The sequence below is a fragment of the Pseudomonas sp. IT-P100 genome, from assembly GCF_949767185.1.
GTDB lineage: Bacteria > Pseudomonadota > Gammaproteobacteria > Pseudomonadales > Pseudomonadaceae > Aquipseudomonas > Aquipseudomonas fluorescens_B.
This window is the reverse complement of sequence record NZ_CATKQK010000033.1, coordinates 110,962-168,632: the sequence shown is the minus strand read 5'-3', so window position 1 is coordinate 168,632 and position 57,671 is coordinate 110,962. Positions and strand designations below refer to the sequence as shown.

The following is a 57,671-nucleotide window of genomic DNA, read 5'->3' as shown; positions in this document are numbered from 1 at the left end:
GTACCAGGAAGCCTGGCAAGGAAGCGATCACCGCACCGAAGCCGTATTCCGAGGCAGTGTTCATTGCCGCCAGCAACGAACCCCCGACCGCACTTCGACTGCCTTCGGCCAACTTGCCGCGAATCGCCTGGAAGCCGAACACCAGCACCATGATGATGCCGACCAGCAACGCGGCCTGAACCGCCCAGATCGCCGTGAGCTTGGCGATTTCAGTGGTCACCGGCGCCGCCATGCCCGGCAGTGCCAGGCTGTGGGTCTTGCCGTACCACTGGGGAATCCACTGGGTGAACAACAGGTTCATGATGCCGACGGCCAGCAACGGCGACAGTGCGATCCACGGATTGGGCAATTTGATGTCTGCAGCGGTTTCCGGCTCGTTACGCAGTTCAGTGCCATAGCCCTCACCGGCGGCCTGAGCCTTGTTGCGCTGGCGCTGAAGAAACAGCATGCCGGCGCAGACCACGAAGATCGAGCCGATCAAACCCAGCCACGGCGCGGCCCAGGCGGTGGTATTGAAGAAGGTGCTGGGAATGATGTTCTGGATCTGCGGGGTGCCGGGCAGGGCGTCCATGGTGAACGAAAACGCGCCGAGGGCGATGGTCGCCGGAATCAGGCGTTTAGGGATATTGCTCTGGCGGAACATTTCGGCCGCGAACGGGTAGACCGCAAACACCACCACGAACAGCGACACGCCACCGTAAGTCAGCAGGGCGCAGACCAGGACGATCACCAGCATCGCCTGGCGGGTGCCGAGCAGACGAATCGCCGCCGCGACAATGGAGCGCGAGAAACCCGACAACTCAATCAGCTTGCCGAACACCGCGCCGAGCAGGAACACTGGGAAATACAGTTTGATGAAGCCGACCATTTTTTCCATGAACACCCCGGTGAAGGCGGGGGCGACGGCGGAAGGGTCGGTGAGCAGAACGGCGCCGAGGGCGGCAATCGGGGCAAAAAGGATAACGCTGTAGCCACGGTAGGCCGCGAGCATCAGCAGCGCGAGGGCTGCCAAGGCAATGATCACACTCATGGTGTGTCTCCTGGATTGTTATTTTTGTGTGGTGAAGCTGTGTGCGGGAGGGGCTATAGCGAGTTTCGTGCCAGGGGTGCAACGTATTGAAATATAAGGATATTTTATTTACGGAAGAGTGAAATTCAGTTTTTTGTCTCTGATTTGAGACTTTTTTGATGCTGCAGGCCTGATCGCGCGCAAGCCCGCTGCCACAGGTTGAGCAGGTTTTTCTCGAAGCATGCGATCCCTGGGGGTCGTGGGCTTGCCCTTGATGGTCTGTCTAACAATGGAGATTTATGTCTCGTTATAGAGACTCGGCAATCCCCAGCGCCACCATCTTCTTGTACAACGTCGACCGCCCAAGCCCTAACCGAGCCGCCGCCTCAATCACCTTCCCCCCGCATTGCGCCAGGGTAGATTCAATCAATTGCCGGTCAAACCGCTCCCGAGCCTCGCTGAAGGTCTCATGGGCAACCGATTCAATCATTAAGGGCGCGGTGCGTTCGACTGGCGTAAACGTACCAATCGCTGCACGAATATCCTGCACATTCAGCAACAGGTCGTCACTGAGCAACGCCGCCCGTTCCAGTACGTTGCGCAGTTCGCGAATATTCCCCGGCCAGGCGTGTTGTCCCAGTAGCTCCAGCGCTTCGCGGTTCAGTTCATGCTGACTGCGCAGCTCCTCGAGAATCGCTTCACTCAGGGCCGGTAAATCATCGAGGCGATCTCGCAACGGTGGCACCTGGATCGGTAGCACGTTGAGGCGGTAATACAGATCGGCACGAAACTCGCCGCGTTTGATCGCCGCTTCAAGGTCGGTCGAGGTCGCCGCGATCACCCGCACATCGCTCTGAATCACTTCGTTGGAGCCCACCGGTTCGAATTCTTTTTCCTGCAACACCCGCAGCAGTTTGCTTTGCAGGGGCAGCGGCATGTCGCCGATCTCATCGAGGAACAGCGTCCCGCCTTGGGCAATCTGCAGCTTGCCGGCACGGCCCTTGCGGTCTGCACCGGTGAACGCGCCGGGGGCGGTGCCGAAGAATTCGGCTTCCAGCAACGACTCGGGAATCGCTGCGCTGTTGATGCTGACGAAGGCTTTATGGGAACGTGGCGACGCCCCGTGAATAGCCTGCGCCAACAGCTCTTTGCCGGTGCCGGTTTCGCCGAGCAGCAGCACCGGCGAATCGGCGCTGGCACTGCGCCGGGCGCGGCGTTTGACTTCGAGGCTGGCCGCGCTGGTACCGATGAAATGGGCGAAGTTGTACTTGGTCTGCCGTGCCCGCAGCAGCGAACGGGTGGAGGCCAGTTCTTCCTGCATGCTCATGTAGCGCTTGAGCATTGGCGAGAGGCTGCGCAACTCGTCGAACAGCGCAAAACCAATCGCACCGATCACCACGCCGGCATCGTCGTGAATCGGCAGGCGCATGACCACCAGCGGTTCCTTGGGGGTGTCCTGCATGTCGAGCAGAATCGGCCGGCCAGTGCGCACTACCTCGCGCAGCAGGCTGCCGGGGATCACGCTTTCGCAAGCCTTGCCGATGGCCACTTCAGCCGACGCCAGACCGAAGCGCCTGGCATAGCGTTCGTTCATCCAGACGATATTGGCGTCGCGATCGACGATCACCGTGCCTTCACTCGACTGCTCGATGATCTCGAACAACGAACGGATCGCCAACAGGCGAACGCGCTGGTAGTCCTTCAGGCTTTCGGTGGTGTTCATGTGGGCTGATCCTGATTGTGTACAAAGCCAGGCACTGGATTATGCCTACCGCGGATGCGCCGCCGCCAACAGCTCTTTGGTGTACGGATGCTGCGGTGATTCGAACACGTCGTGGCTGGCGCCGCTTTCCACCACCTTGCCGTCCTTGATCACGATCATGTCATGGGCGAGGGCGCGGACGACCGCCAGGTCGTGGCTGATGAACAGATAGGTCAGCCCGTGTTTTTCCTGAAGCTGGCGAAGCAGGGCAACCACCTGTTTTTGCACCGTGCGGTCCAGCGCCGAGGTCGGTTCGTCGAGCAGGATCAGCGCCGGTTTCAGCACCAGCGCCCGGGCAATGGCGATGCGCTGGCGCTGGCCACCGGAAAATTCGTGAGGGTAGCGATGGCGACTTTGCGGGTCGAGGCCCACTTCCTGCAGTGCACGAATCACCTCGGCCTTGCATTCGTCCGCCGTCAACTGGCTGTGAACCTCAAGGCCTTCGCTGATGATCTGCGCCACGGACATCCGTGGGCTGAGGCTGCCGAAAGGGTCCTGGAACACCACCTGCATTTTCTTGCGCCACGGCCGCAGCTGCTTTTGCGTCAGACCGTCCAGCGCTTCACCCTGAAAGCGAATGCTGCCTTCGGAGTCGAGCAGGCGCAGGATCGCCTGCCCCAGGGTGGACTTGCCGGAACCGGATTCACCGACAATGCCCAGTGTCTTGCCACGCTGGACATTCAGGCTGATGCCATCCACCGCATGCAAATACGTTTTGCGCTGAAACAGTCCGCCACTGAGGGCGAAGCGCACGGAAAGATTGTCCACTTCCAGTACGTTCTCGCGCGTGTCCCTGGCCAGCGCTTCACCTTCCGGTTCGGCATTCAGCAAGACGCAGCTGTACGGATGCTTCGGCTCGGTGAACAGCGTCTCGCACGGCGCCTGCTCGACGATTTCCCCAGCCTTCATCACGCACACGCGCTGGGCGATGCTACGCACCAGATTGAGGTCGTGGCTGATCAGCAGCAGCGACATGCCGAGTCGCTGTTGCAGGGATTTGAGCAGCAGCAGGATCTTGCGCTGCACCGTTACGTCCAGCGCCGTGGTGGGCTCGTCGGCGATCAGCAACTCCGGTTCGCAGGCCAGGGCCATGGCGATCATCACCCGTTGCCGCTGGCCGCCGGACAGTTGATGCGGGTACGCCTTGAGCCGTTCCTTGGGTTTCTGGATGCCCACCAGGTGCAGCAACTCAAGAATCCGTGCCTGCGCGGGTTTGCCAGTCATGCCTTTGTGCAACAGCAACGTTTCGCCGATCTGCTTCTCAATGCTGTGCAGCGGGTTGAGCGAGGTCATCGGCTCCTGGAAAATCATCGCGATGCGGTTGCCGCGCAACTCCCGCAGCACTTTGGAGGAGGCGCCGAGCAATTCCTTGCCGCGATAGCGGATGCTGCCGCTGGATTCGGTGCCGGTCTCGGGCAGCAATTGCAGGATCGAGTGCGCGGTCACCGATTTGCCGGACCCCGACTCACCGACCAGTGCCAGGCATTCGCCGGGGCGGATGTCCAGGCACAGATTGCGCACCACGGTCTGGCCGCTGAAGGCCACGCTGAGGTTGCGGATTTCGATCAGGTTACTCATATCAACATCCGCTTGTTCAAGACCGAGGATCAAAGGCGTCTCGCAACGCCTCGCCGATAAACACCAGTAACGAAAGAATCAACGCCAGGGTGAAAAACGCCGTCAACCCCAGCCACGGCGCTTGCAGATTCTGTTTGCCCTGACCGATCAGTTCGCCCAGCGATGCACTGCCGGCCGGCATGCCGAAACCGAGGAAATCCAGCGCGGTGAGCGTCGAAATCGCTCCGGTCAGAATGAACGGCAGGTAACTCAGGGTTGCGTTCATCGCATTGGGCAGAATGTGCCGCACGATGACTTTGCGGTCGGTCAGGCCCAGTGCGCGGGCGGCTTTGACATATTCCAGGTTGCGCCCGCGCAGGAACTCGGCGCGCACCACGTCCACCAGCGCCAGCCAGGAAAACAGCGCCATGATCCCCAGCAGCCACCAGAAATTCGGCTCGACGAACCCTGACAGGATGATCAGCAGGTACAGCACCGGCAACCCCGACCAGACTTCCTGCAAGCGCTGACCGATCAGGTCGACCCAGCCGCCGTAATAACCCTGCAACGCGCCGGCGGCGATGCCGATCAGCGCGCTGACAAACGTCAGCATCAACGCAAACAGAATCGACACCCGCGCGCCGAAAATCACTCGGGCCAGCACGTCGCGCGCCTGGTCGTCGGTGCCCAGCCAATTGACGCTCGAGGGCGGGCTCGGCGCCGGTTTGTTCAAGTCATAGTTGGGTGTGTCGTCGCTGAACGGGATCGGCGGAAACAACAGCCAGCCGCCATCCTTTTTGATCAGCTTCTGCACATAGTCGCTGCGATAGTCCGCCTGGAACGGCAGTTGCCCGCCGAATTCCTGCTCGGTGTAGCGCTTGAAAACCGGGAAGTACAACGAACCCTGATAACTGACCACCAGTGGTTTGTCATTGGCGATCAGCTCGCCGCCCAGGCTCAAGAGGAACAGGCCGATGAACAGCCACAACGACCACCAGCCACGACGGTTTTTCTTGAAACGTTCGAAACGGCGACGCGCCAGCGGCGAAAGCTTGAACATCAGGCATTCCTCGCGGCGAAGTCGATACGCGGGTCGACCAGGGTGTAGCAGAGGTCACCGACCAGTTTTATCAGCAGGCCGAACAGTGTGAAGATGAACAGCGAACCGAATACCACCGGATAATCCCGGGACACCGCGGCTTCGTAACTCATGCGGCCCAGGCCATCGAGGGAAAAGATCACTTCGATCAGCAGCGAACCGGCGAAGAACACACTGATGAACGCCTGGGGAATGCCCGACACCACCAACAGCATCGCGTTGCGGAACACATGGCCATACAGCACGCGCCGTTCGCTCATGCCTTTGGCGCGGGCGGTAACGACGTATTGGCGGGTGATTTCATTGAGGAAGGAGTTTTTGGTCAGGATCGTCAGCGTGGCGAACCCGCCGATCACGAGCGCCGTCACCGGCAACACCAGGTGCCAGAAATAGTCGGCGATCTTGCCCACCGTGGACAGCGATTCGAAGTTGTCCGAGACCAGGCCGCGCACCGGAAACCAGTTCAGCGACGTGCCGCCGGCGAACACCACGATCAAGAACATCGCAAACAGGAACGCCGGCATCGCATAGCCGATGATGATCGCGGTGCTGCTCCAGATATCGAAGTGGCTGCCGTGATGCACGGCTTTGCGGATGCCCAGCGGAATCGACACCAGGTAAGTGATCAGCGTGGCCCACAGCCCGAGGGAAATGGTCACCGGCATTTTTTCCAGGATCAGGTCGGTGACCGTGGCGCCGCGGAAGAAGCTTTTGCCGAAATCCAGTTGCGCATAGCTTTTGAGCATCAGCCACAGGCGTTCCGGGGCCGGCTTGTCGAAGCCGTACTGTTTTTCTATTTCCTTGATCAGTTGCGGATCCAGGCCGCGGCTGGCCCGCGAACTGCCGCTCATGACTTCGCTGGAACCACCGCCGACACTGGCGCCGCCGATGCCTTGCAGGTGTGCGATCGCCTGTTCCACCGGACCGCCCGGCGCAGCCTGAACGATGACGAAGTTGACCAGCAGGATGATCACCAGCGTCGGAATGATCAGCAGCAAACGCCGCAGAATGTAAGCCCACATCAGTGCGGCCCTCCGGGTTTGCCGCGCTTGATCAGCTCGGCGGTCATCTGTTGGTTGGTCAGCGGCGTGGTGCTCACTTCCCACCAACTCTCGATGGCTTCGTCATTGGCGGCCTGCACGCTGGGAATCCCGAAGCGGTTCCACCACACGGTCGAACTGCCCGGCGGATAGTAGTTGGGAATCCAGTAGTAGTTCCATTGCAGCACCCGGTCGAGTGCATGGGCGTAGCGCAACATGTCGGCCTGGGTGGTGGCACGAACCAGGCCGTTGACCAGCGTATCGACCGCCGGGTTTTTCAACACCATGTAATTGTTGGAGCCCGGATCATTGGCCGCCGCGGAGCCAAAATAGTTGTTCAGTTCGTTGCCCGGCGAGGTGGTGACCGGATAGCCGGTGACGATCATGTCGTAGTCCCGGGACATCAGCCGATTGACGTACTGGGACGAGTCGATGCGGCGGATGTTCAGGTCGATACCGATCTGCTTCAGCGTGCGCTTGTACGGCAGCAGCAAACGGTCCAAGCCGTTCTGGCTGACCAGGAAAGTAAAGCTCAGCGGTTTGCCTTCGGCATTCACCAGTTGGTCGCCATCGGGTTTCCACCCGGCCTGCTCCAGCAAGTCCAGCGCTTGCAGTTGTTTGTCGCGGATCACGCCGCTGCCGTCGGTTTTCGGTGCTTCGAAGACTTTGGTGAACACTTCGTCGGGAATCTGTCCGCGCAAGGGTTCAAGAATCGCCAGCTCCGCGGCATCCGGCAGGCTGCGGGCGGCGAGTTCGGTATTGGAGAAAAAGCTCTGCTGGCGGATATAGAGGTCGCGCATCATCTGCCGGTTGCTCCATTCAAAATCCCAGAGCATCGCCAGTGCCTGACGTACACGGCGATCCTGAAACAGCGGATTTTGCAGGTTGAACACGAAGCCTTGCGCCGATTGCGGTGCGTTTTGCGCCAGATGCGCCTTTTGCAGGCGCCCGTCACTGAGCGCCGGGCTGTCGTAGCCGATGGAGTAACCGGTGGCGGAGAATTCACGGTTGTAGTCATAGGCGCCGCCGCGCAACACTTGGCGCGCCACGTCGGTATCGCCGAAGTACTCGATGCTGAAACGGTCGAAATTGTAGAGGCCGCGGCTGACCGGCAGGTCCTTGCCCCACCAGTCGGGATTGCGCTCGAAGGTGATACTGCGCCCGGAGTCGACCTTGCTCACCTTGTACGGACCGCTGCCCAGTGGTGGCTCGTAACCACCGCCGCTGGCGAAATCACGGGTTTTCCACCATTGCTCGGGAAACACCGGCAAGGTCGCGATGTCGAGGGGCAGAGTGCGGTTTTCGTTGCTCTTGAAGTCGAACCGAACGGTGCTCGGCGATTCCACTTCGACGCCTTTGACGTCGGCGAATTGCGTGCGATACCGCAGACTGCCCTGGGTCATCAGCAAGTCGAAGGTGTAGCGCACGTCCTCGGCGGTGATTGGCTTGCCATCGGCGAAGCGGGCCTTGGGGTTGAGGTAGAAGCGCAGGGACAACCCGTCATCCGAACGCTCCATCTTCTGCGCCACCAGGCCATAAACGGTGTAAGGCTCGTCCAGCGAGCGCTGGGCCAGGGGCGAATAGATCAAGCCGTCGATCTGCGTCACGCCGATGCCTTTGTCTATATAAGGCAGGACATGATCGAAATGCCCGATCTCGATCGCCGAGCGCCGCATCGTCCCCCCCTTGGGGGCCTGCGGATTGGTGTAGGCAAAATGACTGAAGCCGGCAGGGTACTTCGCCGGTTCGCCGTAGACGGTCAGCGCATGTTGGGGGGCGGCGTTCACACCGGCGGCGCCCAGCAGCAGGGCCACGGCAGTGAACAGCAAAGTAGGGAAAGCCAGTCGCATTGTCAGCCTTAGAGCCGGGTGGTCGATAACCGCAATTTGTACGCTAGCGGCGCGTCCCTCGCCAGCCGTATCACGCATACGAAACACGACGGCCCACCAAAAAGGCGGGCCGTTGTGCGTAAAACTTGGCGATTGGATCAGTCCTGGCGGCTGGTCACTTCCAGCAAGTGGTAACCAAACTGAGTCTTGACCGGACCTTGCACCACGTTGATCGGTGCACTGAAGACCACGGTGTCGAATTCCTTGACCATCTGGCCTGGACCGAACGAGCCCAGGTCACCGCCTTGGCGGCTGGACGGGCAGGTGGAATTGGCTTTGGCAATTTCGGCGAAATCGGCACCCGCTTCGATTTGGGCTTTGAGTTCGTTGCACTTGTCTTCGCTGGAAACCAGGATGTGACGGGCAGTGGCTTTAGCCATGGGAAATACTCCTTTCAATGTTCAATAAACTGCGGAGCCTACCGGATTCAGTGGCCCATTTCTTCTCAAAGTTCCTTCCAATGCCTAAAGGCCAGCCTTTCGCAGGCGTTCGGCGTGCTGCACATACAAATCAATGGGGTTGATGCCCTTGCGTACCCGACCGGCTGTCTGGTTGATGCTGTCCAGATGGTCGAGCGGGTAGTCGGAACGGATCACTTTGCCCAAATGAGAGCTGAAGCGTCCGACCATGCCGTCGTTCTGGTCGGCTTCGGTGGTGAAATAGCGAGAAAACGCCCTTGCGAACCCGTTCAGCGGATCGAGTGCATCGAGCCCTTCATCAAGAGCGGTCCCTTGCAACGTGCCGCTCCAGGAATAGTAGCGAACCCCGTTGACCTGTTCCCGACCCTTGCCGCCCCAGTTTTTGGGCAAACCCTGGGGGTATTTTTCATTAAATTCGTAGACACCTTCAGTGGTCAGCGCATTCAACGCGGCGATAGCGTTCTGCGGCAGCTGCGGGTTGCCACTCAGCAACGACAGGAAATCGGCGAACAAGGTGGCGACCGCTTCGGCAGCGCGTTCCGGGAGGCGTCCGGGCGTCAGTGCCTTGCGCAGGAAGTCCGCCAGTTCCGAGCCGTGGTTCGGTCCGCTGACCGACGTCACCGACGCTACGATTTGCGGCGCTATCGCTGCGGCATAACGTGCGGCCAGTGCCCCCTGGCTGTGCCCGATCAGGTTGACCTTTTCTGCACCGGTACCTTCCAGCACGCGTTCGATCTGTGCCAAAAGCTGTTCACCGCGTGCTTCGTTGGTATGGGTAGCCGACAGGTGAGGTATGAACACTCTGGCGCCGTCGCTGCGCAGTGCTTGCTTGATGTCCTGGAAGAGTTCGAACGGGCCGATCCGGTCGAAACCGAACAGGCCGTGAACCAGCAGGATGGGATAGAGAGTGCTTGCATTCCGTTGCATATTCGTACCTTTTCGCGGGAGTTCGAGGATGTGCTCGGACCTCACTCTAAAGCACTCGGGTGTTCGCGCGATGTCTGAAAAAGCCGCTGTGATTTGGTGAAAACGGAATAGGAAGCGTACGAAATCTCGTATGTGAACGAGGCCTTAATCGGAGTGTTTCGACGTCTTTTTATCTTGTTCTTAGTTGTTTTGATCAATGACCTACCACGCGGAGCGTATTTAGCCGGGCAGTTCGATGCGCTCTCCTGACATCACGGATTTCCTTTATGAGATTGAATGGGTTCGTTCGATGCCGACCTATGGGATGGCGTCTTTTCAAAGGCCTGAGATAAAGGGAATTTGCACATGTCTGACAAAGACGAAGGATTCGTTCGCGGCGAGCCGTACAACATCAAACCCTCGTTCGTTAATCCTGATCGTGAGAGGGCATTTGGGGTGGGCGGTGGCGGCGGTTACATCGGGAATGGCAGCGGTTGGGGGCTTCAGGAAGGGCCACGCAGGGGGCAGGGAGGTCCTGGCAGTATTCGAAACCTTCCGGGGCCGAATGTCATGTCTGAATTTATGGGGGTTCAGATCGACGGCCAGATGCAGATTGATGATGAATACAACCCTAGATTCAGCACACTTATCACCGATACCGAGCGTGAGTTGGAAGAAAGAAAGCAGGCTGCCAACGAGGGTGGAAATTTTACAGTCGCTGAATCTGCTGCGATGGACCAAAAGGTCGCACTGGATCTTATCGATACGAAGAAGTCGCAATATATCTCCACCGCGCCCGGGACTTACGCGCTTTACGGTCAGAGTCCTTACTTTCTGATGGAAGTATTACCGCGTAGAAAAATTAGTGAGATCTTGACTTCCCCTTATGATTCTTTTGCGCTCTATAACTCGTTTGGTTTGTTTAACAATGTCTATAAGTCGGCAATGGAGCTCAAGAGGCTCTCTCTGTCGATGGACGTTCTGGCTGGAAAGCTTGCAGAGCTGGCCAGGAAAAGAAACGAGGCGGAGTCGGATACTCCCTTGGATGATGCTGCATTAGTGGCAGCTCAGGACCAGCGACTTAGCACCATTGCTCTGGAGCGGGATATTCATGCGCAGCAGCTCCCGGAGTTTCTCCAGACAGAGTTGATTGCAGCAGCAGGCTCCTTGACGGGGCTGACACTCACTCAAACCCTGACGCACTACAAGATGACGCTTGATCGTATGGCGGCAACCAAAATCGCTGAAATGAGGCCGGTGCAGCCGACCGAGCCTCTCAGGTTTAATGGCATAACCGTCAACTTCACCCTGAACAATCCGAAGATCAACGCGCCCTTGAGCAAACCAGAGCTGGAGGCGCTGAGCGAACTGGTGTACTTGCAAAACAATACTCCGTTAGGGACCAAGTGGCTCAGTTATCACGACGCATTGTTGAAAGCTGAATCAGCTCGGCATCTGACAGCGACTTCAAATGCGTTTAGTGGTTTGGTAGAGCGTGCGGACGAAGCAGAACAGACTATCGGCGCTATCAAATTAACAGCGGACTTTTACAAGGAAGTGACTGAAAAATTTGGTGAGAAAGCTTCAGCTCTGGCGAAGGAGCTTTCGGAAAATGCCAAAGGGAAGAAGATCCGAAATGCCGAAGAGGCAATTAAAGCCTTTGATCAATATAACGATGTGTTGAACAAAAAGTTTAGCGTTAAGGATAGGGAGGCGATTGCAAAAGCTGTCGACTCGCTTGATAAGGATATGATGGCTAAAAGTCTTGACAAGTTCAGCAAAGGGTTCGGTCTTGTTGGTATCGGCGTGGACGCTTTCAATATACTCACCGAAGCTCAAAAATCGATGAAAAGCGGAGATTGGAAACCGTTTTTTGTGAAGACCGAAAGCGTCATGGCTGGTCGTGCGGTTGGTGGCCTGCTGGCATTCACCTTTGGCATGACGGTAGCGACGCCTCTGGGCATCTTGGGATTCGCTTTGCTGATGGCTGTCACAAGCTCGCTCATTGATGATGCGCTAGTGAGCAAGTTCAACGACTTTATCTTGAGTCTCTAATGCTATTGGGGTGACTTTGTCACCCCATTTTTGCAGATTATGTACATCAAGTAACTGCCGCCCAATGGGATGGCTAAAACGACACAAGCGAATATAAACAATGCGTCGGTGCCAGAAATATCGCCTTCCGGGAAGATTTTTCTCCAAAATTTTCGGGGTTTCATTTTGTAGGCAGTCGCTGATATCAAGTACCTGGAAAACGGGTACAGAAGCGTACTTAACACCATGAAAATAACTAGGGCGTAATCCTGGTAAAACAACTCATCACCGCTATAGAAAGCAACAATGGCAATAATCAGAAACAGAAAGCCTGTCCGTGAGTTTTTGATAAAATATTTTTTGTCCATCCTTGACCTCAATGCTACCAAATGACGACGGTGTAGCACCTGCTCGTATCAAGCCAGCGCCGCTTGCTCTCAGTCTGCTGATTTGCATCCATGCATAATCATCCAGAAGTCCCCGCGGCTCATCTGGCGGGCACGCTGTGCAGTCAGCTGCCATAATTTCAGACTTGAGGGCGCGATCAAACCTTGACGTGTCGATCTGCCCCCGAAAGCCTCCGAAAAACCGCGTCTAAACGTTTCCGGTTTTGTTTTGTGCTCGCAACCGGTCCGCCGCCGAACGCAACAACGCCTCCGTCCCGTCCCATCCCAGGCACCCATCTGTCACCGATACGCCGTACTGAAGCGACGGACTCAACGGCTGGCAACCCTCGAAAAGATGGCTCTCGATCATCATCCCGATCAACGACCGATCACCCTGCAAGCGCTGCTCAAGCACATCATTGAACACCGCCGGCTGACGCAGCGGGTCTTTGCCGCTGTTGGCATGGCTGCAGTCGACCATGATCCGCGCCGGGATCTTCAGTTTGGCCAAGTCGCTGTTCACTTGGGCGACGCTGTCGCGGTCGTAGTTCGGGCCGCGATGGCCGCCGCGCAGTACCAGGTGCGTATCAGGATTGCCCGGGGTCTGAATGATCGCCGGATGCCCCTGACTGTCGACACCGAAATGCCGATGCGGATGGGCTGCCGAGCGCATGGCGTCGCTGGCAACGCCGACGCCGCCGTCGGTGCCGTTCTTGAAGCCGACCGGCATGCTCAGGCCACTGGCCATTTCCCGGTGGATCTGCGACTCGGTGGTGCGAGCGCCAATGGCCACCCAGCTGAGCAGGTCGTCGAAGTAACCGGCGGCCATCGGCTGCAACAGTTCGGTGGCGACCGGTAAACCCAGCTGGAGTATTTCGCGCATCAGCTCGCGGGACAGGGTCAGGCCGCCGGCCATGTCATCGCTGCCATCCAGGTGCGGGTCGTAGGCCAGGCCTTTCCAGCCGACCGTTGTTCGGGGTTTTTCGACGTAGGCGCGCATCACCAGCAGCATCTCGTCGCTGACTTCGGTGGCGAGGCGGGCGAGGTTGCTCGCGTATTCGAGGGCGGAGCGGGGATCGTGAATCGAGCAAGGGCCGACGATGACCAGCAAACGGGAATCTTCACCGTTGAGGATCGCGCGGACCGCGTCGCGGTGGGCGGCGACTTGGCGAGTCATGGCGTTGCTGAGGGGCAGTTGCTGTTTGAGTTGCAATGAGCTTGGCAGACGCAGGGTCAGCGCTTCATTGGCAGGGCTCAGGGTAGACAACGGCAGAGCAGAGACGGACGAGTTCATATTCAGGCTTCCTGGGCGGGCGGCGGGTTTGTTCCCGCACGCTCGGCCCTACTGGGGTGTTCGACAATTGGCCGGATTGGCTGCGTGTGTGTGCTTGCCACCTGTGGGTGACCGATCGGAGGCGGCAGGCTGTCCCGAGCGGAGGCTGCTAAATCGCCAGGCGGTAAAACTGTCGTAACGGTAATAAGTGGCGTAGTTCATGTCGTGAATCCTCGAGTTGTCTGGTTATTGCTGAAAAGTGTCTGGGGCTGAAAAAACAAAACCCCCGGTCGGGAGGCCGACCGGGGGTTGAGAATTCTCTGGTGGCGACCCGTTTAAAATGGGCGCCGTGTGGGTATCAGGCGCGCCAGTGGCTAAACCAATACCCAAAATAAAAGCTGACCGGAGCGCAAACGACGTTCACCCGGGCAGCCGCAACCGAGCGCGGGGCGCTGGCGGAACGAAGCTGTGAGAGGGTGTTGAACATGGTCTGTCTCCTATGGATGCGCCGAGCTTACTAGAGGCCGGTACACGGATTCAATCACAAATTGCTATCGATCGGTCGCGGCGTTTTCTATTGCTTGAGTGCGTCGGGGGTTGTGACACACTCGCCGTTTAAACAAATGCACCACGCCGTAAGGACGAACCATGACGACGTTGACCATCGCCGCCGCTCAATCGATCTCTATCGCGGGAAATCTGGCCGCCAATATCGCCTGGCATCAACGCTTCATGCAGGCGGCTGCGGAGCAGGGTGTGCAGTTGCTGGTGTTTCCGGAACTGTCGCTGACCGGGTACGAGCGCGGGCTGGCCGCTGAGCTGGCCATTGCGCCGGAGGACGCTGTGCTGCAACCGCTGCGGGATTTTGCGCTGGAAACTGGCGTAACGACCGTGGTCGGGATGCCTATTCGTCTGTCGGAGAATTCGCCAGTGTTGATCGGCGCGCTGATCTTCGGCGCCGATGGCTCGCTCGGGGTCTACAGCAAGCAGCATCTGCATCCCGGCGAGGAAGTAGCGTTTGCACCGGGCTACGGCGGTTCGACCCTGACCATCGGTGGCGATACGGTCGCTCTGGCGGTGTGCGCCGATTTTTCCCACGCCAGCCATGCGGCCGCAGCGGCTCAGCAGGGCGCCGACGTGTATGCCGCGGGCGTGCTGATTACCGAAAACGGTTACGCCCCCGATACTGCGTTGCTGCAGGGTTATGCCGTCACGCACTCGATGGTAGTGCTGATGGCCAACCATGGCGGTGCGACGGGGGGCTGGGAGTCGGCAGGACGCAGCGCCATCTGGGCGTCGGACGGTTCGCTGATTGCCGCCGCACCTGGCACCGGCGATCTGCTGGTCGTTGCTCAACGCAAGGCTGACGGCTGGGCGGGGCGCGTCGTCGCCGTCGCGGAGGCCTGATGGGGTTCGATTTACGTCCGGCGACGGCGCAGGATCTCGACTTTGCTCGTGAGCTGACCTGTACAACCATGCTCCGCTACTACATTCAGCACGATCTGCTGTGGCAGGACGAGGCCTTTGATGTGGCCTGGGCGGGACGGGAAAACTGGCTGATCGTGCGCGATGATGTGCGGCTGGGGTATGTGAGCCTGAGCCGAGACGCAAGGGCCTTGTACATCCGCGAATTGCACGTGCTCGAAGGCTACCGGGGGCAGGGTGCCGGTTCCTGGGCGATCGATCAGGTATTGGCAATGGCGTGCAAGGAGCGGCGACCGGCATTGCGCTTGACGGTTTTTGAAAATAATCCGGCAAAAGTGTTGTACGAGCGAAAGGGCCTGACAGTGGTCGGTAAAGACGAGTGTTTCCTGAGAATGCAGCGCGATGTCGATGCCTCGTATCGCTGAAACACGCATAAGACAAGCCTTTCAAGATGAATTGAAACTTTTTATATGACGCTTGCCGCTAGGTCTGCCAGTCGCTTTTTGCTAAGGTGTCGGCAACTCAATAAGACCATATCGCGAGGTGTCTGCTTGATTAGGGTGCTAGTAGTCGATGACCATGATCTCGTTCGTACAGGCATTACACGAATGCTGGCTGACATCGATGGCCTGCAAGTGGTCGGCCAGGCCGAGTCAGGCGAAGAATCCCTGCTCAAGGCGCGTGAGTTGAAACCCGATGTGGTGCTGATGGACGTCAAGATGCCCGGTATCGGCGGTCTTGAGGCCACCCGCAAATTGTTGCGCAGTCATCCGGATATCAAGGTGGTTGCGGTCACCGTGTGTGAGGAAGATCCGTTTCCTACACGGTTGTTGCAGGCGGGAGCCGCAGGTTACCTGACCAAAGGTGCCGGGTTGCCGGAAATGGTCCAGGCCATCCGCCTGGTGTTTGCGGGGCAACGCTACATCAGCCCGCAAATTGCCCAGCAACTGGCGATCAAATCCTTTCAGCCGACCAACGATTCGCCGTTCGACGCCTTGTCGGAACGGGAAATCCAGATCGCACTGATGATTGTCGGCTGCCAGAAGGTGCAGATCATTTCCGACAAGTTGTGCCTGTCGCCCAAAACCGTGAACACCTACCGTTACCGAATTTTCGAAAAGCTTTCGATCAGCAGCGATGTCGAGTTGACGCTGTTGGCGGTTCGTCACGGCATGGTTGATGCCAGCCTCTGATAATGACTGACACCTTTGATCCAAGTGCTTTCCTGTCGACGGTCAGTGGACGCCCCGGCGTCTACCGCATGTTCGACAGCGACGCGCGCCTGCTCTATGTCGGCAAGGCCAAGAACCTCAAGAGTCGCCTGTCGAGTTACTTCCGCAAGTCCGGGCTCGCTCCGAAGACCGCTGCACTCGTGGCACGTATTGCCCAGGTCGAAACGACGATCACGGCCAACGAAACCGAAGCCTTGCTGCTCGAGCAGACGCTGATCAAGGAATGGCGCCCGCCCTACAACATCCTGTTGCGCGATGACAAATCCTACCCGTACGTGTTTCTCTCTGATGGCCAGTTTCCACGCCTGAGTATTCATCGCGGTGCGAAGAAGGCCAAGGGCAAGTATTTCGGTCCCTATCCCAGCGCCGGTGCGATTCGCGAAAGCCTGAGCCTGCTGCAAAAGACCTTTTTCGTGCGCCAGTGCGAAGACAGCTATTACAAGAACCGCACGCGGCCGTGCCTGCAATATCAGATCAAACGCTGCAAGGCGCCCTGTGTCGGGCTGGTGGAGCCCGAGGTGTACGCCGAAGATGTGCGGCACTCGGTGATGTTCCTCGAGGGGCGCAGCAACGCGCTGACCGACGAGTTATCCGCCGGCATGGAAGAGGCAGCGATCAACCTCGAGTTCGAGCGTGCCGCCGAATTGCGCGACCAGATCTCGTTACTGCGCCGGGTCCAGGATCAACAGAGCATGGAAGGCGGGACGGGTGACGTCGACGTGATCGCCGCATTCGTCAACCCGGGCGGTGCCTGTGTTCATCTGATCAGCGTGCGCGGTGGCCGGGTGCTGGGGAGCAAGAACTTTTTCCCGCAGGTGGGTATTGAAGAAGACGTTTCCGAAGTCATGGCCGCGTTTCTCGGTCAGTACTTCGTCAGCAGCCCTGAACGGGATTTGCCGAGCGAGCTGATCGTCAACGTGGTTCACGAAGATTTTCCTACGCTGATCGCGGCCATTGAAGAGTTGCGTGGTCGCGAACTGACCATCAGCCACAGGGTTCGCGGGACACGGGCCCGCTGGCAGCAATTGGCCGTGACCAACGCCGAGCAGGCACTGGGCGCGCGCCTGGCCAACCGCCAACACGTCGCCGCGCGTTTCGATGCCCTCGCCGACGTGCTGAAACTGGATGAGCCACCGCAGCGCCTGGAGTGTTATGACATCAGTCACTCCAGCGGCGAAGCGACCGTGGCGTCCTGTGTGGTGTTCGGTCCCGAAGGCCCGATCAAGTCTGACTACCGTCGCTACAACATCGAAGGTGTCACGCCGGGCGATGACTATGCCGCGATGCACCAGGCCCTGACCCGACGTTTCAGCAAGCTGAAGGACGGGGAGGGCAAGCTGCCGGACATTCTGCTGGTGGACGGCGGCAAGGGGCAGTTGTCCATGGCGCGCGATGTGCTCAATGGGCTGGCGGTGCCCGACCTGATTTTGCTGGGCGTGGCCAAGGGCGCGACGCGCAAGGCCGGTTTCGAAACCCTGTACCTTAACGACGCCGCCCACGAATTTACCTTGCGTGGTGATTCCCCGGCGTTGCATTTGATCCAGCAGATCCGTGACGAAGCCCACCGATTCGCAATCACCGGGCACCGTGCCCGTCGTGGCAAAACGCGTCGCACGTCTACACTGGAGGGCGTCGCAGGCGTTGGACCAACACGCCGGCGCGATTTGTTGAAACATTTTGGTGGATTGCAGGAGCTGTCTCGTGCCAGCATCGACGAGATCGCCAAAGCCCCCGGGATCAGTAAAAAGCTCGCAGAGTTGATTTATGCAAATCTGCACAGCGAGTAGAATGCCACCTCACCTCGTAGCCAGTTGTGCCGATGAATATCCCTAATCTGATTACCGTTCTACGCGTCCTGCTTATCCCGATCTTCATTTTACTGTTTTACCTGCCTTACCAATGGAGCTACCTGGCGTCCGCTTCGGTCTTTGCGTTTGCCGCCGCCACGGACTGGCTGGACGGTTATCTGGCTCGACGTCTGGAGCAAAGCACGCCGTTCGGGGCTTTCCTCGATCCGGTGGCCGACAAACTGATGGTCGCCGTGGCGCTGGTGTTGCTGGTGCAGGAACACGGTAACCTGTGGCTTACGCTGCCGGCCGCCGTGATCATCGGTCGAGAAATTGTCGTCTCGGCGCTGCGGGAGTGGATGGCCGAGCTCGGTGCTCGTGCTCACGTCGCGGTGTCGAACCTGGGCAAATGGAAAACCGCTGCGCAAATGCTGGCGCTGGTGATCCTGCTGGCCAATCCGTCGGATTTCACGTTCTGGGTTCTGGTGGGTTACGCCTTGCTGCTGATCTCTGCGGGCCTGACGCTGTGGTCCATGGTTCAATATTTGCGGGCTGCCTGGCCGCATCTGAAGACCGACGTGGAAAAGAAATAAACTTTTTTGAATCAAAGGGTTGACGGGGCATCTGGATTCTATAGAATGCGCCTCACCAAGACGCGGGAATAGCTCAGTTGGTAGAGCACGACCTTGCCAAGGTCGGGGTCGCGAGTTCGAGTCTCGTTTCCCGCTCCAAACACAGAAAAAGCGCCACTCACTGAGTGGCGCTTTTTTTTGCGCGTGTTTTATGGAATCGGAAAACGCGATGCCGCTGTCAGGCGTTTTCTTGCGGCGCTGGTCTGCGTGATTTGACGTAAACGGTGTTATGCGCAACATCACTCAATAAGCGGCGGCCGATAAGCCCGCAACTCCAAAATCGCGGGAGCATCAGAAGTGACGGTTAACTCAACGACATGATGTGTATTGGGAAGGCTGGTTGCCAGTACATGACGCTGCTGCACCGAGCCATTTGGCAAGACAGTTGCCAGTTCGTCTCCGCAGGCGAATCGACGCTCCCATTGAAAGCTTTGTTCCTCCGCGAGACCTTTACCCGATACCGTCTTGGCATGGGAAAGATTCCAGGCATCCGGCTGTATGGTTACGTTTCCCGAGAGCGAGTTGAAAACGTCCTTGCTCGAGCCGCTTCCGTCTGCTCCTGTACGAGAGCTCTCGATTTCAAAGTCGAAGACTTCTTGCGAGATGTCGAGATGGCGTACCCGAAGCGTCCAAACATCCGCTTCGTGGTAAGTGGGACGTACATTGACTTTTTTCAGGGCCGGCCAATCCGGAACATTAGGCAAACGTGTCACGCGGCTTGTCTGCCAACAGCCGTCGAGTTCGCCAGGGGCCTTTCCGTCGATTTTGATATTTACTTTTCCGTCCAGGGGGCCCGCGGCAATTAGTTCGGCGCGATTGCCGTCAAATTCATATCGAGTCTTTTCGCCCGGCACCGGCGGAGTAAAACTCCGAACCTGGCCGGCAGTGTTCGGCCCATTATTTTGAGGAAGATCCGCAAGCTCCTCCAGCCATGAGGTAAACAGGTTAGCCATGAGGGCCCACCCCTTGGCGTTAGGATGCGGTGGATCGGCGAGAAGATCAGTTGATTGAAGATTATTTTCCTGCAAATAGGTATTCCAGCGCTGGCGGCGCGGTTCCAGCTCAAGGTCATATTTTGCCGCCATGGCAGGCTCCCAGACGCCGGACATGAACTCTTCCCAGTTTTTTTGCTTGAACCAGAAATGACCCTCACAGCCCTCGAGCGGCGCCCATCGAAGGTGAAGGCCTGGGTCACACAGGGGTTCAAGCGGAATGACGACGTGGTCGCTTTGAATGATGATGTCGGAAGCCGTTTTTGAACGAAGGATCCGTATAATTCGTTCGTAGGCACGGTGATCGCCATAAACGTGAAAAACAATCAGGTCGGGATAGGTTTCCTCCACGTCGCGGGCGACCGCCTGTTCCAACAGAACGGCGTTCCACCCGCCCAAAGCGAGGTTGCGGTATTCGAACGCCACGTTTGGATATTTGGCTCGCAGCGCCGCAATAGCCAGGTCGGTCCATTTCGGCGAACTGATTGACTGTCCATAGAAAAGAATTTTCAGGACCTGCGGCTTCTCTGCAGTTGCTGAACGAATAATTGACAATGAACGGCCGATCGCCTGACCGGGATCAGGAGGAGCGGGCTCTGCGGATACCTGCAGACAGCAACATGCAAGCATTAGGCTGAAGATGAGGACACGATTGACTTTCCGCCACATCAAAACACCACATGTTAGAAAGTTAATCGGTCACATCACCTGCGAGAGTGCTGCAAGACATCCCGTCACAGGAGTGTATCGGACAGCACTGCTAGCGCCAGGAGGCGTTGGAACGTGGGATCTCTGCCGGGCTCGGTGGAATCCGGGTACCGCCCAGCAGGGCGGCATCGAGTTCGGACAGGGGCGCGGAGCTCACGGAAATCCCCTCGGGAGAATCGGGATCAATCGCAAGAGCTTAGCCGCTGTCGATGCGTTGCGGCAGGTCACGATTGAGTGGACCGCATCGAGCACATCAGAAAGCAACGCTGAGGTCACCGTGAAGCCAATGTAGTTTTGTCTTCAGGCATAAACATCGGCAAGCGCTGCAACATCCAGTTCAGCAACTCCTGAGCCGGGGCGGCCAGAGGTCGGCCGGACTTCACCACCAGTTTCGCCTCAACCCCCAGAAACAGCGGATGGTCGATCGATACCGCCGCCAGGCTGCCCTTGGCGATTTCCCGATAGGCCGCGAATTCGCCGAGCAATGAAGCGAAGTCTCCGGAGGCCACCATGCGCTTGAGCGCAGCGAGAGAGTTGCTGACCAGTGCCGGTCGGATGTCGATCTTTTCGGCGTACTCGAGCATTTTTATCGCGTGACCGATTCCGAATGAGGTGGGCGTCAACACCAGTTGGCAGGTGAGTATCTCCTCGATGGATACCGGTCCGCCTCTCAATGCCAACGGATGATCGGGTCGGACCAGCAGCATCACCGGCTGCGATGACGTCGCGCGATAATCGATGTGCGAATGCAGAGGGGGGTTGTAGGCAAGGCCGATATGCGCACGGTTTTCGGCGACTTCATTCAGCACGTCGTCCACGGGCAGAATGTCCAGCCTGACATCAAGCTTGGGGTACTGTTTGCAAAACGGTGCGAGCACGTTGTCCACCAGTGCATCGACATACCCCTCGCTGATCACCACTCGAACATGACCCTGCTGTAGGCCTTTGATCGCCTGGAGCTGGTCTTCGAGCTTCTCCTGATGTGAGCGATAACCTCGCCAGAACTCCAGCAAGTGCGCCGCGGCCTCGGTGGGCTGGACACCACGGGCCTGACGCTCGAACAGCTTCGCCCCCAATTCCTCTTCCAGCAGCTTGATCTGGCGCGTGATCACCGAGGGCGACGTATTGATGCTGTCCGCTGCACCGCGAATCGAGCCGTGGACCAGCACCTCGTGAAAATACCGCAACCGTTGTTGGTTGATCTCGCGCATGCAGGGCTCCGTAAATGGGTGTGTGTTGCCTGTAGAGCAACGATACACGAACTTAGTTGCTCTTGCTGGGGCTGAGGTGTCGGTGCAACATTCTTTGGCAAGAACGCAGACCCACAAGAATAATCGGAGAGTCGCATGTCAACCTTTTCAGCACCGGCAGGCAGTGATGCCACTTCCGCTCTTTACCGCAAGCTCAATTGGCGGCTGCTGCCGCTCCTGTTCATTTGCTACGTCTTTGCGTATCTGGACCGGATCAACGTCGGCTTTGCCAAGCTGCAGATGCAACATGATCTCGGACTTTCCGATGCGGCCTACGGTGCGGGCGCAGGGATTTTCTTTCTGGGGTATGTGCTGTTCGAGTTGCCGAGCAACTTGATGTTGCCGAAGGTGGGCGCGCGAAAAACCTTCAGCCGCATTCTGGTGTGTTGGGGCATCACTTCGGCTTGCATGCTGTTCGTGCGTAACGTGCCGATGTTTTATGCGATGCGTTTTCTGCTGGGTGTATTCGAAGCCGGTTTCGCGCCGGGCATGATCTATTACCTGTCCTGCTGGTATGGCCCGAAGCGTATGGCGCGGGCCATTGCGATCGTGTTCATCGCCGGCCCCGTTGGCGGGATTGTGGGCGGTCCACTGTCAGCCTGGTTGATCACCACGTTTGAAGGCGTTGGCGGCATGGCCGGGTGGCAGTGGATGTTCTTGATTGAAGGCCTGCCTTGCGTGTTTCTTGGCATTCTGACCTATTTCATTCTGTCGAATCGGCCCTCGGAAGCCCGTTGGCTGAGTGGCGAAGAAAGAAAACTGCTGGAGAGTGAACTCGGTGCATCGACGGGACACGTCCATTCATTCCGGGCGGTGTTGCGCGACCCGAAAATCTACGTCCTGGCGTCAGCCTATTTCTGCATTATCTTTTCGATCTACGCGATGAGTTTCTGGCTGCCAGCCATCCTCAAGGCCCAGGGCGTCAACGACACCATGCAGCTGGGTTGGTATGCCGCGATTCCCTACGTCGCAGCGGCATGCGGCATGTACTGGATAGGGCGCCGGTCCGACCGGGTCGGTGAAAGACGCTATCACTGCGCAATCCCTGCGGGCATTGGCGCAATCCTGCTGCTCATGTACCCCTTTGCCGACGGTCACCTGATGGCGTCGCTGGTCCTGCTGACCCTGGCAACCGCCATGATGTTCATGGCCTACACCGTGCTATGGGCAATGCCGTCCGAACACATCAAGGGCGATGCGGCGGCGGGCGGTATCGCCTTGATTAACACCATCGGTCTGTCCGGAGGCTTCTGGGGACCGGCGGTGATTGGCTGGGCAAAAACGGCAACCGGCAGCGCCAATCTCGGCATCGTCATTGTGGGCTGCGTGTTCCTGTGCGCAGCATTCGTGATTCTTTCCACCAAACCGCGCACCCGTGATAGCTCGGTTTCTGAATTCAGTGCGGGTTGATCAACCGCCTTCCCCTTGATCAATCGAGTTCCGAAAGGAACCCTTTTAAAGAGAGAACCCACATGCTTTTACACCTATCGACCTGGGCCGAGATCGGGCAATTCCTTGAACGCAGCCGCACCATCGTGATACCGATCGGCTCCAACGAACAACACGGTCCGACCGGTCTTCTTGGGACCGACTGGATGTGTCCCGAAATCATTGCACGCGAAGCGCAGAATTCAGCAGACATCCTGATCGCTCCGACCTTCAACATCGGCATGGCCCAACACCATCTTGGTTTCCCCGGGACCATTTCACTTCGCCCGTCGACGTTCATCGCGGCGATTGGCGACTGGGTACGTTCGCTGGCCGCTCACGGGTTCGAGAAAATCCTTTTCCTCAATGGCCACGGCGGCAACGTTGCCTCCATTGAAGCGGCGTTCTCGGAGCTCTACGCCGAAGCCAGCTTCGCACGACGCCCTGCAGGGTTCGCGCTGAAGTTGTGCAACTGGTGGGATCTGGAAGGGGTAGGTGATCTGGCGCGAGATCAATTCCCTACGGGCCACGGCATTCATGCCACGCCTTCGGAAATTGCCGTCACCCAATGGGCTTACCCGGACGCCATCAAGTCCGCCCAGTACTCGCCGCAGATCGCGCCGTGGGGGCCTATCCGCGAAGCGCTCGATTTCCGCGCACGTCATCCGGATGGCCGCATGGGGTCGGATCCGTCCCTGGCCAGCCCGGATAAAGGCCGCGAACTGGTAATGCTGGCAGCACAGAGCCTGGTGCAGGAACTCGATGCCTTCAGCCGCGAATCGATTCCCGGTTAACCCATCGGATTCAGACTTTTCAACTTGACCAGCGCCCGGAAGTTCCGGGCGTTGGCACATCCTGTTCGAGGAAATCCCATGATTGAACGCGACGTTTATACCCGCCTGAAAGACCTCGGTATCGAGTTACCTACCACCGGCGCTCCCGCCGCTGCCTATGTGATGAGTGCGCAGAGTGGCAATGTCGTTTACCTGTCCGGCCATATTGCGAAAAAGGAAGGCAACGTCTGGGCTGGAAAACTGGGCGAAACGCTGACGACAGAGGAGGGCTATGCGGCCGCGCGTTCGACGGCCATCGACTTGCTGGCGACGCTGCAGGCTCATGTTGGTGATCTGAATCGGGTCGTGCGGATTGTCAAAGTGCTGAGCCTGGTGAATTCAACTTCCCGTTTCACCGAGCAGCACCTGGTCACTAACGGCGCCTCGGAGCTGTTTGCCGAGGTGTTCGGCGATCAGGGAAAACACGCACGCTCGGCATTCGGTGTGGCTCAGATTCCGTTGGGGGCTTGTGTCGAACTAGAGATGACCGTCGAAGTCCGTTAAAGATCGGTTAACGGTGGGTGGTGTGTGGGGGCGAGGCCATTCGCCCCCACAGTCCGTAATAGAGCTTAGAACAGCGTCCAGGTGTAACTGATGATCAACCGGTTCTCGTTGATATCCGTGCGGTAGTTGGAGCGCGCCATCGCGTTGCGCACTCGCACGCCAAGGCCTTTCAGCGGGGCGGACTGAAAGGTGTAGCTGAGGTCCAGGTCACGCTCCCAATCTTTGCCCTCATAACCCATCCCGGTCTTCACATTGTCGCCGGTGACATAGCGCGTGCTCGCTAGCAGCCCAGGCACACCGAGGGCCGCGAAGTCATAGTCATAACGCAGTTGAAAGGAGCGCTCATGGGTGGAGACGAACTCGTAGGTCGGCAGTTCGTTGCCAAGTGCACTGACATTGAGAAACACGCGAGGAAAGGGGCTGTCGCCGTACATCCCTTGGTAACCGGCATAGAACGTGTGACCACCAAGTTTGGCCGATAGCAGCGAGAAGAAGGCCTGGTTGTCGACCTTGCCCACCCGTTTGCGACCTGTTTCCTTGGCGTCGTAATAACCCAGATTGGCCCCCAGCACCCAACTTCCCACCGGCACACTGTGTTTTAAACCAAAGAAGTCCTGCTCATAGATATCCTCCAGTCGGGAGTGCCAGGCACTCACGGTGGTGCGATTACTGTTGAACGCGTAGTCGCCGCCCACGTAGTTGAAGGCATCGCTCGACACCTGACGTTGCGGCTTGTTACCCAGCAAGGCCTGCAGTTTGCTCTCGCCGGCCTCGTTGCGCAGGGTCGTAGAAGTCAGGTGCCCGGCTTGCAGTGTCAGGCCGGGGATTTCACTGCTGGTAATGCTCGCGCCTTGATAGGCAGGGGGGAGCAGGCGGATATCGCTGAAAACCAGCGAAGGAATATTGGGTTGCAGTTCACCGACCTTCAGTTCCGTTTTGGAAACGCGCATCTTGGCCGCCAACCCGAGGCGGCCATAGTTGTCAGCGGCACGGCCGTCGTCCTTCACCGGTAATAGCCCCGAGTTGACCCGGTCCGGACTGCTGTCGAGCTTGATGCCGAACTTGGCGGTGGCATCCAGGCCAAATCCCACGAGCCCGGGCGTGTAACCGGACTTGAAGTTGAGGATGAAGCCTTGCGCCCACTCCTGGGCCATCGATTTTTCCGAACCTCGGATGTCGGAGAAGTCTCTGCTGAAAAAATAGTTTCGGGTTGTCAGCGTTGCAGTGGACTGCTCAACAAACCCGCTGTCGGCGGCGTGGGCGAGGTTGGCGCCAGCTCCTGTGAAGAACAGCACACACAGTTTGCCTCGATCTTTTGTCATATTTTGACTCTTGTTTTTATTAGACATGACTCCGCCGTAGACGCTCTTTCGAGGGCCTTGCGAGTAGGACGGGGGAGGTAGGGACAGCCGTCAGCTGTGCGGCTTTTGATGTTGCTGCGGTGTCGAGAGCGATGCTCGCTCCATTGGCCAATGGCAGCAAGAGCAACTTTATTCAGACATCGTTGCTCTGGAGGCAACGATGGTGCGAAGGCATGAAAAGGCTGCTTTCAGAAAAGGCGGAACAAAAGATGGACCCGCCAGAACGGCGGGTCCGACAGTGGATCAGAGTTTCGGCAATTGCCCGATGCGCCCCATCATTTCGGTCACGATCTGCAGGTCCAGCAGGAACTGGTCGACGGTCTTGAACTCGTTGTCGGTGTGGCCGGTGTATTTGACCTCGGGCCGGGCCAGGCCGAACTGCACGCCATTGGGCAATTCATGAACCGAGGTGGCGCCGGCGGAGGTGCCGTACTCGTGTTTCATGCCAAGGTTTTCGCTGGCCACGGCCAGTAGGGCCTTGACCCATTCACCCTCAGGGTTGCGGTACATCGGCTCGGCAATCGAATAATCGAAAGTCGCTGCAACGCGGGACTTCTTGCTCCAGGCGCCAATTTTGTCGGCGATTTCGGCCTTGAGCGCTTCCGGGGACTTGCCCTTTGGCACGCGCAGGTTGACCGCAAGCTTGAAGGCTTTTTCATCCATCCCGACAAACGTCAGGGACGTGGTCAGCGGGCCCATGAAGGCATCGGAGAAACCGACTCCCAGTTTGCCTCCGAGGTAATCCAGGCCCCAGTTGTCAGCGGCGTAGCGGGCGGCGTCGGTGATGTGGTTGTGCTTGAGCGCGACCTTGCCGTCGAGGCCATTGATAAAGACCAGCATCCTGGAAACCGGGTTGACGCCTGACTCCGGCTCGGAGGAGTGGGCGGAAACGCCGGTGACCGTCAGCTTGACGTCCTTGCCGTCAACTTTGGCGTTCACGCTGAAATTGCCGCCATTGCGCTTGGCAAACTCAGCACCGGCCTTCTGCAGGCTTTTGGCCAATTCGGCAGGCTTGTCACTCAGCAGCGTGACGACCGAAGCCGACGGGATCTGGTTAGTGGCCAGGCCGCCAGTCATCGAGACGATTTCAGCGCCTTTGCCGTCCGCCTTGCGCTTGGGGAAATTGGCCATGACGGTGCCGTAGCCTTTTTCGGCAATCACCACCGGGTAGCCGCCATCGAGCGCCAGGTTGTAGTTGGGTGTCGGGTTGTGTTCGAAGTAGTACGGGATGGCGTCGCCGGAGGTTTCCTCGGTGGTGTCGACCAACAGCTTGAAATTCCTCGCCAGCGGCAGCTTCTCTTCCTTGATCACTTTCATGGCGTAGAGCGCTACCACGATGCCGTTCTTGTCATCCTCGGTGCCCCGGCCATACATGCGGTCGCCGATCAGCGTGACCTTGAACGGATCGAGTTTGGTCCCGTCTTCCAGAACCCAGTTCTCCGGTGTCACGGGCACCACGTCGGCGTGGGCGTGAATGCCGACCACTTCATCGCCGGTGCCCTCGAGGGAGATCTCATAGACGCGGTTGTCGATGTTGCGGAAGTTAAGGTTGAAGGCCTGGGCAAGGCTCTTGATCTTGTCGGCGATCTTGATGAATTCAGGGTTGTCGTGCTGGGCAACGCCGTCGACGTTGAAGGTCGGGATGGCCACCAGCTCACGCAGCGTCTCGGTGGCGGCGCTGCCGTACTTCACCCGCGCATAGAGCCCCAGCAGGCGATGAATTTCGTTCTGCTGGTCGGCAGAAAGGGACTTGTTGTCCAGGAAGGCGCTGATTGCTGCGCCGAGGCCATCGGTTTTGGCCAGGTCGGTCTTGGCCAGGCCTGTCAGGAACTGCCTGAAATCGGTGGCCGATGCGTCACTGAACGTCTTGAGGATGGTCGCGCTCTGTTCCGGGGTGATGTTGGCGTGCGCGGCCGTGGTGAACGACGAAAGGCTGGCCAACATCAGGGTTGTTGCGGCCAGGTGCTTGAGTGAGAAGTCCATTGCTATGGGCATTCCTTTGCAGGGAGTGAGTTAGAAGTGTCTGATTAATGAAACAAAACGTTTCCAACCTACCACCACGGCGGCGCAACAGGGGAGCCCTGAAGCGGGATCTGTCGCACAGCCATGCAAAAGCGGCGCAGATATGAAAAAGAAACTCGGGACCGTTTTCGTGATGAGTTTTACAAGATGTGTGCAAATTAAAAATTGGTTTGAGATGTTATAGGGTAACAATATAAGGTGCGCGGCAATCTGTTCTGCGGGACATGTTTATCCAACCCTTGTTGCGAAACCTCCATGACCATTGCGCCTCCTCGTTCTACCGGCACGGCCGTCGACCGGCTCCTTTCCATCGATGCATTGAGAGGCATGGTGATTCTGTTCATGCTGCTCGACCACGTCCGCGAAACCTTTTTCCTGCATCGACAGGTGTCCGATCCCATGGACATTGCCACGACCGAACCCGCGCTGTTTTTCAGCCGCACACTCGCCCATCTGTGTGCGCCGGTCTTCGTGCTGCTCACCGGTCTGTCGGCCTGGCTCTACGGTGAGAAATACGCCGGCAAGGCTGACGTTTGCAGTTTTCTGTTCAAGCGCGGTCTGTTTCTGGTGGTGCTTGAGTTCACTCTGGTGAACTTTGCCTGGACGTTCCAGTTTCCGCCGACGGTGATCTACCTGCAGGTGATTTGGGCCATTGGCCTGAGCATGATTGCGCTGTCGTTATTGGTCTGGCTACCGCGTCCGGTGTTGCTGTTCCTGAGCCTGGCGATCATCGCCGGCCACAACCTGCTGGACGCTCTGCACTTTCCTGTCGAGTCGGCAATGCACGTGCCTTGGGCGATTCTCCATGATCGCGGCTGGATCGAACTGGCCGAAGGGTTTCGGTTGCGCACGTCCTATCCGGTGCTGCCGTGGATTGGCGTGATCGGCCTGGGATATGCCATGGGACCGTGGTTCGGGCGCACGGCGGACGCCAGGGTGCGTCAACGCCTGCTGCTGGTCGGTGGTGTCACCGGGCTGGCGGGATTCGTTGCGTTGCGGCTATTCAACGGTTATGGCGAAAAGGCCTGGAGCGTGGGCGAAACGTCCCTGCAAACGCTGATGAGTTTTTTCAACATCACCAAATACCCACCGTCGCTGCTGTTTGTTGCACTGACTGTCAGCGCTGGGTGCTTGCTGCTTCTGTGGTTTGAGCGTGTGCAGAAGCGCCAGTGGCTGCGTCCGTTGACGGTGTTCGGGTCGGCACCGATGTTCTTCTATCTGTTGCACCTGTACGCGCTGAAGGTTTTGTATGTCATCGCTGTCGCGCTGTTCGGCTTGAACCAGGGGGCGTGGTTTGGTTTCACGTCGATAGGTGCGGTCTGGCTGGTGGCAATCTTGCTGGCGATTGCGTTTTATCGCCCGGTCAGTTGGTTCTCGTTGTTGAAGGCTCGACGTCGAGACATCGCCTGGCTCAAGTATCTCTGATGACGGCATTTGTGCACTTTTATAAAGCCGTGCTGCATCTCGCTGCACTATGCGAAGGCAAGAGCGGCCTGTTTTCCCGGTGAATTCAATACCAAAACGTCAGAGAGACCGCCCCCAAGCGCGACTTTTGCGATCTGGCACAAACACTGCAACACACCGAACAGGCCCACCCTGAAAGCAGTCGAGTGGGCAGCCCCCTCGGTCAACGACGATCGATTCGTGGGCAACATCGGTGGATCAGGCATAGACGTCTGGTGCTAACACCGCAAAAGAACAGGCAAAGACGCCTGGAACCGCAAGGTTTCAGGCGTTTTTTTTTGCTTTTTGAACCGTTTTAGCCGGGTGCTTCTTATGAATTCCAATGTTGCCGCGTTGAACAAAGTGCAAACGCTGATCGTGATCGGCAATGGCATGGTCGGACATCATTGCGTCGAGCAGTTGATCGAGCGGGGCGCTCTTGACCAGTATCGGCTGCACGTCTTCAGCGAGGAGCCGATGCGTGCCTACGACCGTGTGCATCTGTCCGAGTACTTCTCGGGGCGCGACGCCGAATCGTTGGCGCTGTCCGATGCATCGCTTTACCAGACGCCGGGCGTCACCCTGCATTTGGGTGTGCCGGTGATGGAAGTCGACCGCGCTCGGCGCCAGGTGATTACCGCGCAAGGCTGCATCCCTTACGACAAATTGGTGTTGGCGACCGGTTCCTATCCGTTTGTGCCGCCCGTCGAAGGTGCCGAAGGCGATTCGCGTCTGGTGTATCGAACCCTTGAAGACCTCGACGCCATCCGTGCCGCCGCTGCCAACGCCCGCCGCGGTGTGGTGGTCGGCGGTGGCCTGCTGGGCCTTGAAGCCGCCAATGCGCTGAAAAGCCTAGGTCTGGAAGCGCATGTCGTGGAGTTCGCCCCGCGCCTGATGCCGGTGCAGCTGGACGAAATGGGGGGGCTTGCGCTCAAGTCGCAGATCGAAAGACTGGGTGTCGGTGTGCATCTGTCGCGCGCCACTCAATCAATCAGTGCGGGCGAGGAGTATCGCTACCGCATGAATTTCGCCAACGGCGAGTTTCTTGAAACCGACCTGATCGTGTTCTCGGCCGGCATCCGCGCACAAGATGCGCTGGCCCGCCACTGTGCCTTGGAAATCGGCCCGCGCGGCGGCGTGGTGATCAACGACGAATGCCTGACCAGCGACCCGGACATCTACGCCATTGGCGAGTGCGCCTCGTGGAATGGCGGCCTGTTCGGCCTGGTCGCGCCGGGCTACCAGATGGCGCGCGGTGTGGCGGCAAGACTGTGCAACGACGTGGCCGATCCGTTTCTGGGCGCCGACATGTCGACCAAACTCAAGCTGCTGGGCGTCGACGTCGGCTCCATCGGCGACGCGCATGGCCACACGCCGGGTGCGCGCAGTTATCAGTTCATCGACGAAACCACGGCCAGCTATCGGCGGCTGGTGGTGGATGCCTCCGGCAAGCACGTCATCGGCGCGGTGCTGGTCGGCGACAACAGCTATTACGACACGCTGCTGCAGTACATGCAGAACGCCATAGCCCTGCCGTCGGAACCGGCCAGCCTGATTCTGCCGTCCTCCGAAGGCGCACCGACCCTGGGCCCGGGTGCATTGCCCGAGTCGGCCACGGTCTGCTCGTGCCACAACGTCACCAAGGGTTCCATCTGCTCGGCCATCGACAGTGGCTGCACCGACCTCGGTCTGCTCAAGGCGCAGACCAAGGCCTGCACCGGCTGCGGCGGTTGCGCGGGTTTGCTCAAGCAAGTCTTCGAGCATGAACTGATTGCCCGGGGCGTGAGTGTCGACAAAAGCCTCTGCGAACACTTCGCCTACACCCGTCAGGAGCTCTATGCGCTGGTGCGGGTAGAAGGGGTGATCACCTTTGAAGAACTGCTGGCCAAACATGGCCGTGGCCACACCGGTTGCGATGTCTGCAAACCGGCGGTGGGTTCGATCCTGGCCTCGTGCTGGAACCAGCCGATCATGGACGCTTCGCTGGTGCCGTTGCAGGACACCAACGACACCTTCATGGCCAACATGCAGAAAAACGGCACTTATTCGGTGGTGCCGCGCATTCCCGGCGGCGAAATCACCGCCGACAAACTGATCGCGATCGGTGTGGTGGCGAAGAAATACGACCTCTACACCAAAATCACCGGCGGCCAGCGAATCGATCTGTTCGGCGCACAGCTGCATGAATTGCCGGACATCTGGGCCGAGTTGATTGAAGCCGGTTTTGAAACCGGGCATGCCTACGGCAAATCGACCCGGACGGTGAAGTCTTGCGTCGGCAGCACCTGGTGCCGTTACGGCGTGCAGGACAGCGTACAAATGGCCCTGACCATCGAGGATCGCTACAAGGGGTTGCGCTCACCGCACAAACTCAAGTTCGCGGTGTCCGGATGCACCCGCGAATGCGCGGAAGCCCAAAGCAAAGACGTCGGCGTGATCGCCACCGAGAAAGGCTGGAACCTTTACATCGCCGGTAATGGCGGCATGCGCCCGCGCCACGCCGAACTGTTCGCCACCGACCTCGACGACGCCACCCTGATCCGCTACATCGACCGCTTCCTGATGTTCTACATCCGCACCGCCGACAAACTGCAGCGCACTTCGGTGTGGCGAGAAAGCCTGGAGGGCGGCCTGGATTACCTCAAGGACGTCATCATCCACGACAGCCTCGGGCTCGGTGCCGAGCTCGAATCGCAGATGCAGTTGGTGGTCGACCGCTATGAATGCGAATGGGCCAACGCGCTCAAGGATCCGGAAAAACTCAAGCGCTTCCGCACCTTCGTCAACGATAAACGCCCGGACCCGGACATCCACTTTGTCCAGGAACGTGGTCAGCGGCGCCCGATCATGGCAGCCGAACTCAACCTTATCCCTGTCACCGAGGAGATTGCCTGATGAGCCAGTTCAATACCCAACGCATCAATGCCCTGGCCAACACTGAGGTGTGGCAATCGGTGTGCGCGCAACAGGATCTGGTCAGCAACTCCGGCGTTGTCGTCTGGCTCGATGGCGCCCAAGTGGCGCTGTTCTACCTGCCGGGCGCGGAGGGGCGGAGCCTCTATGCCATCGACAACCATGATCCGCAATCCGGGGCGAACGTCATTGGTCGTGGATTGGTGGGCAGCATCAAGGGTGATCTCGTTGTCGCTTCACCGATCTACAAACAGCATTTCCGGCTGGAGGACGGCAGTTGCCTGGAGTATCCGCAACAGCGTCTGCGGGTCTGGCCGGTACGGCTGAACGGCGGCGTAGTGGAAGTCGGCGTGGCTTGAGTTCAAGCATCGGCAATGAGCAACGATAGCGGGGGCATCCATGAAAACAGCCGCACAGCTGTTGAAACTGAAAGTCGTGCAAAACCAGCACGTGCATAGCATTGCGCCGGACCAGATGGTGCTTGAAGCGCTGAAAATGATGGCCGAGAAGAATGTGGGCGCGCTGCCGGTCATCGAAGCGGGGCAGGTGGTCGGCGTCATCAGCGAGCGCGACTATGCGCGCAAGGTCGTTCTGCAGGGACGCTCCTCGGTCGGCACACCCGTGCGCGACATCATGAGCGCACCGGTGGTGACAGCCGACAGCCAGCAGAGCATTGAACGTTGTATGGCGGTCATGACCGACAGCCACCTGCGCCATTTGCCGGTCGTCGATAGCGGCGAGTTGATCGGTTTGTTGTCGATTGGCGATCTGGTCAAAGAAGCGATTGTCGAGCAGGCCGATTTGATTCGGCAATTGGAGTACTACATTCGTGGGCACTAAGCGGGCCGGCGGTCCGTTGTGGCGCGCGTAAGAGATCGTTGGGCCTTTGTCGAAAACGTGCAAAGCGCCCGACAAATTTTTTTTGAAATCAAGGGGTTGCCAGCCTTCGGAAATCAGTACATAATTCACGCCATCGAAAGCACTGACGGCTGAAAAAGCTCAATGTTTTCAAGGGGTTAGATCTAGTATCTGATTCCAAGTTTGTACGCGTCGGATGTTGTGCTACATGACATCAGATGTTTGAGGCCGAGTAGCAAAATGGTTATGCAGTGGATTGCAAATCCACCTACGCCGGTTCGATTCCGACCTCGGCCTCCACTTTAAACAAGCTCCGTAGATCAATGATTTACGGAGCTTTTTTATTTGCAGTGTCTTGCAAGATTTAGTCTTGAAATGGGCATTTGCTAACTTGCTTCACCGGGACGGGATGTATATATTTCGTCCTCTGCTGCACAGGCGTCAGAACTGACAGATCTTCATTTGCCAGGCTTCAGACGGCTTACCGCGCTACCGCCCGAATGGCGAAACTGGTAGACGCATGGGACTTAAAATCCCCCGCTCGTAAGGGCGTGCCGGTTCGATTCCGGCTTCGGGCACCATGAATATCAAGGGCTTGCATGAGGTTTCTCATGCAAGCCCTTAGTTTTTTTCCGCAATCAAAAAATTATTTCCGCAATTCGCGACCGTCAGTCACGTCGTCGGGGTTCGGATGTACTGCTCTGTCATCCAGACGATTGTATGACCTGACTGGTGCCGAGCTTCGCGGATGCTCCCTGTTGACTCCTCTTTGTCCGAAGCCGCTTTTGCTCTTGAGTCGCGCGTCTGAACTTCTGCTTTCGCAATGCCCGCTGCCTCCCAGCCGAACGCGCACATATCCTCGATATCGGGAATCTATATAGCGGGCTAGTCATCCTCTCTCAGCGCTTTGACCTTCCCTGACTTTTCTGCAGCCACCAGCGCCGCATGGTCTTTCTCATTTTGATCCGCATAGCTCAATGCAAATTTGCCGATGGCCTGATCGAAGGTGTCCGATTGTCCCAAATAGCCACTGATGAGTGCAGCGTCTCCGGACTTGGCGTGGGCGCGGGCCAGTGTGAGTCCGCACAACTCGGCGTACATCTTCATTTGCGCCGCCGATGCGCCTTCAATCGGTGCTGACATTTTCATGTCCCGCAACTGGCGTACAAAGAAATGGCGACCTTTTTTGCCTTGCGTCCAGCCCAAGAAAATGTCGCTGGACGACTGCATCAACCGTTGTCCGGTGACCACGCGTTGACCCTGATTTTCATAGATGCTTTTGCCGGCATAAGGCGCCAGCACGGAAGGGCCGGCTTCCTTGAACTGCAGGAGCAATGGGTGATTTTCCGCAGAGAAAAACAGACCGACGAAACAATACGTACCGACGCTGCCGATGCCCACGGCTTTCACGGCGAAGTCTTCCAGGCGATAGCGATCAAAGAGCACGCGCCGCTCATCAGGTAGCGTCTCTCGGTAAGCCTGCAATGCCAGCTGAACTCGGTGCTCGAAGTCCTTTTCGTAAATGTGGAAAAGTACCGGCGGTTGATCGATCAGGCGCCGTCGCCCCGCGACCTCGCTGCTGATCGTGGGATAAAGGTAGTCACCGATACGAATCCTTGCCTTCGCGATGACTTGCTCACGGTTTTTTTTGACCTTGGCATTGGGGGCCATGTCGACAATTGTTTGAGCATCAAGACGGTCATACCAGACGTCCAGAGGACTTTGTTTCGATAGTTGGCGCAATCGCTCACGATAAGCACGAACACATTCGACGGTGATTGCCAGGGCCTGTTTATCGCTGAGTCCGTTGTCGCGCGCGGCCACGGTAAAGCTGACCGCCAGACGTTTAACGTCCCATTCCCACGGAGCCGGAAGCGTTTCGTCGAAATCATTGATGTCAAAAATCAGATTGCGCTCGGGAGTCGCAAACAGTCCGAAATTCAACAGATGGCAGTCCCCGCAAGCCTGTACCTGAATGCCGGTGTTCGGGGTAGTCGCCAAGTCGTGGGCCATCAACCCTGCAGAGCCGCGCAAAAAGGTGAAAGGGCTGCGTAACATGCGACCGTAGCGCACCGGGATCAGATTGGGCAGTCGATACCGGTTCGACTCTTCAAGGAGGTCGATCGGGTCTCGGTGTTTACGCGGTGGTTTCCATACAGCGTGAGACGAATGTGGCACGCTTTCGCGTAATTGCTCACCTTCAGTCAAACGTTCTTTGCGGGAACGAAAGATGGGTTCGTCCACGATGACTTTCGCCGTTTTTGACGAACCTTCGGCACGCGGTTTTTTGTTGGGCGACATCTTCACTCCTTTGCTCGACAGAGCTGAATCGCCATTGCGAACAAGCCTTGCAAGAGCATCAATGTCCGTCGACAAAGACTACTCACGGTATATCCGGTTTTTTACCTAAGGTATCGCATAGACCTTGAACAGCTTTTTGGCCGTGGCGCTGGCGCCACCCAGGTATTTGTCGAATGCCTGCTCGATCTCCCCGGAGCGGTACATTTCACTCAGCGTGGTGTCGACCAGCAAACGGAAGTTTTCGTCGTCTCGATCCACCGCCATTGCAGTCGGTGCGTACTCAAAAATTCGGTCCAGCAGAACCAGATTTCCTGCGGAGTAATCGGTACTGATGAGGTTCTGGAGCATCATGCGTTCCGCGAAGAAAGCATCGGCTTTGCCTTCGGAGACCAGCTTGAGGCCTGCCGCGGTGTTTTCCACGGTGACCAGAGTGGCCACCACTCCGAGTAATCGCATCTGCTGACGGATCCATGCCTCGGTGATTCCGCCAGCGGTGGCGGCATAGGTTTGGTTCGACAGCCCGCTGTTGACCGTCGCTCGCCAGGTTGGCCCGGTACGCGCCACCTTGCCATTAAGCACATTGAGCAACGCCTCTGATGCATCCTTGCGCACCACGGCCGAGAGGCCGGCCGTGTAGATCGGCACCGAGTAGCTCACAGCCTTGCGCCGCTCCAGTGTGGGAGAGGTCGGTGTACAAAGAATGTCGATCTTCCCCAATCTCACGGCGCTCATCTCGTCGGTGGCTGTGACGGGCAGGTAACGTATTTGCAACCCGGGCAAACCCAACTCGGTCTTGACCTTGTCGGCGATTTTCAGACAGAGGTCGATGGCATAACCGCTGGCTTTATCGGCTGCCTGGACGCTAAAAGGTGCGAAGTCCGGCAGGTAGCCGAGGGTAAAGGTATTGCTCGACCGCACACGTTCAAGCGTATTGGCATCAGCCAGTACGGGTACCAGCGTGAGCAGGCAAACGAGCAGCAGGTTGTTGGCTTTGGTCAGTTTCACGTTCATATCCTGGTTCCCCGAATTCAGAGGTTAGTGCAGTCCTGAAAACAATGGTCAAGGGTTGTCGGCCCGGGTCTGAGCGGTTGGAGATGGGTCGACAAAACGTTTGGCGAGGAAACCGTAGAGCAGGTAGCCGACCACCAGGACGAGGGTGCCGCCGAACACGGCGTCTTTGCCGCAGGCATACAGGGCGTACAAGGAATAGGAGACGGCAACCAGTAACAATATGGTGTTGCGGGTGTATACGCCGGCACTGACTTTCGCTTTGTACATCATGACCAGCAGGCCGGTGGCCGCCGTCACATAGGGAATCAGGTTGGTCACTGCTGCCAGGCTGACGAGTTTTCCGAATTGGGCACTGGCGTTGGGCGAAATGGTCGATAGCGCCAACAAGGTCTGCAACACACCACAGACCAGCATTCCGACTATAGGGGCATCCCTTGAGCTGACCTTGGCGAACAGTTTCAGGAACATGCCCTGGTCAGCCGTCATCTTGGCGGTTTGCGCCAGGGTGAACTGCCAGCCCAGCAGCGAACCGACACAGGCCATCACCGCCAGCGCCATGATGATGTTGCCGACCATGGGATTGAACATGTGTGCATAGACGAGCGCGAAAGGGGCCGATGAGTTGGCCAGTTCGGCATTGGGAATGATCCCCTGAATAACCGTGGTCGACAGCACATAAACCACCGCCGCACCCAGCGTGCCAAACAGGCAGGCCAGCGGTACGGTGCGCTTGGGATCTTCCACGGCATCGGAGGCCTGGGCCGCCGACTCCATGCCGAGGAAGGCCCACAGGGTCAGGGGAATCGCCTTGCCGATGGCTTCGGAGATTGGCAGGTTGTTCGGGTTCCAGGCGGCAGCCAGCACATCGGGCTTGAACCAGAACCAGCCGATGATGCTCAAGCCGGCCACCGGGATGATCACACCCCAGACCGTGATCGCACCGATCTTGCCGGTGATGCCGGGGCCGCCAAAGTTGGCCACGGTGGTCAGCCAGAGCAAGCCGACCGTTCCGATGAACAGCGGAATGGCGCCACTGCCCAGCCAGGGCACGAACGATGTCATGTACCCCACTGCGGAGATGGCGACCGCTACGTTGGCAATGGCCAGCGAAAGGAAGTACAGATACGAGCACAGGAAGAACCCTGATTTGGCGTGCGCCTCTTCGGTGTAGGCGGACAGCCCGCCTGAGCGCGGACAGTAGATGCCACACTGGGAAAAGCAGTAAGCGATGGCCATGGAACCGACGGCAGTGACGATCCATGACAACAATGAAACGGCCCCGAGTTGGGCCATGCTCGTCGGCAACATGATGATGCCTGAGCCCATCATGTTCACCGTCACCAGTGTGGTGAGCCCCATTAGGCTCATTTTCTTGCTTGAGTCGGCCATCGGAAACTCCTTGATCTGCTCAACGCATTGACCCTGAATCCGGCGCTTGACTACTTGTCGTCGGCTAAGGGGCTAAACCCTGGTTTTTGACCACATAGACCTTGTAGGTTGGCCGACCCTGGCTATCACGCTCGATTTCCACGCCATGATTGTCATGCTCGAAACCCGGGAAGTGGCCATCGAACAGTTCCATCGCCAACAGGTAGTCGACGATGGCCTTTTTATCGGCGCCGGCTTTTTCTCCGGGCATCATCAATGGAATGCCCGGCGGATAAGGAACGATCTGCACGGCCACGGTGCGGTCGATCATGTCTCGCACGGCGATTTGCTCTATGTCGCCTTTCACCAGCCTGGCGTAGGTGGCCCGAGGCGAAGCGACCGGGTCCGGCAGCAAGGTGTAGGCCGCATCCATGTTGCGCAGCATCTGCGAGCTGATCATGTCCTGGTGCATGGCTTCGGCGAGGTCCTTGAGCCCCATGCCGCTATAGCGCTCGGCATGGTTGTCGACCAGATCGGGCAGGACTTGCTCCAGCGGTGAATTGCACTCGTAATGTTTCTTGAATTCCATCAGGCCGGCGATCAGAGAGCCCCATTTGCCTTTGGTCACGCCGAGGCTGAACAGCACGAGAATGGAATACGGCTCAGTCTTCTCAACCACGATGCCGCGACTGGAGAGGAAGGACGACACCAGCGGCGCGGGGATGCCACTGTCCTCCATTTGACCGTCGAGCCTCTGGCCAGGCGTCAGCACCGTGACCTTGATCGGGTCCAGCATGCAGTAGTCGGCGCCCAGGTCACCGAAGCCATGCCAGCTGGCCGCCGGTTTGAGCACCCAGGCATCGCCATGGCGTAAAACTTCAGGGTCGAGTTCGGCAAAAGGTACCCCGTTGACTTCATCGGGTTGCCAGACCCCAAACCACCAATCCTTGCCATCGCGCGCACGAATTTCATTGCTCAGGCGAGCCATGGCCTGGCGAAAGGCAATGGCCTCGTCGATGGACTCATCAGTAAGGTAGCCCCCCGCGTCATCCATCATTTTCGACGAAACATCGATCGAGGCGATGATGCTGTACTGCGGTGACGTGGAGGTGTGCATCATGAAGGCTTCGTTGAACAGAGCCGGCTTGACCTCAACCTTGCCCGAGCGGACATGGATCATCGAGGCTTGTGAAAGCGCAGCCAGTAACTTGTGGGTGGAGTGGGTAACGGTGACGGTGGCGTCGTCGGGATGGCGTTCGCCACGGTGCATGCCATAGCGGCCTTCGTAGAGCGGGTTGAAGCGGGCATAGGCATACCAGGCTTCGTCATAGTGGATGCGGTCGACGCTCTGGCTCAGCTCGCGGGTGGTGGTCTGCACGTTGTAGCAAAGGCCATCGTAGGTCGAGTTCGTCAGCACCGCGAGTACCGGGCGGGCCTGCTTATTGGTCGCCAACGGGCTGTCAGCGAGTTTCCCGGCAACGGCAGCCGGCGTCAGTTCCGAAAGGGGCACCGGCCCGATCAGGCCCCGCGCGTTGCGCCTTGGGCGTAAGTACAACGGCACCGCGCCCGACATATTCAACGCATAGTTCAACGACTTGTGGCAGTTGCGATCGACCAACACGGCATCGCCGTCGGTCACCGCTGAATGCAGGACGATCTGATTGCTCGCCGAACTGCCGCCGACCGAAAAAAAGGTGAAGTCGGCACCGAACACCCGAGCCGCGAATTTTTCCGCGTCATTCACCGGGCCCGAGTGGTCATTCAACGAACCCAATTCGCCGACGGAAACACTGAGGTCGGAGCGCAGCATCTGCTCGCCATAGAAATCGAGGAACGTGCGCCCGACAGCGGTCTTCATAAATGCCGTGCCGCCGGTATGGCCAGGGGTGTGCCAGGAATACTCGTATGTGTCGGCAAAGTTGACCAGTGCACCGAAGAACGGCGGCAGGATGGTATCCAGATAGCGGCGGGCGGCTGCTTCTATGCGCCCGGCAATGAATTCGGCGCTGTCTTCGGGCTGCCAGATAAACCCGTCAATGCGCTCGACGAATGCCAATGGGACTCGGCTCTGATGAGCATGGCTCATGCCGAGCATGATCGGTAGCTGGGCCGTTCGCCGGCGCATCAGCCGGATAAGTTGCAGGGCCTGATCAGGCGCTTCCTCACACAGGCCCCATCCAATGAGCGCGCAGCAGTAGGTCGAGTTGGCTTTGATGGCGATTTCGGCATCATCAAGGGACCGCACCCATTTAACTTCCACGTCATGCTCATGCAGCGCGCTGGCGATGGACTGGACACTGCGCACCAGGATGTTGTCGTCGCTTTCCGGGGCATTGGCCACGATCAACACGGGATAGCGCTGCGCCAGATCGGGGGGTAACTGCGTTTGTGAGCGACTCATGGGAGTTTCCTTTAGCGCGTGGCGGGAGATACCTCAGTTTTTGAGGCGTCATTGACCTTCAACAAAGCGCCTCGCAGTTGCTGCGCAGGCCAGCAACTCGTCAATGGAAAACACGGCACCAGCAACCTCTGGAAGTGCTAAAGCAATCACGAACCGAGTTGCTCACGGCAATCTTTAAGTCGTTCACAACATCACCTCCCGGGTGACGCACAGGCACCTGATTTTTAGGGCGGTAAACAGGCCGGTCACTTAAAAAAACGGAATTCAAATAACTGGCAATGTTGGGTATAGACCCTCTGGATCAGTCGGTATTTTTTTTCTCCGGTGCCCTGATAACCCTTGTGTATCAAGCGTGAGAAAGAGTCTTTACCGAGTCAGATACCGCCTGCTGATCGAGCGGCTGACTATTGGAAGCCGTTGTTGGCGACAGAGAATTATTCCCAATCGCTCCCAGGGAATGAGGTGCGTTAATTCTCGAACTCAGTCGCTCAACAAATGATTCAGCTTCAGCAAGGCTATGGAAATTAGCCGCCCACTGATTCATGCGAACCCACCAGAGATTCTGTACAGGATCTTTTTCGATATAAATGTTCATTTACGGCGCTCGGCGATACAGGGTTTCAATCATCCTGACCTGTGCAGAGTCATCCTTTGTACTCTAAGCAAGATGACCGTAGTCATTCATGCTGTTGATCTTGCTGACTGTTAACCTGTACTCGAATAGCCGGCAAACTGTTGATAAAGATCAATCCTTGCAACCTGTTTCCCAATCGCCCAATGCCGCGTGTCGGATTCCTGCGCTTATATCGCGTCAATTGCAGAGTGGCGCGCGGCAATCTGATCAGGGTTTTTTTTCGCTGACGGTTGCCGTCAACTTGTCCGCTTCGGTCACCCAACCGCCACCTGTTGCCTTGTATACATCGACCATGGCGGTGAACACCGAAGCCCGGGTGCGGGTGTAATTCAACTCGGCATCGAACAAGCTGCGTTCGGCATCCAGAACTTCAATGTAGCTGGTGTACCCATTGTCATAGCGCAGTCGCGCAAACCTGGTGTAAGTACGCAACGCCTCGACCTGACTGGCCTGGGAAGCCATTTGCTCCCGGGATTTGCTCGCCGCGACCAACGCGTTTTCAACATCCCGGAAGGCAGATTGGATCGACTGTTGGTAGACCAGCAAGGTTTGTTGTTGAAAGGCCTCGGTCTGTTTGACCTGACCGGCGATGCCGCCAGCGGTGAAAATGGGCATGCTCGCGGCGACGCCATAGGACCAGGTGGCGGCCGGCCCGGTGAACAAATTCGAGAGTTGATTACTGACTGAGCCCAACAGCCCGGTGAGGGATATCGTCGGGAAGTACAACGCCTTGGCGGCACCGATTTGGGCATTGGCGGAGATCAGGTTCAGTTCGGCCTGACGTAGATCGGGGCGCCGCTCCAGCAGGTCCGAAGGCAACCCGGCGGGGACCGATGGCAGCGTCAGTTGCGTCAGATCGCGGCCTCTGATGATCGGTCCTGGATTGCGCCCAAGCAGCACCGCCAAATTGTTTTCCTGTTGCGCCACCTGGGACTCGAATTGCGATACAGAAGCTTGGGTGCGCTGGAACTCGGAGAGGTTTTGCGCCAGTTCCATTTCGGAAATGGTGCCGGCGCCAAAGCGCAGCTTGAAAATGTCGTAGGAGTCGCCACGGGCCTTGGCGGTGGTGCGGGCGATTTCCAGTTGCCGGTCAAGATCGCGTAGCGCGATGTAGCTGGATGCCACCGACGATACCAGGCTCAGAATGACCGTGCGCCGGCCTTCCTCTGAGGCCAGCAAGTCAGCACGCGCCGACTCATTGAGCCGCCGTAAACGACCCCAGACGTCCAATTCCCAGCTCACATTGAGGATGGCCTGGTAGTTTTTGTAAATCGGATCGACACTGGATTCCAATGGTACCGGACCGTTGTCGCGCGGCGCTCTGGAGCGACTGCCTTGCGCCCCGGCGCCGATTTGCGGATACATCTGCGAGCGCACCACGCCGTAACGCCCCTGGAACTCCTCGACCCGGGCGGCGGCAATCTGGATGTCCTTATTCTCGGCCAGCGCGCTGCGGATCAAGTCGTTCAACACCGGATCCTTGAACTGTTCCCACCACAGGCTGTTGGACAGATTGTTGGCCTCCTTGTCCGCATACCGATAGGCCGCCGGGGCGTCGGTGCCAGGGCGCTGGTAATCCGGGCCGAGCATACAGCCCGTCAGGGCCAGACAGATCAACAATGGGAGATGGCGTGTGTGCATCTCAATCCCCCTCATATTTGTGCAGGGGGGCGCCGCCGGGAATCTCACCGGGCGACGATAGCGCAGGCGGCGGGGATGTCTGTTTGACCGCACCTTTCTTCTCAGTCATGCGTTCAACGAGGTAGTAGAACAGGGGGATAAAGAAGATGGCGATGACGGTCGCCGCCAGCATCCCGCCGATCACACCGGTACCGATGGAGTGTCGGCTGTTCTCGGATGCCCCGACGGCAATGGCCAGCGGAACGCAACCCAAAATGAACGCCAGGGACGTCATCACGATTGGCCGCAAACGCTCCCGGGCGGCCGTCATTGCCGCATCATAGGCAGACATGCCGTTTTCCCGGTTCAGTACCGCAAACTCGAAAATGAGGATGGCGTTCTTGGCGGCCAGGGCTACCAGCATGGTCAAGCCGATCTGGAAGTAGACGTCATTGCTTAACCCGCGGATCAGAACGGCAAGCAGTGCACCGAACAATGCAAAGGGCACCGCCAGCAACACACCGACGGGCAGGGACCATTTCTCGTACTGAGCCGCCAGGATCAGGAACACCATGATCAGGCCGAAGATGAATACTTGAGAGGAGGCACCGCCGCTTTTTTTCTCCTCGAAGGCTTCGCCACTCAAGGCCAGGGCGTAGTCGTTGGTCATGATCTCAGCGCTGATTTCTTCCAGGGCCTTGAGCGCTTGGCCGGAACTGTAGCCCGGTGCCGCGTTGGCGGTGAGTTTGACCGCCGGGAAGTTATTGAAACGGGTCAGCAGATCGGGACCGGTGACGTAGCGGGTGGTCAGCAGGGCTTTGAGCGGCACCATCCCGAGGGTTTTGCTGCGCACATAAATTTGCTGCAAGTCTTCGGCCTTGAGTCGATAGCTCGGTTCGGCCTGCAGAATCACCTGCCACAGGCGGCTGAATTTGTTGAATTGAGACACATAGAGAGAGCCGAACATGGTTTGCATGGTGCTGTAGACGTCTTCCACCGGCACCCCCAGCGTCTCTGCCTTTTCCCGGTCTACGTCGACCAGCAATTGCCTGGAAAACACGTTGAAGGTGGAGGTGATGGCGCCGAGTTCCGGGCGCTGCCTGGCTTTTGCGACAAGGTTGCCGACCATTTCGGCCAGTTGCTCAACGCTCGCGTCGCCCTTGCTTTGCACCCATACCTCCATGCCGCCTGTGGTGCCCAGGCCGGGAATCGACGGCGGATTGACCGGAAGAATGATCCCGCCCTGTACCGTGGAAAAAGCGCGAGCGGCTTTCTGAATCACCGCCGGGGCACTTTGCTCCTTGATCGTTTCCGAGTCCTTGTAGCGCTCCTCGAAATCCTTGAAACCGACGAAGAAGGCGCCGGCATTGTTCTTGTTCTGGCCGTCGAGCAGGCTGTAGCCGTTAACGATGGCGACGCCCTCGACGGCCTCATCGTTCATGAAGAAGTCACTGGCGATTTTGCCCACCTCGCCAGTGCGATCCAGGCTGGCGGCGTCGGGCATGATCACGGCCCCCAGCAGATAACCCTGGTCTTCCGGTGGCAGGAAGGCACTGGGAATGCGCTGCGCCATCAGCAGAATCAGAACGATCATGCCGGCAAAGAGTAACAACGCCAGGACAAAGCGCTTGATCATAAACGCCACCGAGCGCGAGTAGCCTTCGGTCATGCGTTCGAAGCTGCGCTCGAACCAGCGGAAAAAAGCGTTCTTTTCGCCGTGTTGGGGCTTGAGCAGCAGGGCCGCCAGGGCCGGCGAAAGTGTCAAGGCCACAAGGCCGGAGATCACCACGGAAATGGCGATGGTGATCGCGAACTGTTTGTAGAGTTGGCCAGTGATACCTCCCATGAATGCCACCGGGACGAACACCGCGCACAGCACCAGCACGATAGCGACCACGGGGCCGGCCACTTCATCCATGGCGCGTTTCGCCGCGTCCTTGGGGTTCATCTTGTGCACGTGCATATTGCGTTCGACGTTTTCAATCACCACGATGGCGTCGTCCACCACGATGCCGATGGCCAGCACCATGCCAAACAGCGTCAGCATGTTCACCGAAAACCCGAGGGCCGACATGCCGATAAAGGTGCCCACAATGGACACCGGCACGGCGAGCACCGGGATCAGCGTGGCGCGCAAGCTCTGCAGAAAGATGAAAACCACCACGACCACCAACACCAGCGCTTCGAAAAAGGTGTTTATCACTTCGGAAATCGACGCGCGGGTAAACGCAGTGGTGTCCATCACGATTTTGTATTCGATCCCTTCGGGAAAGGTCGTCTTCATTTGCGCCAGGGTTGACGTCACGGCTGCCGAGACGTCGAGTGCGTTTGCCCCCGGTTGTTGATACACCGCAATCAATGTGGCGGGACGCCCCTGATAGGTGCTGCGCAAGGAGTAGTCTTTTTGCCCCAGCTCGGCTCGACCGATGTCCTTCAGGCGAACAATGGCCGCTCCGTCGTTGCTGGCGCGCAAGATGATGTTCTCGAACTCCGCAGGTTCAGTCAGGCGGCCCTTGGTGGTCACGGCAAAGGACTGTTCCACGGCCTGGCCCGTCGGGGATTGACCAACGCGGCCTACGGCGAATTGCTGGTTCTGGTTGGTGACCGCTTTCTGTACGTCGGCGGCAGTAATTCCCAACTGAGCCATTCGGTCGGGTTTGAGCCAGATCCGCATGGCGTAGTCCGGCGTGCCAAAGATACTGGCCTGGTTGGCACCCGGAATACGCTTGATCGCATCCAGAATGTAGAGGTTGGCGTAGTTGGCGACATAGGTGCTGTCATAGCGGTCGCCGGCAGAATACACGGCAAGAACCATCATGAACGCCGAGGATTTCTTCTGCACCTGGATACCCTGGCTCTGAACCGCCGAAGGCAATTGCGGCAGGGCCAGGTTGACCCGGTTTTGCACGTCGACTTGGGCAAGAGAAGGGTCGGTGCCAATCTCGAAGAAGACGTTGAGGGTCATGTTGCCCGTCGCGGAGCTCGACGAGTTCATGTAGATCATGTTGTCGGCGCCGTTGACCTGCTGCTCGATGGGCGCTGCCACATTATTGGCCACGACCTGTGCATCGGCGCCCGGGTAGGTCGCTGAAACCGTAATTTGCGGTGGCGTAATATCCGGATACTGGGCGACCGGCAAATTTACCATCGCCACTGCGCCAGCCAAGGTGATGATGATCGAGATCACTGAAGCGAAGATGGGGCGATCAATGCAGTAGTGTGAAATGCTCATGGGCTACGCCCACTGTCTTTCGCCGATTTGGCCGCTGTCGGTTTCGCTGTTGTCTCGCCTGCCTGCGTGGTGGGAGGAGGGGAAATGATATTCAGCGGCCCTCCGGGCGTCACTCGGATCGCACCGTCGACCACTATGCGTTCACCCGCTTGCAAGCCTTGAGTGATGAACCAGTCATCGCCATGCCAGTCACCCACTTCGACAACGCGTTGCTCTGGCTTGCCCTCAGCATTGATCACCCAGACGAAGTGGCTCTTGGCCCCCTCCAGAACTGCCTTCTGCGGCACCACAATGGCGTTCGGCCTGGAAGCTCCGATTGCCCGCGCCCGTACGAATTGGCCGGGACGCAGTTGACCGTTCGGGTTGGCCACCACGGCGCGGACCAGAAAGGTGCCCGTGTCCTGGCTATAAGAGGGCGCGGCAAAATTCAGGCGACCACGGTCAGGTACCACTGAACCGTCGGCCAGCACCACTTCTACGATAAAATCACTGCGCAGAGGGAATAGGAGGTGGCCGTTAGCAATCTCGTCGCGGAACTTGAGTGTCTCGTTTTCCGAAAGACTGAAGTTGACGTAGATTGGGTCCATCTGTGAGACGGTGGTCAGCAGCCCGGACTCACCTGGTGTGACGTAACTGCCTTCCTGCTTTTTGGCAAAGCTTGAAAGACCGGTGAGGGGAGAGGCGATGGTGGTGTAACTGAGGTTCAATTGCTCGGTTCGAACCGTACCCTCGGCGGCAAGCACGGCGGCCCGGGTCTGACGTTCATCGCCGACGGCATTGTCCAGATCCATCTTGCTGACCGCATTCTGTGCCGCCAGGGGACGGACACGGGCCAATGTGGCCTTGGCCACTTCCCAGCGTGCCTGTTGTTGAGCCAATTGACCCTGCGCCGACAGCAACGAGGCTTCAAAAGGTTTACGGTCCATCTGGAACAGCGTTTGCCCGCTTTTCACCAAATCGCCTTCGGTGTACAGCCGCTTTTCCAGGAAGCCGGCAACCCGGGCGCGGATCTCTACCTCGCGGGAACTCTGTGTTTGGGCAACGAATTCGAACGTCACCGGGGTGTCGCGCGTGGTAACCGTCATGACCGTGACATCGGGTGCCTGGCGGGCCAGGGTAGCGGGCTCTTTGCCGCAACCGGCAACCAGGCTCAAGACCCCTGCCATAATGGCGATGGGCAAGCCAACAAGCCGTCTGACAGCCTTCATGTTCTCGCCCATACCCTGCTCCGTGTGATGGCTACTTGAACAGAAGCGTAGCCAATCATCCCAACGCTAGCACCCGTAGAAGGTGGCATTTCTGACAAAAATCAATGATCGCGATTCGCCAACCGTGAGACCCATGGATTGGCACTCAAGCCATGTAGTAGAACACTGAGTAAAACGGTACAGGCCGCAACGGCCACCAAGGTACGGCTGGCTTGCAGAGGGTAGTCCAGGATCATTATGGCGAAGACGATACTTGCCAAGCCTCGCGGGCCGAACCATCCGATGAACAGGCGGGTTTCGAAATCGAAGCCGGTGCCTGCCAGGCTGATGAGCACAGGCAGTATGCGAATCACGGTAAGACTGAGCACTGCATACAGCCAGATGTTCCAGGTGAAACTGCTCCAGGCCCAAGGGATCACCAGTGCGCCGAATACGACCCAGGTTATGACTGACAGCAGACTGGCGAACTCTTCGCTGGCCTTGAGCAACTGATGCTTCTGCTCTGTAAACAAATAGCTGGCGAGCAACCCTCCGACGAACGAAGCGATAAACCCGCTGCCGCCTGATGCTTGCGCTGTGGCAAAGCAAAGAATGGCTAACCCGGGCAGGGTCAATTGTGACCACATGGGTGTTTGCCAACGGTGTTTTCCAGAGTAACGCTGCAACAGCCACGCGCCAAACGTAAGGGCGACACCCGTGATTGCACCGATGCCCAGTTCCTCGATAACCAACTCCAACGCCAGCGAGAGGGGAGATTGAGTCTGCTCTTCGACCAACAGGGCCAGGAACATCAGTAGCACCGGAACGCAGATGCCATCATTCAACCCGCTCTCCACGTTTAAACCTTCACGCACAGACGCAGGAACCTTGGGGTTGCTCACAACAGCCTTGCCCAGCGCAGCATCGGTTGGCGCCAGAAGAGTTGCCAGTATTGCCAGTTCAACCAGGGGGATCTGCGGGAACAGCCAGATACCGACCAGCCAACCGCTTAGCATGGTCAGTGGCAGTCCTATCATCAACAAGCGCAGCGGCAATCCTTCATGCGCTCTTAGAACTTTGAGGTCGGCGTTGGCTGCATCGCTGAAGAGAACAATCGCCAATGTCAGTTCCGCCAGGATTTTGAGGCCGTCCTTGTTAATCCGGGGCTCGAGAATACCCAGATACGCCGGACCGAGAATCAGGCCGGCGAGCATGAACATGAGAGGTCCATTGAGCAGGCGTGACTCGAAACGCCCAGCAAATATGCTGTAGATCAGAAGGAAAGCGGCGAGCAGGGCTAAGTTCTGATACATGGTGACTTGCCTGTCCAGGTTGATGCGGCAGCAATGGCAGCATTGCGATGCTGACGCGGTGTCTAAAGCGCAGAAAGACAGATCATTTCAGATGTTCGGGCTTGACCGAGTCTCCCGATTTCATTCCTGGCTGGACCCTGACATCTTCGAAAATCACCGATCATTGAACCGACTCCAATGCAACCCGTGCGCCTGGCCGTAGTTTTCCGGGAGCTTCAGACATGAGTGACTCGAATGCAGGAGAAGACGTAAAGCAGGTTGAGTTCACTGGTTGTTGTGTCATCTGATTTAAATCAATCTATGACCAGATTCCATTCCTGAACTATTACCAACATCGTGTCTGCCTGGATCTTTAGGCGATACCCGTCGCCATTACCCAGGAACTCCTGACAAAGAATCAGGCCTGCAGGATGATTGAACGGGTCATGAAACAGGCTTAACTCGAAAGCCCTGAAAGGGGGCGGCTCGCCACACCGCCCAAGAAAGTCTGGCGACAGAGCACATTGATCTATGCGCTTGAGTGCCCGACGCGATGGTTATCGGTTAAATCGCTCGACCAACGAGTACTGAGTGTTAGCGGTCTGGGTTAATTCCTTGCTCAGCTCTGCCGAATGCCTGGCTTGTTCCGATGTCTGATCCGCCAAATTGGCAATGGTCGTGATATTGCGGCTGATTTCCTCGGCCACGGCGGTTTGTTCCTCGGTCGCAGCGGCGATCTGGGTGGTCATATCCGTGATGTTCGCGACGGCCTCACTGATACCGACTAATGCCTTATCGGCCTCAAGCACCCACGCCACGCCTTCTTCGGCCTGGCGTTGACCGCTTTCCATGGTTTTCACCGCGTTGTTGGACGAGACCTGCAGCTTGGAAATCAGCCCATGGATTTGCGTCGTGGACTCCGTTGTGCGCTGCGCCAACTGGCGCACTTCATCGGCGACCACCGCAAAGCCTCGGCCCATGTCGCCGGCTCGCGCGGCTTCGATGGCGGCGTTCAGCGCCAGCAGGTTGGTCTGGTCGGCAATGCCCTTGATGACATCGACCACTGTGCCGATGTCATTGCTGTCCTTGGCCAGTTGCGCGACTGTCAGCCCGGTTTCACCCACCACCACCGAGAGGCGCTGAATGGCTTCGCGGGTGTCCCGGGCCACGTCGCGTCCGCGTCCGGTCAACACATTGGCTTCCTGGGTAGCGTCGGCGGTGCGCTGGACGTGGCTGGCGACTTCCTGTGTGGTGGCCGCCATCTGATTGACCGCTGCCGACACCTGCTCGGTCTCGACCCGTTGGCGGTCAAGCCCACGGGAACTGTCGGCGGCGAGGCCGTCGGATCGGCCGGCCAGGCCGGTCAGTTGCTCTGCCGTATCCTGCAGCCGGGTGAGGCACGTCTTGAGCCGGGAGGCCTGACTGACAAACGCCGTTTCAAGGCGTGCCTGGGGGCCACGTTCGTCGCTGTACATTTTGGCCAGCAACGCGTCGCAGGTTGAGGCTTCAGCCATTTCCAGCAGTTGCAGCGCGCCGCGGTTTTGGCGACTCGACACCCACAGCCCGAGCGGCACCGATACGCCGACAGCCAGGATGATCGCCTCTGACATGCCGAGGAACGCGCCGCCCAATGCACCCACCAGGCCCATGGTCAACACCGGCAGCCAGGCGAGCAGGGCGGGTTGCCATTGATCACTGGCCGGGACGGCCGACTTGCCCAGGCTGATGCGTTTATAGAGGGTTTCGGCGCGACGGATCTGCTCGGCCGTCGGCTTGACCCTGACCGACTCGTAGCCCACAACCTCACGCCCCTCGAAAATCGGCGTGACGTAGGCGTTGACCCAGTAGTGGTCGCCGTTTTTCGAGCGGTTCTTGACGATGCCCATCCACGGCTTGCCAAGCTTGAGCGCGCCCCACATATGGGCAAAGACGGCCGAAGGAACGTCGGGGTGACGAACGATGTTTTGAGGCGCGCCGATCAGGTCGGACTTGTTGAAACCGCTGATTTCGACGAAGGCGTCATTGCAGTACGTGATGACGCCCCGCGCATCCGTTGCCGAGATGAGTTTTTGTTGAGGCCCAAGGGTGACCTCGCGCTGTGTAACTGGTTGGTTGTTTCTCATCTGTATTGCTCCTATGCCCTAACGTAGGGGCATCGGCTGCAATATGAGAAAGGTTAATGAGTCATTCCAAAAGGGGCGGTCATACGTCCGAAAAGGAAAGTGTGGATCTTTGAAGTGACAGCACGGCTCGGAGTTAACTTCCCGGCAGGACATCGAAACGGCCCCTCGACGAAGGTGCCATTGCAGCACGTGATGATGCCTCGCTCATCCATTGGTATCTCCGCAGCAAAACGGTCGCGACAGCATCTGAGTGACCGCCAGTGCTGCGGGGCTGCCGATGCGGGGAAAAATACGTCCCGCGGGGTGAAATTCATCGCGTTCCGATGCCGTTGGGCTTGAACTCCGGGCAGTTCAGCCGTGATTTCCTAGAGGTGATAGCGCGATTGCACAAGTCGCGTGATCTGTTCCAGCGCATTCTTGGGGGCCAGGGTCCTGTCTGTTTCAATAAGGTGTGTCTTGTTGGCAAGCACATCGTCCCGGATCACCTTGCGGAACCAATTGGAAAAATCCCCGGCATCCATGTGTTCGCGAAGGGTGAGGTCCGCAAGTTGCGATGACGAGGACAAAAACTCCGTCAGGTTCGAGGCACTTTGGCCAAGCGTAGGAAAGTGGAATGAATGCCATGCGCCGACATCCCCGGCGACGTACTTGCCGCTGTGCCGATGGTGCTTTTGATTGGGCTGCACCTGATCGAGCAGGAACACCTCATCGCCTTCGCGAAGGTTCCAGATACAGGCATGTTCGAGGCCTGGCAAACGTTCTGGAAACTCGGGGCTGCTGCGCTGCATGCGTTTGGCGAACTGTTCGGCCAGTTCCCTGGCCGTACTGCCGAGTGTCACCAGCACGTCTACCCCCTCAAGCAGGGCCGGGCAGACTTGATCGAAGTCGGGGGCGACGATGATTGCACCGATGTTTCCGAGAAAACCGGGCGGCCAATCGGCACAGTGGGGGAGCATGTAATGAGCTTCGTCCACGATCAACCAGTAGGGCCGGCCCGAAGCACTGCGAAGATGCTGGATAAAGGGCAGTAGCTCGCCGAACAGTTGCACACGTGCTGCCAGATCCAGAGCTAGGGCGCTCACCACCACATTGAGCTGCGCCTGTAAAAGGTGATGGACCGACTCCTCTGTCGTCGGTGGGACGGTCAGGCCACCCACCGTTACCGCATCGTCCAGGGTCAGATAATCCCCCTCGGGATCAATGATGCAAAATCCCTGGTGAGCCTCGACCATCCGTTCTGTCAGCCAGGTGATGTAGCTGGATTTGCCAGAACCCGAATTTCCAACGACCAGCATCACCGATTCTGGAGGAAGCCATACCTCCCGCGCATTGGTGGTCCGGCCCAGCTGGATCCCGGTGCGCGCGACGGGAACCAGCCTGGCGTCTTTTTCCAGCAGCATGCCCACCAATTCACAAACCCCTCGACCATGATCTTGGCTGAGGCACAGGTCAGCGCTGGACTTTATAGACTCGATGGCATTGCTCACAGCGGCGGCGCAGCCACAGATCGATAGAAAGGAGTGGTCGTTTTCTGCATCGCCTACGCCCACCACGTTCAGCTCGCAAATGCCGAGTCTTCGCAAAGCGGCACTCAGGCCCGACGCCTTGTTCACACACGAGGGCAAGACCATGATCGCATCCTTGTTGAAGGTCATCTGCAGTTCAAGGCCGAGCTCGCGAATGCTGTTGCTCACCGTGTTCTCGAACGGGTGCCATGTGGCGATGACCGACCGGCCGATCGACAACGGCGCGACGCCATGGTCGCGCAGGCGGCTAACCAACTCCGTCGAAGCCGGATCTGCGATGAGCTCCTCGGTGTCTGTGAGCGGGTCGTACAAGAGCGCGCCGTTTTCTGCGACCACCATGTCAAACAGTTCCAGGTGTGGAAAATGATGCTTGAGCGCTTGCAATTCCCGGCCTGTAATCAGCAATAACTTGCGACCGCTGTTTTTAAGGGTTGTGAGCGAGGCACAGACCTCTGGTGGAACGCTACCGTTTTCGGCAATGGTTCCGTCAAAGTCCACCGCCAGGGCTAAGAAGTGCATGCTCGCTCCTATACAGGCCTGGTTGGGTCGGTCCTCGTCCAGCCTGAATTTGATGGGGGCAACGTGGCAGGCAGAGGAAGGTCAAAGCGGTTTTCATCATCGTGCTCGTGGGAAAGCGGGTGTGCTTGACTTGAATCAAACAAAACCACCACTGCCGGACCAGAATCCAGTTGTCTGCTGAACAGCTCAGGGGTATGGCATGCCCGTTAAACCGCCCATCCCGGATTTCACTCCCCCGCCAGTTGTTGAAGGCCAGCATTACAATCGCACTGCACTGTGGGGGGCGTGGCTGCTGGGTGCGGCGATCTGTGCGATGGTCGTTGGCGTCGCGCTGCATTTCACTGATCTCGAATCGTTCACGCAATTGCTGATGGAGGCAGAGCCGCTGTGGCTCGTGGGAGCCCTTGGGCTGCAAGCGCTCACATATCTGGCACAGGGACAGGTTTTTCGCGTGGTGCTCAAAGCAAGAGCGCAACACCTTTCGCTTTGGGACGCGGGCAAACTCAGCGTGATGAAGCTGTTTGTCGATCAAGCACTGCCGTCCTCCGGCATCAGTGGGGCCTTCGCGGTCGTCGCATCCTTCGCAAGACTCGGGTTCGAAAAGCCGGTTGTCCTGGCGTGTCTGGTGCTGGATTTGTCCGGGTACTTCCTGGCCTATGGATTGTCAGTCGGCGTGGCGTTGCCGGTGGTGATGTTTCAGGGACATGCAACTGCCGCCGTCATGACCCTGTGTTCAGTATTTGTGGCGGCAAGCCTGATGTTGGCGGTCATCACGCCAAAACTGGCGGGCAATACGAACCTGGCGTCCCATGTGCCGGGACAGCGTTTTTCGATTGTCGCCAAAGGCGTTTCGTTTCTCACCGGGGCTGATCGGCAGTTAGTACGCAGCCGCACCTTGCTCTGGCGCATCACGCTGCTGAAGTTGGCGATTATCATGCTGGACAGCGCGACATTGTGGGTGCTGGTCCGCGCACTGGGTGTTTCGGCGCCGCCATTGGGGCTGTTTGCCGGTTTCATGCTCGCCAGCGTATTGCGCAGTATCGGCATTGTGCCGGGAGGCCTGGGGGCTTTTGAAGCCGCGGCCGTCGTGACGTTGCACTGGGTCGGGGTGAACATTGCGGTGGCGCTGTCCGCCACGTTGCTGTTTCGCGGCCTGACGTTCTGGTTACCGATGTTGCCAGGCCTTTGGCTGGCGCATCGCGAATGGCATCCGCCGGCAAAAAAAAACGCGGAGTATGCTGATGCCGATTATTGGAGCCTTGCGGTCAGCCAGTTGCTCGGCACGTTGCACAGCGCCGAAACAGGGTTAAGCAGTGCACAAGCCAAATCCCGAATGCGCAGTGCACGAACGCAGGCCAAGGATCGGCCTCAGGGATTGGCCAGGTTGGTGCTTGAGCAAATGCGCACGCCGCTGGTTCTGATTCTGGTTGCAGGCGCATTGGTCGCTTTGGCGGTAGGAGACTGGCTAGATGCAGCGATCGTCTGGTGCATTGTCCTGATCAGCGCGGTACTCAGCGCCTGGTATGAAAATCGCGCCAGCACGGCAGTGGAACAGTTACGCAACAAAATCGCTTTGCGGGCTACGGTACGCCGAGACGGCCGGATCGTTGAGGTGGCCGCCGCAGAAGTGGTGCCCGGTGACGTCATGCTGCTCAGCGCGGGCAGCCTCATCGCCGCTGACGGCCGCCTGCTGCAGGCCCTCGATTGCTTTGTCAGTGAAAGCCTGCTGACCGGCGAAACCTTTCCGGTGGAGAAACTGCCCGGGGAATGCGCAGCCGACGCTGCCCTGGGACAGCGCCATAACTGCGTGTTCATGGGCACCTCGGTGCGCAGCGGCACGGCCGAAGTGCTCGTCACGCGCTATGCCGATGAAAGCGAAATCGGCCACATCGCCAGGACCTTGTCGCTACGGCCTCCCGAAACCGAATTTGAGCGCGGTTTGCGGCATTTCGGTGGCTTGCTGCTGCGGGTGATGCTGGTGATCACGATCGTGGTGTTCGGCATCAATATTCTGCTGCACCGTCCGACCCTCGATACCCTGTTGTTCGCCATTGCATTGTCTATCGGGATGTCACCCGAATTACTGCCCGCGATCCTCAGTATCACGCTGGCAAAAGGTGCTCAGCGCATGGCGGCCAAAGGGGTCATCGTTCGGCACCTCAACGCCATCGAGAACCTGGGCGCGATGGACATTCTGTGCACTGACAAGACGGGCACGCTGACCCGGGGTGTCGTGGTGCTGGACGGTGCAATGGACGTCGATGGCACCGCCGACTCGCAGATACTGCAGTTGGCGGTGCTCAATGCGAGCTTGCAGACCGGTATGCGCAACGCGATGGACGACGCCATTACCCTGGCGGGCAAAAGCCTGAGCCCTTGTCCGCAGGTCATCAAGCGCGATGAAGTCCCGTATGACTTTGTGCGCAAGCGCCTGAGCGTGGTGGTGGGCAATGCGCCTGAGGCCGACACGCTGATGGTCACCAAAGGGGCGCTGGATAATGTGCTGGAGGTCTGCACTCAACTGCGACGAGGCGACCAGGTATTCGCACTCAATGACACGGAGCGAGCGGCAATTGTCCAGCGTTTCGCAGACTGGAGCGAGCAGGGGTTTCGAGTCCTGGGCCTTGCCAGTCGCGTGCTGCCGGATCAACCGCACTATGGCCGCAGTGAAGAAAGGGACATGATCTTTCGTGGTTTTCTGTTGTTCTTCGATCCACCGGAACCCGGGGTCAAGGACACTATCGCCACTCTCGACAAGCTCGGGGTGCAAGTGAAAATCATCAGCGGCGACAGCTATCTGGTCGCGCGCCATGTAGGCCAGGCGGTGGGCCTGCCTGTGGAGCGAATCATCACCGGCGCCGAGCTCTCGACGATGAAAGACGAAGCGCTGATGCACCTGGCCCCACTGACGACCCTGTTCGCCGAGGTCGACCCCAACCAGAAAGAGCGCATCATCCGGGCGTTGCAGAAGACCGGGCATGTGGTCGGGTACATGGGGGATGGCATCAACGATGCCCCGGCCCTGCAAGTGGCCGATATCGGGATCTCGGTAGACAACGCCGCCGACGTGGCAAAGCAGGCGGCAGACTTCGTGTTGCTGGAGCACAATTTGGACGTCTTGCGCGAAGGCATCGAAGAGGGTCGGCATACCTTTGCCAACACCCTCAAATACATTTCAATCGTGTCCAGTGCCAACTTCGGCAATATGATCAGCATGGCCCTGGCTTCTCTGGCGTTACCCTTCCTGCCACTGCTGGCCAAGCAAATATTGCTCAACAATCTATTGTCTGACATTCCTTCCATGGGGATTGCCAACGACAACGTTGATCGCGAATGGGAAAGCACCCCTCATCGCTGGAATATCACCGAAATCCGCAACTTCATGGTGGTTTTCGGGCTGGTGAGCTCGCTGTTCGACATGCTGACGTTTGTAGCCCTTTACCTGCTCGCAGAGAGGGTTCCCGAAGTGTTCCGCAGCGGTTGGTTCGTTGAGTCACTGTTGACTCAACTGCTGACGATCTTCATCGTGCGGACGTACAGGCCGTTTTACCAAAGCCGCCCGGCGAAACTGCTGATGATCAGTGCGTTGTGCATCGGCCTGCTCGCAATCGGGCTACCGTACAGTCCGGTAGCCCCTTGGTTCGGCTTGGTGCCTTTGCCATTCCACATCATCGCTGTGGTGTTGGCAATCAGCGTGGTGTACCTGGTTTCAGCTGAATGTGTGAAGCGCATTTTCTACCGTCGTCAGCGCTCCAAACGCCATCACACATCCCATCGTCGTCATGCTTGAGCCAGGTGTTTGCCGACCTTTTCGTCACGATGGGGAAGGCATGGGCCCACGGGCTCGTTCCACTGCGCCCGGCTTTATTCGTCACGTCTCCACTTGACGCTCAGGCCATACTCATCATCGCCATACTGGTAATCAGCGTTCCCTTTGTACGCGGCTTCCAGAGCATGGCCCAGGCGATTCGCGAGATGGATGCCGGTCGTGGTCACGATCAGGTCATCCCCAGAATCGGCCAGGTTGATGATGCGCTCGAGGGCATGATCGACCTTTTCCTTTTTTTCAGTGTTTTCGATCAGGTGGATGATTTCATTTCGATGCTTGAGCAAGAAGCTGCCCGATAGCGTAACCGTACCCGCTGGCATGTTGTCATCGATGCGTCGGCACGCCGGGCAGGTCACTGCTTGCGCCCCAGGAATGATCGTGTTTTCGGGGTGTTTCCAGGTCCAGTTACCGGCTTGATAGACCGCGTCGCATTGCGTGCAGATGGCTGAACCTTCAACCCGCGGCAACTTGTAGGGATCGTGGGTGGATGTTTTGAACAGCTTGCTTTTCTGACTTTGCTGAAACTTGTCCATGGTTTCCTCCTCGCACATGAGATGGAAAAACTCCATCTATAACCGTGACTGAAAAACCGTTCCTTCCTCTTCAGCCCGCTGAACACACCTTGGTTTTCACACCTCCATTTGGTCCCGGTTTCTTGCTGCGCGAATTGATCTTTGTCAATTCAGGGGCGGCAGCTGACAGCCGGTCACCTTTGAAACACAGGGAGGGCTCGATGGCGTTGGGATTTTGTTGATAAAAGTCAACGTCACACGAGCCAGTTCATAGACGCTGCAAAAACGCACTTGTTGTAAAACCGGCCGGGAGAGCATCCTGATGGCTCACACTAAAATCATGTTTCGTGCTGCAGCTCGCGAGAAAATCCTGAGTGGCGCCACACAGTTGGCGGACGCCGTACGGGTGACGCTGGGCCCGAAATCAAAATCGGTACTGATCCAGAATAAATGGGGCAATCCCACGGTCTGCAATGATGGCGTGACGATCGCCAAACGCATTGATCTGCTCGACCCCGAGGAAAACCTGGGCGCGCAAATGCTGCGTCAGGCGGCCGAACGCACAGGCGATGCGGTCGGGGACGGGACCAGTACGTCAACGGTGCTCGCCCATGCAATCCTGGCCGATGGCATCCGCAACGTCGTCGCGGGTGCCAGTGCGATCGACCTCAAGCGTGGCCTGGATCGCGGACTGTTGTTGGTCGTCGAATCCCTCGCCGCTCAATCGCGACCGGTCAGCACGCTCAAGGAAAAGGCCCAGGTCGCCACGCTGTCGGCGCATAACGATGCCGTCATCGGTCAGTTGGTGGCAGACGCCCTGGAAAAGGTCGGCGTTGAAGGCGTTGTCAGTGTCGAGGAGTCCAAGACCACCGAAACAGTGGTCGAGGTCATGGAAGGAATGCGGTTTGACCGAGGCTTTGTTTCACCCTATTTCGTCACTGATGCCGAGAAGATGCAGGTCGAACTCGATGACGCCTGCCTGCTGCTCTGTGACCATAAGATCGGTGCACTCAAAGACTTGCTGCCCTTGCTTGAGCTCGTGGCTAAAAGCGGGCAACCACTGGTTTTGATCGCTGACGATATTGAAGGTGAGGCATTGACCACGCTGGTCGTCAACCAGATACGCGGTGTTCTTCGAGCGGTGGCGATCAAAGCTCCTGGCTTTGGTGATCGGCGCAAGGAAATGCTGCAGGACATGGCCGTTCTGACGGGGGCAACGGTGGTTTCCAACGAACTGGGTGTCACCCTGGAACAGGTGGAACTGAACCAGTTGGGACGTGCACATCGAGTCGTGGTGCAAAAAGACAGCACGGCGCTGATAGGGGGCGCGGGCACACGCGAGGCCATCGAGGCA

At 58.1% G+C, this 57,671-nt stretch carries 41 protein-coding genes, 3 tRNA genes and 1 pseudogene (2 of these 45 only partly in view); 18 read left to right on the top strand and 27 right to left on the bottom strand.

Annotation, left to right across the window (positions count from 1 at the left end):
* The 8 genes from ACM6IQ_RS21235 to ACM6IQ_RS21200 form a co-directional block, all read right to left on the bottom strand.
* A protein-coding gene (locus ACM6IQ_RS21235) for a GntP family permease (RefSeq protein WP_414879748.1) crosses the window boundary here: on the bottom strand, positions 1-1,030 show its 5' portion. 362 nt of this gene lie to the left of the window's left edge; the window shows 1,030 of its 1,392 coding nt (coding positions 1-1,030); its start codon is at positions 1,028-1,030; its stop codon lies beyond the left edge, outside the window.
* 286 nt (positions 1,031-1,316) lie between these two features.
* Positions 1,317-2,732 (bottom strand): sigma-54 interaction domain-containing protein, encoded by a 1,416-nt coding sequence (locus ACM6IQ_RS21230; RefSeq protein WP_414879747.1) that lies wholly within the window; start codon positions 2,730-2,732, stop codon positions 1,317-1,319.
* 45 nt (positions 2,733-2,777) lie between these two features.
* A complete protein-coding gene (locus ACM6IQ_RS21225; protein WP_017339140.1) occupies positions 2,778-4,349 on the bottom strand; it encodes an ABC transporter ATP-binding protein in 1,572 nt (523 codons plus the stop codon).
* A 16-nt stretch (positions 4,350-4,365) separates the two neighbouring features.
* The gene (locus ACM6IQ_RS21220) at positions 4,366-5,388 is read right to left on the bottom strand and encodes an ABC transporter permease (RefSeq protein ID WP_414879746.1); all 1,023 of its coding nucleotides are present in this window, start codon (positions 5,386-5,388) and stop codon (positions 4,366-4,368) included.
* Positions 5,388-6,449, bottom strand: coding sequence for a microcin C ABC transporter permease YejB (locus ACM6IQ_RS21215; RefSeq protein ID WP_017339138.1), 1,062 nt, complete (start codon positions 6,447-6,449; stop codon positions 5,388-5,390). Before ACM6IQ_RS21215 ends, ACM6IQ_RS21220 begins: the two co-directional genes overlap by 1 nt.
* Positions 6,449-8,317: an extracellular solute-binding protein gene (locus tag ACM6IQ_RS21210; RefSeq protein ID WP_414879745.1), complete on the bottom strand. Its 1,869-nt coding sequence runs from the start codon at positions 8,315-8,317 to the stop codon at positions 6,449-6,451. Before ACM6IQ_RS21210 ends, ACM6IQ_RS21215 begins: the two co-directional genes overlap by 1 nt.
* 137 nt (positions 8,318-8,454) lie before the next feature.
* Complete coding sequence (locus tag ACM6IQ_RS21205; protein WP_017339136.1) at positions 8,455-8,736, bottom strand: peptidylprolyl isomerase; 282 nt, start codon at positions 8,734-8,736, stop codon at positions 8,455-8,457.
* Between the two features lie 84 nt (positions 8,737-8,820).
* Positions 8,821-9,702: an esterase/lipase family protein gene (locus tag ACM6IQ_RS21200; RefSeq protein WP_017339135.1), complete on the bottom strand. Its 882-nt coding sequence runs from the start codon at positions 9,700-9,702 to the stop codon at positions 8,821-8,823.
* A 345-nt stretch (positions 9,703-10,047) separates the two neighbouring features.
* Between ACM6IQ_RS21200 and ACM6IQ_RS21195 the strand changes: the two genes are divergently transcribed.
* Positions 10,048-11,736, top strand: coding sequence for a colicin-like pore-forming protein (locus ACM6IQ_RS21195; RefSeq protein ID WP_414879744.1), 1,689 nt, complete (start codon positions 10,048-10,050; stop codon positions 11,734-11,736).
* 2 nt (positions 11,737-11,738) lie between these two features.
* Here ACM6IQ_RS21195 and ACM6IQ_RS21190 read toward each other — a convergent pair whose 3' ends face one another.
* Entirely contained in the window at positions 11,739-11,963 is a 225-nt protein-coding gene (locus ACM6IQ_RS21190; protein ID WP_414879865.1) for a colicin E1 family microcin immunity protein, read from the bottom strand.
* Positions 11,964-12,309: 346 nt separating this feature from the next.
* Positions 12,310-13,395, bottom strand: a complete 1,086-nt coding sequence (locus ACM6IQ_RS21185) for a 3-deoxy-7-phosphoheptulonate synthase (protein WP_414879743.1) — start codon at positions 13,393-13,395, stop codon at positions 12,310-12,312.
* Positions 13,396-14,022: 627 nt separating this feature from the next.
* Here ACM6IQ_RS21185 and ACM6IQ_RS21180 point away from each other — a divergent pair.
* From ACM6IQ_RS21180 to ACM6IQ_RS21155, 6 genes are all read left to right on the top strand, one after another.
* Positions 14,023-14,781, top strand: coding sequence for a carbon-nitrogen hydrolase family protein (locus ACM6IQ_RS21180; protein ID WP_414879742.1), 759 nt, complete (start codon positions 14,023-14,025; stop codon positions 14,779-14,781).
* On the top strand, positions 14,781-15,224 hold the full coding sequence (locus tag ACM6IQ_RS21175) for a GNAT family N-acetyltransferase (protein ID WP_017339132.1): 444 nt from the start codon (positions 14,781-14,783) through the stop codon (positions 15,222-15,224). Before ACM6IQ_RS21180 ends, ACM6IQ_RS21175 begins: the two co-directional genes overlap by 1 nt.
* Before the next feature lie 126 nt (positions 15,225-15,350).
* Entirely contained in the window at positions 15,351-15,992 is a 642-nt protein-coding gene (uvrY, locus tag ACM6IQ_RS21170; protein WP_008015884.1) for a UvrY/SirA/GacA family response regulator transcription factor, read from the top strand.
* 2 nt (positions 15,993-15,994) lie between these two features.
* Positions 15,995-17,818, top strand: a complete 1,824-nt coding sequence (uvrC, locus tag ACM6IQ_RS21165) for an excinuclease ABC subunit UvrC (protein ID WP_414879741.1) — start codon at positions 15,995-15,997, stop codon at positions 17,816-17,818.
* A gap of 32 nt (positions 17,819-17,850) precedes the next feature.
* Positions 17,851-18,411, top strand: coding sequence for a CDP-diacylglycerol--glycerol-3-phosphate 3-phosphatidyltransferase (gene pgsA, locus ACM6IQ_RS21160; RefSeq protein WP_017339130.1), 561 nt, complete (start codon positions 17,851-17,853; stop codon positions 18,409-18,411).
* Between the two features lie 62 nt (positions 18,412-18,473).
* Positions 18,474-18,549 (top strand) — tRNA-Gly (locus ACM6IQ_RS21155).
* A gap of 140 nt (positions 18,550-18,689) precedes the next feature.
* Here the strand turns inward: ACM6IQ_RS21155 and ACM6IQ_RS21150 are convergent.
* Entirely contained in the window at positions 18,690-20,111 is a 1,422-nt protein-coding gene (locus ACM6IQ_RS21150) for an SGNH/GDSL hydrolase family protein (protein ID WP_414879740.1), read from the bottom strand.
* Positions 20,112-20,422: 311 nt separating this feature from the next.
* A complete protein-coding gene (locus tag ACM6IQ_RS21145; RefSeq protein ID WP_414879739.1) occupies positions 20,423-21,361 on the bottom strand; it encodes a LysR family transcriptional regulator in 939 nt (312 codons plus the stop codon).
* Between the two features lie 135 nt (positions 21,362-21,496).
* On the opposite strand from ACM6IQ_RS21145, the gene ACM6IQ_RS21140 reads away from it, so the two are divergent.
* The 3 genes from ACM6IQ_RS21140 (at position 21,497) to ACM6IQ_RS21130 (ending at position 24,165) form a co-directional block, all read left to right on the top strand.
* A complete protein-coding gene (locus ACM6IQ_RS21140; RefSeq protein ID WP_414879738.1) occupies positions 21,497-22,810 on the top strand; it encodes an MFS transporter in 1,314 nt (437 codons plus the stop codon).
* 62 nt (positions 22,811-22,872) lie between these two features.
* Positions 22,873-23,622 (top strand): creatininase family protein, encoded by a 750-nt coding sequence (locus ACM6IQ_RS21135; RefSeq protein WP_017339110.1) that lies wholly within the window; start codon positions 22,873-22,875, stop codon positions 23,620-23,622.
* A 78-nt stretch (positions 23,623-23,700) separates the two neighbouring features.
* Complete coding sequence (locus ACM6IQ_RS21130; RefSeq protein WP_414879737.1) at positions 23,701-24,165, top strand: RidA family protein; 465 nt, start codon at positions 23,701-23,703, stop codon at positions 24,163-24,165.
* A 65-nt stretch (positions 24,166-24,230) separates the two neighbouring features.
* On the opposite strand, the gene ACM6IQ_RS21125 is transcribed toward ACM6IQ_RS21130, so the two are convergent.
* Together ACM6IQ_RS21125 and ACM6IQ_RS21120 are read right to left on the bottom strand one after the other, a co-directional pair.
* Entirely contained in the window at positions 24,231-25,487 is a 1,257-nt protein-coding gene (locus ACM6IQ_RS21125; RefSeq protein ID WP_017339108.1) for an OprD family porin, read from the bottom strand.
* A gap of 282 nt (positions 25,488-25,769) precedes the next feature.
* On the bottom strand, positions 25,770-27,509 hold the full coding sequence (locus tag ACM6IQ_RS21120; RefSeq protein ID WP_414879736.1) for a dipeptidase: 1,740 nt from the start codon (positions 27,507-27,509) through the stop codon (positions 25,770-25,772).
* Positions 27,510-27,803: 294 nt separating this feature from the next.
* Between ACM6IQ_RS21120 and ACM6IQ_RS21115 the strand changes: the two genes are divergently transcribed.
* The 6 genes from ACM6IQ_RS21115 to ACM6IQ_RS21090 all read left to right on the top strand — a co-directional run bounded on the left by ACM6IQ_RS21115 (position 27,804) and on the right by ACM6IQ_RS21090 (position 33,343).
* Positions 27,804-28,973: a DUF1624 domain-containing protein gene (locus ACM6IQ_RS21115; protein WP_414879735.1), complete on the top strand. Its 1,170-nt coding sequence runs from the start codon at positions 27,804-27,806 to the stop codon at positions 28,971-28,973.
* A 351-nt stretch (positions 28,974-29,324) separates the two neighbouring features.
* A complete protein-coding gene (nirB, locus tag ACM6IQ_RS21110; protein WP_414879734.1) occupies positions 29,325-31,886 on the top strand; it encodes a nitrite reductase large subunit NirB in 2,562 nt (853 codons plus the stop codon).
* Positions 31,886-32,263, top strand: coding sequence for a nitrite reductase small subunit NirD (nirD, locus tag ACM6IQ_RS21105; protein ID WP_017339103.1), 378 nt, complete (start codon positions 31,886-31,888; stop codon positions 32,261-32,263). Before nirB ends, nirD begins: the two co-directional genes overlap by 1 nt.
* Positions 32,264-32,303: 40 nt before the next feature.
* Positions 32,304-32,744 carry a CBS domain-containing protein gene (locus ACM6IQ_RS21100; RefSeq protein ID WP_017339102.1) on the top strand — a complete coding sequence of 147 codons (441 nt, stop codon included), beginning with the start codon at positions 32,304-32,306 and terminating at the stop codon, positions 32,742-32,744.
* Positions 32,745-32,988: 244 nt separating this feature from the next.
* A tRNA-Cys gene (locus tag ACM6IQ_RS21095) sits at positions 32,989-33,062 on the top strand.
* Positions 33,063-33,256: 194 nt separating this feature from the next.
* Positions 33,257-33,343 (top strand) — tRNA-Leu (locus ACM6IQ_RS21090).
* Positions 33,344-33,647: 304 nt separating this feature from the next.
* Here ACM6IQ_RS21090 and ACM6IQ_RS21085 read toward each other — a convergent pair.
* From ACM6IQ_RS21085 to ACM6IQ_RS21030, 12 genes and pseudogenes are all read right to left on the bottom strand, one after another.
* Positions 33,648-34,820 (bottom strand): DUF2252 domain-containing protein, encoded by a 1,173-nt coding sequence (locus ACM6IQ_RS21085; RefSeq protein ID WP_338012321.1) that lies wholly within the window; start codon positions 34,818-34,820, stop codon positions 33,648-33,650.
* 348 nt (positions 34,821-35,168) lie between these two features.
* The gene (locus tag ACM6IQ_RS21080) at positions 35,169-36,074 is read right to left on the bottom strand and encodes an amino acid ABC transporter substrate-binding protein (RefSeq protein ID WP_414879733.1); all 906 of its coding nucleotides are present in this window, start codon (positions 36,072-36,074) and stop codon (positions 35,169-35,171) included.
* Between the two features lie 48 nt (positions 36,075-36,122).
* Positions 36,123-37,463 (bottom strand): putrescine-ornithine antiporter, encoded by a 1,341-nt coding sequence (gene potE / locus ACM6IQ_RS21075; protein WP_414879732.1) that lies wholly within the window; start codon positions 37,461-37,463, stop codon positions 36,123-36,125.
* 64 nt (positions 37,464-37,527) lie between these two features.
* Positions 37,528-39,843, bottom strand: coding sequence for an Orn/Lys/Arg decarboxylase N-terminal domain-containing protein (locus ACM6IQ_RS21070; protein ID WP_414879731.1), 2,316 nt, complete (start codon positions 39,841-39,843; stop codon positions 37,528-37,530).
* A 346-nt stretch (positions 39,844-40,189) separates the two neighbouring features.
* A complete protein-coding gene (locus tag ACM6IQ_RS21065; protein WP_017338500.1) occupies positions 40,190-40,438 on the bottom strand; it encodes a hypothetical protein in 249 nt (82 codons plus the stop codon).
* A gap of 246 nt (positions 40,439-40,684) precedes the next feature.
* Positions 40,685-42,118, bottom strand: coding sequence for an efflux transporter outer membrane subunit (locus tag ACM6IQ_RS21060; protein ID WP_414879730.1), 1,434 nt, complete (start codon positions 42,116-42,118; stop codon positions 40,685-40,687).
* A 1-nt stretch (position 42,119) separates the two neighbouring features.
* On the bottom strand, positions 42,120-45,329 hold the full coding sequence (locus tag ACM6IQ_RS21055) for an efflux RND transporter permease subunit (RefSeq protein ID WP_017338502.1): 3,210 nt from the start codon (positions 45,327-45,329) through the stop codon (positions 42,120-42,122).
* Entirely contained in the window at positions 45,326-46,414 is a 1,089-nt protein-coding gene (locus ACM6IQ_RS21050; RefSeq protein WP_414879864.1) for an efflux RND transporter periplasmic adaptor subunit, read from the bottom strand. The genes ACM6IQ_RS21055 and ACM6IQ_RS21050 overlap by 4 nt, the downstream gene beginning before the upstream one ends.
* A 224-nt stretch (positions 46,415-46,638) precedes the next feature.
* Positions 46,639-47,829 carry a cation:proton antiporter gene (locus ACM6IQ_RS21045; protein WP_017338504.1) on the bottom strand — a complete coding sequence of 397 codons (1,191 nt, stop codon included), beginning with the start codon at positions 47,827-47,829 and terminating at the stop codon, positions 46,639-46,641.
* A gap of 536 nt (positions 47,830-48,365) precedes the next feature.
* The gene (locus ACM6IQ_RS21040) at positions 48,366-49,457 is read right to left on the bottom strand and encodes a methyl-accepting chemotaxis protein (RefSeq protein WP_414879863.1); all 1,092 of its coding nucleotides are present in this window, start codon (positions 49,455-49,457) and stop codon (positions 48,366-48,368) included.
* 207 nt (positions 49,458-49,664) lie between these two features.
* A pseudogene (locus ACM6IQ_RS21035) lies at positions 49,665-49,931 on the bottom strand (PAS domain-containing protein); the annotation flags it as partial.
* Positions 49,932-50,296: 365 nt separating this feature from the next.
* A complete protein-coding gene (locus tag ACM6IQ_RS21030) occupies positions 50,297-51,976 on the bottom strand; it encodes an HAD-IIB family hydrolase (RefSeq protein ID WP_414879729.1) in 1,680 nt (559 codons plus the stop codon).
* 199 nt (positions 51,977-52,175) lie between these two features.
* On the opposite strand from ACM6IQ_RS21030, the gene mgtA reads away from it, so the two are divergent.
* A complete protein-coding gene (mgtA, locus tag ACM6IQ_RS21025) occupies positions 52,176-55,766 on the top strand; it encodes a magnesium-translocating P-type ATPase (RefSeq protein WP_414879728.1) in 3,591 nt (1,196 codons plus the stop codon).
* A 74-nt stretch (positions 55,767-55,840) separates the two neighbouring features.
* Here the strand turns inward: mgtA and ACM6IQ_RS21020 are convergent, their stop codons facing one another.
* Positions 55,841-56,338 carry a BCAM0308 family protein gene (locus ACM6IQ_RS21020; protein ID WP_031318860.1) on the bottom strand — a complete coding sequence of 166 codons (498 nt, stop codon included), beginning with the start codon at positions 56,336-56,338 and terminating at the stop codon, positions 55,841-55,843.
* A 301-nt stretch (positions 56,339-56,639) separates the two neighbouring features.
* Between ACM6IQ_RS21020 and groL the strand changes: the two genes are divergently transcribed.
* Positions 56,640-57,671: the 5' portion of a chaperonin GroEL gene (groL, locus tag ACM6IQ_RS21015; RefSeq protein ID WP_017338536.1), read on the top strand. Its footprint extends 585 nt past the window's final position; the window shows 1,032 of its 1,617 coding nt (coding positions 1-1,032); it begins with the start codon at positions 56,640-56,642; the stop codon falls past the right edge of the window.

Coding starts and splice junctions, on each gene's coding strand:
- ACM6IQ_RS21230 (WP_414879747.1), bottom strand. CDS start 2,732: ATGAACACCACCGAAAGCCTGAAGGACTACCAGCGCGTTCGCCTGTTG.
- ACM6IQ_RS21225 (WP_017339140.1), bottom strand. CDS start 4,349: ATGAGTAACCTGATCGAAATCCGCAACCTCAGCGTGGCCTTCAGCGGC.
- ACM6IQ_RS21220 (WP_414879746.1), bottom strand. CDS start 5,388: ATGTTCAAGCTTTCGCCGCTGGCGCGTCGCCGTTTCGAACGTTTCAAG.
- ACM6IQ_RS21215 (WP_017339138.1), bottom strand. CDS start 6,449: ATGTGGGCTTACATTCTGCGGCGTTTGCTGCTGATCATTCCGACGCTG.
- ACM6IQ_RS21210 (WP_414879745.1), bottom strand. CDS start 8,317: ATGCGACTGGCTTTCCCTACTTTGCTGTTCACTGCCGTGGCCCTGCTG.
- ACM6IQ_RS21205 (WP_017339136.1), bottom strand. CDS start 8,736: ATGGCTAAAGCCACTGCCCGTCACATCCTGGTTTCCAGCGAAGACAAG.
- ACM6IQ_RS21200 (WP_017339135.1), bottom strand. CDS start 9,702: ATGCAACGGAATGCAAGCACTCTCTATCCCATCCTGCTGGTTCACGGC.
- ACM6IQ_RS21195 (WP_414879744.1), top strand. CDS start 10,048: ATGTCTGACAAAGACGAAGGATTCGTTCGCGGCGAGCCGTACAACATC.
- ACM6IQ_RS21190 (WP_414879865.1), bottom strand. CDS start 11,963: ATGGTGTTAAGTACGCTTCTGTACCCGTTTTCCAGGTACTTGATATCA.
- ACM6IQ_RS21185 (WP_414879743.1), bottom strand. CDS start 13,395: ATGAACTCGTCCGTCTCTGCTCTGCCGTTGTCTACCCTGAGCCCTGCC.
- ACM6IQ_RS21180 (WP_414879742.1), top strand. CDS start 14,023: ATGACGACGTTGACCATCGCCGCCGCTCAATCGATCTCTATCGCGGGA.
- ACM6IQ_RS21175 (WP_017339132.1), top strand. CDS start 14,781: ATGGGGTTCGATTTACGTCCGGCGACGGCGCAGGATCTCGACTTTGCT.
- uvrC (WP_414879741.1), top strand. CDS start 15,995: ATGACTGACACCTTTGATCCAAGTGCTTTCCTGTCGACGGTCAGTGGA.
- pgsA (WP_017339130.1), top strand. CDS start 17,851: ATGAATATCCCTAATCTGATTACCGTTCTACGCGTCCTGCTTATCCCG.
- ACM6IQ_RS21150 (WP_414879740.1), bottom strand. CDS start 20,111: ATGTGGCGGAAAGTCAATCGTGTCCTCATCTTCAGCCTAATGCTTGCA.
- ACM6IQ_RS21145 (WP_414879739.1), bottom strand. CDS start 21,361: ATGCGCGAGATCAACCAACAACGGTTGCGGTATTTTCACGAGGTGCTG.
- ACM6IQ_RS21140 (WP_414879738.1), top strand. CDS start 21,497: ATGTCAACCTTTTCAGCACCGGCAGGCAGTGATGCCACTTCCGCTCTT.
- ACM6IQ_RS21135 (WP_017339110.1), top strand. CDS start 22,873: ATGCTTTTACACCTATCGACCTGGGCCGAGATCGGGCAATTCCTTGAA.
- ACM6IQ_RS21130 (WP_414879737.1), top strand. CDS start 23,701: ATGATTGAACGCGACGTTTATACCCGCCTGAAAGACCTCGGTATCGAG.
- ACM6IQ_RS21125 (WP_017339108.1), bottom strand. CDS start 25,487: ATGACAAAAGATCGAGGCAAACTGTGTGTGCTGTTCTTCACAGGAGCT.
- ACM6IQ_RS21120 (WP_414879736.1), bottom strand. CDS start 27,509: ATGGACTTCTCACTCAAGCACCTGGCCGCAACAACCCTGATGTTGGCC.
- ACM6IQ_RS21115 (WP_414879735.1), top strand. CDS start 27,804: ATGACCATTGCGCCTCCTCGTTCTACCGGCACGGCCGTCGACCGGCTC.
- nirB (WP_414879734.1), top strand. CDS start 29,325: ATGAATTCCAATGTTGCCGCGTTGAACAAAGTGCAAACGCTGATCGTG.
- nirD (WP_017339103.1), top strand. CDS start 31,886: ATGAGCCAGTTCAATACCCAACGCATCAATGCCCTGGCCAACACTGAG.
- ACM6IQ_RS21100 (WP_017339102.1), top strand. CDS start 32,304: ATGAAAACAGCCGCACAGCTGTTGAAACTGAAAGTCGTGCAAAACCAG.
- ACM6IQ_RS21085 (WP_338012321.1), bottom strand. CDS start 34,820: ATGTTACGCAGCCCTTTCACCTTTTTGCGCGGCTCTGCAGGGTTGATG.
- ACM6IQ_RS21080 (WP_414879733.1), bottom strand. CDS start 36,074: ATGAACGTGAAACTGACCAAAGCCAACAACCTGCTGCTCGTTTGCCTG.
- potE (WP_414879732.1), bottom strand. CDS start 37,463: ATGGCCGACTCAAGCAAGAAAATGAGCCTAATGGGGCTCACCACACTG.
- ACM6IQ_RS21070 (WP_414879731.1), bottom strand. CDS start 39,843: ATGAGTCGCTCACAAACGCAGTTACCCCCCGATCTGGCGCAGCGCTAT.
- ACM6IQ_RS21065 (WP_017338500.1), bottom strand. CDS start 40,438: ATGAACATTTATATCGAAAAAGATCCTGTACAGAATCTCTGGTGGGTT.
- ACM6IQ_RS21060 (WP_414879730.1), bottom strand. CDS start 42,118: ATGCACACACGCCATCTCCCATTGTTGATCTGTCTGGCCCTGACGGGC.
- ACM6IQ_RS21055 (WP_017338502.1), bottom strand. CDS start 45,329: ATGAGCATTTCACACTACTGCATTGATCGCCCCATCTTCGCTTCAGTG.
- ACM6IQ_RS21050 (WP_414879864.1), bottom strand. CDS start 46,414: ATGACGGTTACCACGCGCGACACCCCGGTGACGTTCGAATTCGTTGCC.
- ACM6IQ_RS21045 (WP_017338504.1), bottom strand. CDS start 47,829: ATGTATCAGAACTTAGCCCTGCTCGCCGCTTTCCTTCTGATCTACAGC.
- ACM6IQ_RS21040 (WP_414879863.1), bottom strand. CDS start 49,457: ATGGGCCTGGTGGGTGCATTGGGCGGCGCGTTCCTCGGCATGTCAGAG.
- ACM6IQ_RS21030 (WP_414879729.1), bottom strand. CDS start 51,976: ATGCACTTCTTAGCCCTGGCGGTGGACTTTGACGGAACCATTGCCGAA.
- mgtA (WP_414879728.1), top strand. CDS start 52,176: ATGCCCGTTAAACCGCCCATCCCGGATTTCACTCCCCCGCCAGTTGTT.
- ACM6IQ_RS21020 (WP_031318860.1), bottom strand. CDS start 56,338: ATGGACAAGTTTCAGCAAAGTCAGAAAAGCAAGCTGTTCAAAACATCC.